The 56,918-nt window shown below is 41.3% G+C and carries 60 protein-coding genes (2 of these 60 running past the window's edge); 37 read left to right on the top strand and 23 right to left on the bottom strand.

Features of this window, described 5'->3' with window-relative positions:
* A protein-coding gene (gene nadB / locus HUK62_RS07375; protein ID WP_080543904.1) for an L-aspartate oxidase crosses the window boundary here: on the top strand, positions 1-1,326 show its 3' portion. The gene continues 309 nt to the left of window position 1, outside the view; only the last 1,326 of its 1,635 coding nucleotides appear in the window; the start codon falls outside the window, past its left edge; its stop codon occupies positions 1,324-1,326.
* 45 nt (positions 1,327-1,371) lie between these two features.
* Here nadB and HUK62_RS07370 read toward each other — a convergent pair whose 3' ends face one another.
* The 4 genes from HUK62_RS07370 to pabC form a co-directional block, all read right to left on the bottom strand.
* Positions 1,372-1,788, bottom strand: a complete 417-nt coding sequence (locus HUK62_RS07370) for a PaaI family thioesterase (RefSeq protein WP_125280454.1) — start codon at positions 1,786-1,788, stop codon at positions 1,372-1,374.
* Between the two features lie 87 nt (positions 1,789-1,875).
* Complete coding sequence (gene tmk / locus HUK62_RS07365; RefSeq protein ID WP_125280455.1) at positions 1,876-2,475, bottom strand: dTMP kinase; 600 nt, start codon at positions 2,473-2,475, stop codon at positions 1,876-1,878.
* Positions 2,476-3,531 carry an endolytic transglycosylase MltG gene (gene mltG, locus HUK62_RS07360; protein WP_125273084.1) on the bottom strand — a complete coding sequence of 352 codons (1,056 nt, stop codon included), beginning with the start codon at positions 3,529-3,531 and terminating at the stop codon, positions 2,476-2,478.
* Between the two features lies 1 nt (position 3,532).
* Positions 3,533-4,345 carry an aminodeoxychorismate lyase gene (gene pabC, locus HUK62_RS07355; protein WP_176537503.1) on the bottom strand — a complete coding sequence of 271 codons (813 nt, stop codon included), beginning with the start codon at positions 4,343-4,345 and terminating at the stop codon, positions 3,533-3,535.
* Positions 4,346-4,510: 165 nt separating this feature from the next.
* Here pabC and HUK62_RS07350 point away from each other — a divergent pair, with 165 nt between their 5' ends.
* The 7 genes from HUK62_RS07350 (at position 4,511) to HUK62_RS07320 (ending at position 11,387) form a co-directional block, all read left to right on the top strand.
* Positions 4,511-5,521, top strand: a complete 1,011-nt coding sequence (locus HUK62_RS07350) for a sulfate ABC transporter substrate-binding protein (protein WP_058869352.1) — start codon at positions 4,511-4,513, stop codon at positions 5,519-5,521.
* A gap of 37 nt (positions 5,522-5,558) precedes the next feature.
* Complete coding sequence (locus tag HUK62_RS07345) at positions 5,559-6,164, top strand: alpha/beta hydrolase (RefSeq protein ID WP_176537502.1); 606 nt, start codon at positions 5,559-5,561, stop codon at positions 6,162-6,164.
* An 85-nt stretch (positions 6,165-6,249) separates the two neighbouring features.
* Positions 6,250-7,083: a sulfate ABC transporter permease subunit CysT gene (gene cysT, locus HUK62_RS07340; protein WP_004693816.1), complete on the top strand. Its 834-nt coding sequence runs from the start codon at positions 6,250-6,252 to the stop codon at positions 7,081-7,083.
* On the top strand, positions 7,080-7,961 hold the full coding sequence (gene cysW / locus HUK62_RS07335) for a sulfate ABC transporter permease subunit CysW (protein WP_004980565.1): 882 nt from the start codon (positions 7,080-7,082) through the stop codon (positions 7,959-7,961). The genes cysT and cysW overlap by 4 nt, the downstream gene beginning before the upstream one ends.
* Before the next feature lie 12 nt (positions 7,962-7,973).
* Positions 7,974-9,035 (top strand): sulfate ABC transporter ATP-binding protein, encoded by a 1,062-nt coding sequence (locus HUK62_RS07330; RefSeq protein ID WP_004693820.1) that lies wholly within the window; start codon positions 7,974-7,976, stop codon positions 9,033-9,035.
* A 57-nt stretch (positions 9,036-9,092) separates the two neighbouring features.
* On the top strand, positions 9,093-10,016 hold the full coding sequence (locus HUK62_RS07325; RefSeq protein WP_176537501.1) for a CysB family HTH-type transcriptional regulator: 924 nt from the start codon (positions 9,093-9,095) through the stop codon (positions 10,014-10,016).
* Positions 10,017-10,205: 189 nt separating this feature from the next.
* On the top strand, positions 10,206-11,387 hold the full coding sequence (locus HUK62_RS07320) for an outer membrane protein transport protein (protein ID WP_176537500.1): 1,182 nt from the start codon (positions 10,206-10,208) through the stop codon (positions 11,385-11,387).
* Between the two features lie 54 nt (positions 11,388-11,441).
* Here the strand turns inward: HUK62_RS07320 and carO are convergent, their stop codons facing one another.
* Complete coding sequence (gene carO, locus HUK62_RS07315; RefSeq protein WP_176537499.1) at positions 11,442-12,158, bottom strand: ornithine uptake porin CarO; 717 nt, start codon at positions 12,156-12,158, stop codon at positions 11,442-11,444.
* Between the two features lie 302 nt (positions 12,159-12,460).
* Here carO and dapD point away from each other — a divergent pair, with 302 nt between their 5' ends.
* The 6 genes from dapD to HUK62_RS07285 all read left to right on the top strand — a co-directional run bounded on the left by dapD (position 12,461) and on the right by HUK62_RS07285 (position 16,456).
* Entirely contained in the window at positions 12,461-13,282 is an 822-nt protein-coding gene (gene dapD, locus HUK62_RS07310) for a 2,3,4,5-tetrahydropyridine-2,6-dicarboxylate N-succinyltransferase (RefSeq protein ID WP_004693827.1), read from the top strand.
* A 95-nt stretch (positions 13,283-13,377) separates the two neighbouring features.
* Positions 13,378-14,088: a 7-carboxy-7-deazaguanine synthase QueE gene (gene queE / locus HUK62_RS07305; RefSeq protein ID WP_176537498.1), complete on the top strand. Its 711-nt coding sequence runs from the start codon at positions 13,378-13,380 to the stop codon at positions 14,086-14,088.
* 43 nt (positions 14,089-14,131) lie between these two features.
* The gene (queC, locus tag HUK62_RS07300; protein WP_004693831.1) at positions 14,132-14,800 is read left to right on the top strand and encodes a 7-cyano-7-deazaguanine synthase QueC; all 669 of its coding nucleotides are present in this window, start codon (positions 14,132-14,134) and stop codon (positions 14,798-14,800) included.
* A gap of 16 nt (positions 14,801-14,816) precedes the next feature.
* Complete coding sequence (locus HUK62_RS07295; protein WP_004693833.1) at positions 14,817-15,224, top strand: hypothetical protein; 408 nt, start codon at positions 14,817-14,819, stop codon at positions 15,222-15,224.
* 71 nt (positions 15,225-15,295) lie between these two features.
* A complete protein-coding gene (locus HUK62_RS07290; RefSeq protein WP_176538458.1) occupies positions 15,296-15,988 on the top strand; it encodes a diphthine--ammonia ligase in 693 nt (230 codons plus the stop codon).
* A 9-nt stretch (positions 15,989-15,997) separates the two neighbouring features.
* Complete coding sequence (locus tag HUK62_RS07285) at positions 15,998-16,456, top strand: peroxiredoxin (RefSeq protein WP_058869344.1); 459 nt, start codon at positions 15,998-16,000, stop codon at positions 16,454-16,456.
* A gap of 72 nt (positions 16,457-16,528) precedes the next feature.
* Here HUK62_RS07285 and HUK62_RS07280 read toward each other — a convergent pair whose 3' ends face one another.
* Positions 16,529-17,128 carry a LysE/ArgO family amino acid transporter gene (locus tag HUK62_RS07280; protein WP_176537497.1) on the bottom strand — a complete coding sequence of 200 codons (600 nt, stop codon included), beginning with the start codon at positions 17,126-17,128 and terminating at the stop codon, positions 16,529-16,531.
* Positions 17,129-17,246: 118 nt separating this feature from the next.
* Between HUK62_RS07280 and HUK62_RS07275 the strand changes: the two genes are divergently transcribed.
* Positions 17,247-18,137, top strand: coding sequence for a LysR family transcriptional regulator ArgP (locus HUK62_RS07275; protein ID WP_176537496.1), 891 nt, complete (start codon positions 17,247-17,249; stop codon positions 18,135-18,137).
* 37 nt (positions 18,138-18,174) lie between these two features.
* On the opposite strand, the gene HUK62_RS07270 is transcribed toward HUK62_RS07275, so the two are convergent.
* Both HUK62_RS07270 and HUK62_RS07265 read right to left on the bottom strand, forming a co-directional pair.
* On the bottom strand, positions 18,175-18,771 hold the full coding sequence (locus HUK62_RS07270; protein WP_176537495.1) for a YceI family protein: 597 nt from the start codon (positions 18,769-18,771) through the stop codon (positions 18,175-18,177).
* Positions 18,772-18,814: 43 nt separating this feature from the next.
* Positions 18,815-19,384: a nicotinate-nicotinamide nucleotide adenylyltransferase gene (locus HUK62_RS07265; protein ID WP_176537494.1), complete on the bottom strand. Its 570-nt coding sequence runs from the start codon at positions 19,382-19,384 to the stop codon at positions 18,815-18,817.
* 104 nt (positions 19,385-19,488) lie between these two features.
* Here HUK62_RS07265 and HUK62_RS07260 point away from each other — a divergent pair, with 104 nt between their 5' ends.
* Together HUK62_RS07260 and HUK62_RS07255 are read left to right on the top strand one after the other, a co-directional pair.
* Positions 19,489-20,289, top strand: a complete 801-nt coding sequence (locus HUK62_RS07260; RefSeq protein ID WP_176537493.1) for an enoyl-CoA hydratase-related protein — start codon at positions 19,489-19,491, stop codon at positions 20,287-20,289.
* A gap of 103 nt (positions 20,290-20,392) precedes the next feature.
* Complete coding sequence (locus tag HUK62_RS07255; RefSeq protein WP_176537492.1) at positions 20,393-21,148, top strand: nitroreductase family protein; 756 nt, start codon at positions 20,393-20,395, stop codon at positions 21,146-21,148.
* Positions 21,149-21,395: 247 nt separating this feature from the next.
* Here the strand turns inward: HUK62_RS07255 and HUK62_RS07250 are convergent, their stop codons facing one another.
* On the bottom strand, positions 21,396-21,707 hold the full coding sequence (locus HUK62_RS07250) for an NGG1p interacting factor NIF3 (RefSeq protein WP_176537491.1): 312 nt from the start codon (positions 21,705-21,707) through the stop codon (positions 21,396-21,398).
* Positions 21,708-21,761: 54 nt separating this feature from the next.
* Between HUK62_RS07250 and HUK62_RS07245 the strand changes: the two genes are divergently transcribed.
* Positions 21,762-22,412, top strand: coding sequence for a hypothetical protein (locus HUK62_RS07245; RefSeq protein WP_176537490.1), 651 nt, complete (start codon positions 21,762-21,764; stop codon positions 22,410-22,412).
* 36 nt (positions 22,413-22,448) lie between these two features.
* Here the strand turns inward: HUK62_RS07245 and HUK62_RS19215 are convergent, their stop codons facing one another.
* Positions 22,449-22,577 (bottom strand): KGW motif small protein, encoded by a 129-nt coding sequence (locus HUK62_RS19215; RefSeq protein WP_004693854.1) that lies wholly within the window; start codon positions 22,575-22,577, stop codon positions 22,449-22,451.
* 216 nt (positions 22,578-22,793) lie between these two features.
* Positions 22,794-26,630: a phosphoribosylformylglycinamidine synthase gene (gene purL, locus HUK62_RS07240; RefSeq protein ID WP_176537489.1), complete on the bottom strand. Its 3,837-nt coding sequence runs from the start codon at positions 26,628-26,630 to the stop codon at positions 22,794-22,796.
* A gap of 436 nt (positions 26,631-27,066) precedes the next feature.
* Here purL and HUK62_RS07235 point away from each other — a divergent pair, with 436 nt between their 5' ends.
* The 3 genes from HUK62_RS07235 to ruvB all read left to right on the top strand — a co-directional run bounded on the left by HUK62_RS07235 (position 27,067) and on the right by ruvB (position 30,422).
* A complete protein-coding gene (locus tag HUK62_RS07235) occupies positions 27,067-28,407 on the top strand; it encodes a deoxyguanosinetriphosphate triphosphohydrolase (protein ID WP_176537488.1) in 1,341 nt (446 codons plus the stop codon).
* Positions 28,408-28,532: 125 nt separating this feature from the next.
* Complete coding sequence (gene ruvA / locus HUK62_RS07230; RefSeq protein WP_176537487.1) at positions 28,533-29,135, top strand: Holliday junction branch migration protein RuvA; 603 nt, start codon at positions 28,533-28,535, stop codon at positions 29,133-29,135.
* Positions 29,136-29,420: 285 nt separating this feature from the next.
* Positions 29,421-30,422, top strand: coding sequence for a Holliday junction branch migration DNA helicase RuvB (ruvB, locus tag HUK62_RS07225; protein WP_176537486.1), 1,002 nt, complete (start codon positions 29,421-29,423; stop codon positions 30,420-30,422).
* A gap of 155 nt (positions 30,423-30,577) precedes the next feature.
* Here the strand turns inward: ruvB and HUK62_RS07220 are convergent, their stop codons facing one another.
* Entirely contained in the window at positions 30,578-31,159 is a 582-nt protein-coding gene (locus HUK62_RS07220; protein ID WP_176537485.1) for a hypothetical protein, read from the bottom strand.
* A gap of 305 nt (positions 31,160-31,464) precedes the next feature.
* On the opposite strand from HUK62_RS07220, the gene HUK62_RS07215 reads away from it, so the two are divergent.
* The 7 genes from HUK62_RS07215 to pal all read left to right on the top strand — a co-directional run bounded on the left by HUK62_RS07215 (position 31,465) and on the right by pal (position 38,227).
* Positions 31,465-32,814: an amidohydrolase gene (locus HUK62_RS07215; protein WP_176538457.1), complete on the top strand. Its 1,350-nt coding sequence runs from the start codon at positions 31,465-31,467 to the stop codon at positions 32,812-32,814.
* Between the two features lie 304 nt (positions 32,815-33,118).
* The gene (gene ybgC / locus HUK62_RS07210) at positions 33,119-33,526 is read left to right on the top strand and encodes a tol-pal system-associated acyl-CoA thioesterase (protein WP_176537484.1); all 408 of its coding nucleotides are present in this window, start codon (positions 33,119-33,121) and stop codon (positions 33,524-33,526) included.
* A 26-nt stretch (positions 33,527-33,552) separates the two neighbouring features.
* A complete protein-coding gene (tolQ, locus tag HUK62_RS07205; protein WP_176537483.1) occupies positions 33,553-34,251 on the top strand; it encodes a protein TolQ in 699 nt (232 codons plus the stop codon).
* Entirely contained in the window at positions 34,251-34,703 is a 453-nt protein-coding gene (gene tolR / locus HUK62_RS07200; RefSeq protein WP_159127757.1) for a protein TolR, read from the top strand. The genes tolQ and tolR overlap by 1 nt, the downstream gene beginning before the upstream one ends.
* Positions 34,704-34,706: 3 nt before the next feature.
* Entirely contained in the window at positions 34,707-35,966 is a 1,260-nt protein-coding gene (gene tolA / locus HUK62_RS07195) for a cell envelope integrity protein TolA (protein WP_176537482.1), read from the top strand.
* Between the two features lie 356 nt (positions 35,967-36,322).
* Positions 36,323-37,606, top strand: a complete 1,284-nt coding sequence (tolB, locus tag HUK62_RS07190; RefSeq protein ID WP_162841310.1) for a Tol-Pal system beta propeller repeat protein TolB — start codon at positions 36,323-36,325, stop codon at positions 37,604-37,606.
* Positions 37,607-37,657: 51 nt separating this feature from the next.
* The gene (pal, locus tag HUK62_RS07185; RefSeq protein ID WP_004693879.1) at positions 37,658-38,227 is read left to right on the top strand and encodes a peptidoglycan-associated lipoprotein Pal; all 570 of its coding nucleotides are present in this window, start codon (positions 37,658-37,660) and stop codon (positions 38,225-38,227) included.
* Positions 38,228-38,285: 58 nt separating this feature from the next.
* Here the strand turns inward: pal and HUK62_RS07180 are convergent, their stop codons facing one another.
* The gene (locus HUK62_RS07180; protein ID WP_004980614.1) at positions 38,286-38,486 is read right to left on the bottom strand and encodes an NF038105 family protein; all 201 of its coding nucleotides are present in this window, start codon (positions 38,484-38,486) and stop codon (positions 38,286-38,288) included.
* 181 nt (positions 38,487-38,667) lie between these two features.
* Here HUK62_RS07180 and HUK62_RS07175 point away from each other — a divergent pair, with 181 nt between their 5' ends.
* From HUK62_RS07175 to HUK62_RS07155, 5 genes are all read left to right on the top strand, one after another.
* Positions 38,668-39,642 (top strand): class 1 fructose-bisphosphatase, encoded by a 975-nt coding sequence (locus HUK62_RS07175; protein WP_176537481.1) that lies wholly within the window; start codon positions 38,668-38,670, stop codon positions 39,640-39,642.
* A 52-nt stretch (positions 39,643-39,694) separates the two neighbouring features.
* The gene (locus tag HUK62_RS07170; protein ID WP_176537480.1) at positions 39,695-40,471 is read left to right on the top strand and encodes an RNA methyltransferase; all 777 of its coding nucleotides are present in this window, start codon (positions 39,695-39,697) and stop codon (positions 40,469-40,471) included.
* Positions 40,472-40,633: 162 nt separating this feature from the next.
* Complete coding sequence (locus HUK62_RS07165) at positions 40,634-41,248, top strand: RNA polymerase sigma factor (RefSeq protein ID WP_176538456.1); 615 nt, start codon at positions 40,634-40,636, stop codon at positions 41,246-41,248.
* A complete protein-coding gene (locus HUK62_RS07160) occupies positions 41,245-41,562 on the top strand; it encodes a hypothetical protein (protein WP_004693889.1) in 318 nt (105 codons plus the stop codon). Before HUK62_RS07165 ends, HUK62_RS07160 begins: the two co-directional genes overlap by 4 nt.
* The gene (locus HUK62_RS07155; protein WP_010326404.1) at positions 41,552-41,956 is read left to right on the top strand and encodes a DUF3106 domain-containing protein; all 405 of its coding nucleotides are present in this window, start codon (positions 41,552-41,554) and stop codon (positions 41,954-41,956) included. Before HUK62_RS07160 ends, HUK62_RS07155 begins: the two co-directional genes overlap by 11 nt.
* Before the next feature lie 78 nt (positions 41,957-42,034).
* Here the strand turns inward: HUK62_RS07155 and HUK62_RS07150 are convergent, their stop codons facing one another.
* Both HUK62_RS07150 and HUK62_RS07145 read right to left on the bottom strand, forming a co-directional pair.
* The gene (locus tag HUK62_RS07150) at positions 42,035-44,455 is read right to left on the bottom strand and encodes a CSLREA domain-containing protein (protein WP_176537479.1); all 2,421 of its coding nucleotides are present in this window, start codon (positions 44,453-44,455) and stop codon (positions 42,035-42,037) included.
* Positions 44,456-44,471: 16 nt separating this feature from the next.
* The gene (locus HUK62_RS07145) at positions 44,472-44,600 is read right to left on the bottom strand and encodes a GlyGly-CTERM sorting domain-containing protein (RefSeq protein WP_176537478.1); all 129 of its coding nucleotides are present in this window, start codon (positions 44,598-44,600) and stop codon (positions 44,472-44,474) included.
* Between the two features lie 55 nt (positions 44,601-44,655).
* Here HUK62_RS07145 and HUK62_RS07140 point away from each other — a divergent pair, with 55 nt between their 5' ends.
* On the top strand, positions 44,656-45,684 hold the full coding sequence (locus HUK62_RS07140; RefSeq protein WP_176536921.1) for a transposase: 1,029 nt from the start codon (positions 44,656-44,658) through the stop codon (positions 45,682-45,684).
* Between the two features lie 13 nt (positions 45,685-45,697).
* On the opposite strand, the gene rbtA is transcribed toward HUK62_RS07140, so the two are convergent.
* From rbtA to cxpE, 4 genes are all read right to left on the bottom strand, one after another.
* Positions 45,698-46,876: a rhombotarget A gene (rbtA, locus tag HUK62_RS07135; RefSeq protein WP_228723749.1), complete on the bottom strand. Its 1,179-nt coding sequence runs from the start codon at positions 46,874-46,876 to the stop codon at positions 45,698-45,700.
* Positions 46,830-47,384, bottom strand: a complete 555-nt coding sequence (locus tag HUK62_RS19015) for a CSLREA domain-containing protein (protein ID WP_228723748.1) — start codon at positions 47,382-47,384, stop codon at positions 46,830-46,832. Before HUK62_RS19015 ends, rbtA begins: the two co-directional genes overlap by 47 nt.
* Before the next feature lie 122 nt (positions 47,385-47,506).
* Positions 47,507-48,211, bottom strand: a complete 705-nt coding sequence (hda, locus tag HUK62_RS07130; RefSeq protein WP_004980630.1) for a DnaA regulatory inactivator Hda — start codon at positions 48,209-48,211, stop codon at positions 47,507-47,509.
* A gap of 15 nt (positions 48,212-48,226) precedes the next feature.
* Complete coding sequence (gene cxpE, locus HUK62_RS07125; protein ID WP_176537477.1) at positions 48,227-49,447, bottom strand: chloramphenicol efflux transporter CxpE; 1,221 nt, start codon at positions 49,445-49,447, stop codon at positions 48,227-48,229.
* Positions 49,448-49,579: 132 nt separating this feature from the next.
* Here cxpE and purM point away from each other — a divergent pair, with 132 nt between their 5' ends.
* Both purM and purN read left to right on the top strand, forming a co-directional pair.
* Complete coding sequence (gene purM, locus HUK62_RS07120) at positions 49,580-50,650, top strand: phosphoribosylformylglycinamidine cyclo-ligase (protein ID WP_058869323.1); 1,071 nt, start codon at positions 49,580-49,582, stop codon at positions 50,648-50,650.
* 5 nt (positions 50,651-50,655) lie between these two features.
* Positions 50,656-51,285 (top strand): phosphoribosylglycinamide formyltransferase, encoded by a 630-nt coding sequence (purN, locus tag HUK62_RS07115; protein ID WP_176537476.1) that lies wholly within the window; start codon positions 50,656-50,658, stop codon positions 51,283-51,285.
* Positions 51,286-51,347: 62 nt separating this feature from the next.
* Here the strand turns inward: purN and HUK62_RS07110 are convergent, their stop codons facing one another.
* Both HUK62_RS07110 and sppA read right to left on the bottom strand, forming a co-directional pair.
* Complete coding sequence (locus HUK62_RS07110; RefSeq protein ID WP_176537475.1) at positions 51,348-52,139, bottom strand: alpha/beta hydrolase; 792 nt, start codon at positions 52,137-52,139, stop codon at positions 51,348-51,350.
* Positions 52,136-53,155 (bottom strand): signal peptide peptidase SppA, encoded by a 1,020-nt coding sequence (gene sppA, locus HUK62_RS07105; RefSeq protein ID WP_125281476.1) that lies wholly within the window; start codon positions 53,153-53,155, stop codon positions 52,136-52,138. The genes HUK62_RS07110 and sppA overlap by 4 nt, the downstream gene beginning before the upstream one ends.
* 127 nt (positions 53,156-53,282) lie before the next feature.
* Between sppA and HUK62_RS07100 the strand changes: the two genes are divergently transcribed.
* Entirely contained in the window at positions 53,283-54,272 is a 990-nt protein-coding gene (locus tag HUK62_RS07100; RefSeq protein ID WP_176537474.1) for a lysophospholipid acyltransferase family protein, read from the top strand.
* Here the strand turns inward: HUK62_RS07100 and HUK62_RS07095 are convergent.
* On the bottom strand, positions 54,172-56,643 hold the full coding sequence (locus HUK62_RS07095; protein ID WP_176537473.1) for a DNA internalization-related competence protein ComEC/Rec2: 2,472 nt from the start codon (positions 56,641-56,643) through the stop codon (positions 54,172-54,174). The genes HUK62_RS07100 and HUK62_RS07095 overlap by 101 nt on opposite strands.
* 101 nt (positions 56,644-56,744) lie before the next feature.
* Positions 56,745-56,918: the 3' end of a lipoprotein-releasing ABC transporter ATP-binding protein LolD gene (gene lolD / locus HUK62_RS07090; protein WP_004693913.1), read on the bottom strand. Its footprint extends 510 nt past the window's final position; only the last 174 of its 684 coding nucleotides appear in the window; its start codon lies off the right edge, out of view; its stop codon occupies positions 56,745-56,747.

The following is a 56,918-nucleotide window of genomic DNA, read 5'->3' as shown; positions in this document are numbered from 1 at the left end:
GGCGTGCAGTTTACCCTTGATGATCAAGAGCAATTGCATTTAACGCGTGAAGGTGGACATTCTCAACGCCGTATTATTCATGCCGCAGATGCCACAGGTCGTGCCATTTCAACTACCTTAGTTGAACGTGCGATTGAAAAAGACAACATCACCATTTTTGAAAATTACATCGCTATCGATTTAATTACCTCTCAAAAACTGGGCTTAGAAGAACAAAATCGCGCATTAGGACTCTATGCACTCGATGAAAAGACTGAAAAAGTACATACCTTTTTAGCCCCTTTTACCGCGCTGGCGTGTGGCGGTGCCATGAAAGCCTATCTGTATACCTCGAACCCAGACATTGCAACGGGCGATGGTATTGCCATGGCGTTTCGTGCGGGTTGCCGCGTGGCCAATATGGAATTTAACCAATTCCACCCAACCTGTTTATACCACCCGCAAGCACGCTCTTTCCTCATTACTGAAGCAATGCGTGGTGAAGGTGCTTATTTACGTTTACCCGATGGTGAACGCTTTATGTTGCGCTTTGATGAGCGCGCAGAACTTGCACCCCGTGACATTGTGGCGCGAGCGATTGACTATGAAATCAAACGCTTAGGTATTCGTCACGTTTGGCTCGACATTAGTCATAAGCCCGAAAGTTTCATTAAAGAACATTTCCCAACCTTGTATGCACGTTTGCTCGAACTGGGCATCGACATTACCAAGGAAATGATTCCTGTTGTTCCTGCTGCGCACTATACCTGTGGCGGTGTGGTGGTTGATGAACACAGTCAAACTGACATTACAGGTCTCTATGCAATTGGGGAAACCTCATACACAGGTTTGCATGGCGCTAACCGTATGGCCAGTAACTCACTATTAGAGTGTTTTGTGTATGGCATGAGTGCAGCAGAGCACATCGAAAAAAGTTTTGATTCAAGTTACCAATCCCCAACTGCTCCGTCTTGGGATGACTCGCAAGTGATGAATCCTGATGAAGATGTGGTGATTTTGCAAAACTGGGATGAACTCCGTCAAACCATGTGGAACTACGTCGGCATTGTGCGTACTACGAAACGTCTTGAACGTGCGCTACACCGCATTGAAATGTTGAAGCGAGAAATTACCGAGTATTACCAAGATTACCAAGTCAGCAAAAATCTGATTGAGCTACGTAATTTAGTTTTAGTCTCTGAAATGATCGTGCGCTGTGCTATGGAGCGTAAAGAATCGCGCGGTCTACACTACACTTTAGATTACCCAGAACTATCGAATGAACTGCGTAAAACCGTACTCACCCCTTTAAATTTTAAAGTTGAAACCCCTTTAGTGAATAACTAATTTAAAAAAAGCCTGATTCGTCAGGCTTTTTTATTCAGACATTTTTTAGGATTTGGGTGGAATAGAATAAGTTCCCACCACATGTGCAATGGGTTCATCCTTACCCACTGAATACAACCACACATCCCCAACCACCAATGCTTTGCCAACTTTCATTAACTTACATTCACCGCGGATATTTGTTGAAGCTGCAGGTTTACTTAGAAAGTTGACCGATAAATTGGTGGTCACGGTTAAACCGACCAGCCCAATTTCCCCTAAAATGGCGATATACAATGCATAGTCTGCAAGAGTCATCATGGTTGGGCCTGATACCGTTCCACCCGGTCGCAAATCGCGCTCATCGACCTGATACACGACTGTTGCTGCGCGCTCAGTGACAGATTCGATACGACATTTTTCTAAACTTTGCGGAAATTCCTTTTCTAAAAAAGCCACAATCTCAGTTACGTTACTTTTCATTTTTCCTTCAACATACAGTCCTTTGTCACTGACTATAAAAGAAAAATGTATTTCACTACAGTCTGAAATAACATTTCAGGCTTATTTTTAGTTTAAATATTGCAACGCTTGTGCAAAAACCTGTTCTGGTGACTGTGTTGCATCCAAGCGTTTGACCCGCTCAGGATACTGCTCCCATAACTGCTGATAACCTGCTCTAACTTTTTCAAAGAAAGTGACTTTTTCTTGTTCAAAACGGTCCAAAGCTCCCCGTTCCCGCGCACGAGACATGCCTGTCTCAATCGGAGCATCAAGCCAAAATGTAATATTTGGCATATGGCTGACAAAGTTCTCATTCAGCAGTTGCAGCTTCGACTGGCTTAAACCACGTCCTGCACATTGGTAAGCAAAGCTGGCATCGGTAAAACGGTCACACAATACGGTTTTATGTTTCGTTAAAGCAGGCACGATCACTTGTTCTAAGTGCTGTGCACGAGCCGCGTACATCAGCAGCAGTTCGGTATCATTCGACATCGACTCTTCATGATTGACTGACAATAATAGCGAGCGAATTTGCTCAGCCATTGGTGTACCACCTGGCTCACGCGTTAAAACAACCTGCTGACCTTGTTGTTCTAGATGCTCATAAATTTTGCGAATCAGTGTGGTTTTACCGACACCTTCTGTGCCCTCAAAACTAATAAACATCTATTCATCCTTCTTGGTTTTTAAAACGCTGAGATATTCTTTTACAGCTTGGTTGTGCTGCTCTAAAGTCTCACTAAATGTGTGCCCACCATTGCCCGTTGCAACAAAGTAGATGTTTTTGCTGTTGTCTGGATGCATGGTAGCTTCAATGGCTTTTTTACTTGGTAAAGCAATTGGCGTAGGGGGTAAGCCATTGATGGTATAAGTATTATAGGCTGTTGGGGTACGCAAGTCTTGGCGGGTAATATTGCCTGTGTATTTATCGCCCATGCCATAGATCACCGTTGGGTCCGTTTGCAAACGCATGCCGAGTTGAAGACGACGCGCAAACACACCCGAAACTTGCTCCAGTTCACGGTCAACATTGGTTTCTTTTTCAATGATAGAGGCCATGATCAGGGCTTCATATTTTTCTTTATACGGTAAATTTGCCGCACGGTTTGCCCATGCTTCATCTAAAGCTTTCATTTGGCGTTTGTATAAATCTGTTAATATTTTTTTGTCTGACTCCCCTTTGGCGAAGAAGTAAGTATCGGGGGCAAAAAGCCCTTCAGCATGCGTATAAGGAATATCTAAGGCTTTTAAAAGCTGATCCATGGGTAAATTGGAAACTTCCTTTTTAACCAACGCATCCTTTTTCAACGCCTCGACCAGCTGTTTAAAGGTCGTCCCTTCAATCACCAATATACGATTCATCTCGGCATTATCGACATTGGAAATCATATCCAAAACTTGGCGAATACTCATACCTTCACGCACTTCATAAACACCGGCTTTCAAGGTGTCATGAATAAATATTTTTTGGTAAAGCTTTAAAATAATGGGAAAACTAGCCATGTCTTCTTTGGCTAAGCGGTCAATAAAACCGGAATAGGTATCGCCAGAGTTAATTGCCAATAACTGCTTTTTACCTTCGACAGGATAGGATTTAAATAAACTCGACCACAGTACAATCATCAATAAAACAATGATGCTCACAGCAATCAATAACAACCCTTTCACTTTGCGTTGGGGTGGTTGCGTTTTCTTTTTCGATTTGGTTTTGGCTGCGGACATACTACTGCATCTGATTAAGTTGAAGACGATGGAACAAATCTATACACGGCTGAACATCTAAGTGCTGATGATTCAAACTTTTGGCTATTTTCATAGGACTCAAGGCATTGCAGAAAAATAAACTTTGAAAGCGTGGAATTTCTTCCATATCAATCATTCTCAGCTCACAGTTCATCCCTTGTTGCTGCATCCGTGCCAATATTTCGGCACGCATGACACCATGTACGCCATTATAACGAAGTTCGGGACTAATCCATCGATCATTTAGCAGAATGAAACAATTACTGCTCACACCTTCAACGACAGAACCTTGCACATCTGTGACCAAAGCTTCCAACCAACCATGTTGTTCTGCCTCATGCTTAAGTAAAACTTGTTCTAAACGGTTTAAGCTTTTCACACCCACCATTTGTGGCATATTCAACCCAATCGCATGTTGCAGTACCCCTGAATCAATTTCGCTGTATGTCAAAGCCTCTGATGCTTGCGGATAGAAAAAAATCCAAACGTCAGCAGGATGTGTGGGCAAACTATAACCACGCTGCCCTTCACCCCGACTAATAATAATTTTCAGAGTGCCATTTAAGTGTGCATGGGTTTGTTTTAATTGCACGATGCTGTGCTGAATAAAGGCTAAATCTGCTGACAACAACAGTCTTTCACAGGCCAATTTCAAGCGTGCTATGTGTAGAGACTCTAGCTCAATCACACCCTCACGGATACGCGCTGTACTAAAACAACCATCTCCATAGTGAAATGCACGATCTAATAATTCTATTTGTTTGATTTCTTGTGCATTTTTATAGCAATACATGCCAAACTACCCTGAAACAATTTTCTGCTTTAGTTTAATGAATTCTAAGCCGAACTCTTTTTCTTTTTTATTCATATAAAATTCATTTTTTATTATTTTTTTAGCAATAAGACTCACAGTATTCTTGCCTCATGTTTAAAAAACGTTTAAAATTTGAGGTTTCACATGAGCTTATCTAAGTTAAAAATTGGGGTACTAGCAGCGCTAGTTTCAGTCACATCTTTTGGTGTTGCAGCAAAAGATTTCCTTAACGTGTCGTATGATCCAACACGCGAACTCTATGAAGACGTCAACAAACAGTTTGGCGCTTATTGGAAACAACGCACTGGACAAGACATCAACTTCAAACAGTCTCACGGCGGCTCGGGTAAACAAGCCCGTTCAGTGATTGATGGTTTAGGTGCGGATGTGGTGACACTTGCACTTGCAGCAGATATCGATGTAATTGCTGAAAAAGCAAAACTTTTACCGACAAACTGGCAAAAGAAATTACCCAATAACTCGACACCATACACTTCAACTATCGTGTTCCTTGTCCGTAAAGGTAACCCTCAAGGTATTAAAGACTGGGGCGACCTCGTTAAGCCGGGTGTTGGCATTATTACACCAAATCCAAAAACATCAGGTGGTGCACGCTGGAACTACTTAGCAGCTTGGGCTTGGGCAAAGCATCAACCTGCGGGTAACGACGCCAAAGCACAAGAATTCGTGCGTAAAATTTATAAAAATACCAAAGTGCTGGATTCAGGTGCACGTGGCGCAACCACAACCTTTGCTGAGCGCGGTATCGGTGATGTTCTCTTAGCATGGGAAAACGAAGCACATTTAGCAATTCGTGAACAACCAGGTAAATTTGAAATTGTGACACCTTCGTTATCTATTTTGGCGGAACCACCCGTTGCCATTGTTGAAAAAAATGCGGAAAAAGACGGCAATCTGAATCTGGCAAAAGCATATCTCAACTATTTGTATTCACCTGCTGGACAGGAAATTGCGGCGAAAAACTTCTATCGCCCACGTAATGCAAGCGTCCTGAAAAAATATGCAACCACTTTCAAACCGTTGAAGTTGGTGACCATTGATAAAGAATTTGGCGGTTGGACCAAGGTACAAAAACAGCACTTTGAAAATGGTGGTGTATTTGACCAAATTGTGAAAGCCAATACGACGAAATAAAACCGAGTCCAGTAAATAGCTGTAAGGGAGCATTGACATGATTCATACTGTAATTGTACCGGGCGTGGGTGGAAGTGAACATGACCACTGGCAATCGTGGTTACAACGTCAGCTCAAGTCATGCTCTCGTGTACAGCAACAGGATTGGAATAAACCCGTACTCCATGAGTGGATTGAACAATTTGTCAAAACAGTTCAAGCCATTCAGGAACCGATTCAAATTGTGGCGCATAGCTTTGGCTGTTTAACGACAGTCGCTGCTTTAGCACAGCATCCTGAACTAAATCAAAACATCAAAAATTTAGTTCTGGTTGCACCGGCCAACCCTGCTCGCTTTGGTGATGCTGGTTTTGCTCGTGAGAGCCAAAACGACTATCAACAGTATTTCCACCAACTCAAGCTACAAGTTCCTACCCAAATGATCATCAGTGAAAATGATCCTTGGCTCAATTTTCAAGATGCGCTGCAACTGGCAAAAGCATGGAAAATTAGGCCTAAGAACTTGGGCCAAGTCGGACATATTAATGTTGCGTCAGGTTTTGGGCCATTCCCTGAAATTTATGATTTTTTGATTTCAGAAAATGTGCTAAAAAACATTAGTTTTTACAATGAAAGCAAGTATTTATTTAAATTTGCAATTTAAACGCTGCAAATGATACTTGTGCCGGAATTCAGTTTTATTTGAGCTGACTCTTTTTAGGTCAGCTTTCTCTCTTTGAGGAGTAATCATGTCGCAGCGATCCCGAGTGCTGCCAGGATTTGGTCTTTCTCTAGGCTTTACCCTAGCATATTTGTCATTAATCGTTCTTATTCCATTGTCCGCTGTTTTCATTAAATCTTTAGGCATTGGTTGGGATGGGTTATGGGAAATTTTAAGTTCAGAACGTATTTTAAAATCTTTGCAACTCAGTTTTAGTACAGCCCTGATCGCCGCGTTTATTAATGTGGTTTTTGGTCTACTTCTGGCATGGTGTTTAGTTCGTTACCGTTTTCCGGGTAAACGCATTGTAGATGCCTTGGTCGACTTACCATTTGCCTTACCCACCGCTGTTGCAGGTATTGCACTCACTTCGCTTTATGCCCCTACAGGTTGGATTGGTCAATATCTTGAACCTTTAGGGATTCAAGTAGCCTATACCCCAATTGGGATTACATTGGCACTGATTTTTATTGGTATTCCTTTTGTGGTGCGGACTGTACAACCTGTTCTCAGCGACTTGGAAACAGAGTTAGAAGAAGCAGCATCAGCATTAGGTGCCAACCGTTTACAGATTGTGACCAAAGTGATTTTGCCGATTTTATTTCCAGCACTCATCACCGGTTTTGCACTTGCCTTTGCTCGTGGCGTCGGTGAATACGGTTCAGTGATCTTTATTGCAGGGAACCAACCGTTTAAAACAGAAATTGCGCCGCTCATGATTATTTCACGCTTAGAAGAATATGACTATGCAGGTGCAACCACGATTGCAGTCGTCATGTTGGTGCTGTCTTTTGCCATTTTATTCCTGATTAACTTGTTACAAGCATGGGCAAGCCGTCGTACAGGGAGAACAGCACGATGAATATCAACAGTAATGCGCTTGCTGAAAAGTTACAATCGCGTGATGCAACACGTGAACCAACTTGGGTTCGCTACACCCTGATTACAATTGCTCTACTGTTCTTTTTGAGTTGTTTGATCTTACCGCTGATTTTGGTGTTCGTTGAGGCATTTAAACAAGGGGTCGGTGTATACGCACAAGCCTTGGTTCATCCAGACACGCTATCCGCAGTCAAACTCACTTTATTAACCGCGGTGATTGCAGTCCCACTGAATGTCGTATTTGGTGTTGCAGCCGCTTGGTGTGTGGCCAAATTTAACTTCCGTGGTAAATCCATCTTAACCACGATTATTGATATGCCATTTTCAGTATCCCCTGTTATCGCAGGCTTAATGCTGGTACTGATTTTTGGTACGCAAGGTTGGTTCGGTAGTTGGCTCATGGATAATGACATCAAAATTCTGTATGCCGTTCCTGCCATTGTATTAGCAACAATCTTTATCACCGTTCCTTTTGTTGCACGTGAACTTATTCCGCTCATGGAAGCCCAAGGAACTGAAGAAGAAGAAGCTGCGATTGTACTCGGTGCATCAGGCTGGCAAACCTTCTGGAAAGTAACCCTACCCAACATCAAATGGGGTTTAATTTACGGCGTCATTCTGTGTAATGCACGTGCAATGGGTGAATTTGGTGCGGTATCGGTCGTTTCAGGTCATATTCGTGGTGAAACCAATACCTTGCCTCTGCATGTCGAAATTCTCTATAACGAATATACCTTTAGTGCGGCTTTTGCTGTGTCTTCACTCTTGGCGCTTTTAGCGATTGTGACTCTTGTTTTAAAAACATGGGTTGAGCTTCGCCAAGAAAAGCAAAACAAACATAATGATTCAACAGTTTAAAGGAATGACCTCATGAGTATTCAAGTTAAAAATATTGAAAAACACTTTGGTGCGTTCCATGCGCTGAATAACATTTCTCTCGATTTTCCTGATGGTCAATTGGTTGCATTACTTGGGCCATCAGGCTGTGGTAAAACTACCCTGCTTCGTATTATTGCAGGGCTTGAGTCCGCAGATGGCGGCCAAGTCATCTTGGAAGGTGAAGATGCAACCAATGTACACGTACGTGAACGTGAAGTTGGTTTTGTATTTCAGCACTATGCCTTGTTTCGCCATATGACTGTATTTGACAATATCGCTTTTGGTCTCCGTGTTCGCCCACGTGCAACACGCCCATCTGAAGCTGAAATTAAAAAACGTGTCACGCGTTTATTGGACTTAGTCCAATTGGGATTCTTGGCAGATCGTTACCCAGCACAACTCTCAGGCGGTCAGCGTCAACGTATTGCACTGGCACGTGCTTTGGCAGTTGAACCACGCGTACTATTACTGGATGAACCTTTTGGTGCTTTGGATGCAAAAGTACGTAAAGAGCTCCGTCGTTGGTTACGTACTTTGCATGATGAACTTCATATCACCTCAATCTTTGTAACACATGACCAAGAAGAAGCTTTAGAGGTCGCGGATCAAATCATTGTGATGAATAAAGGGAATGTCGAGCAAATTGGATCACCCCGTGAAGTTTATGAAAAGCCAGCAACGCCGTTTGTGTTCGACTTCCTAGGTCAAGCAAACCGTTTCGAAGGTCAAAATAACGCAGGAACGATCCAAATTGGTGAAGACCGTATTCAATTAGATTCTTTACGTAATGCACCTTCGGGCGACGTGATTGCCTTTGCCCGTCCAGATGAATTAAGGATCCATGCACAGCCGCAAGACAATGCCATCCAAGCAACATTCGTTCGAGAATTATGGATCGCGGGCAAAGTGGTTGCAGAGCTCCATGATCGCCAAGGCAAACTGATTGAAATCTCACTGACTTCTGAAGAAGCAAAATTACACCAATTTAGACCTAATCAAACGGTATGGTTAAGCCCATCAAACTTGCATTTATTTGCAAAACCTGCGGCTTAAGACCAATTGAATGGGGCATGTTGAATGCCTCATTCATCATAAAAGAGATCCAAAACTATGAACTTTCAACAACTCAGAATTATTCGAGAAACGGTGAGACAAAACTTCAACCTCACCGAAGCCTCTGCTGCACTATATACCTCTCAGTCAGGCGTCAGTAAGCACATCAAAGACCTAGAAGATGAATTAGGCGTACAGCTTTTTATTCGTAAAGGGAAACGCTTACTCGGTTTAACTGAACCAGGTCAAGCACTACTGGGCATTGTTGAACGCATGTTGGTCGACGCAGACAATATTAAACGTCTTGCAGATGATTTTAACCGTGTCGATGAAGGCACTTTGACGATTGCAACTACACATACGCAAGCGCGTTATGTGCTACCGCCTATTGTGAATTTGTTTAAAAAAGAATTTCCAAAAGTACATTTGATTTTACAACAAGCCAGCCCTGTTGAAATTACCGAAATGCTTCTACAAGGTGAAGCTGATATTGGTATTGCAACTGAGTCACTCACCACTGAGGACAATTTGGCTAGCGTGCCGTTCTATAATTGGCAGCACAGTATTATTACCCCACAAAGCCACCCACTGGCGAGCAAACAAAATATTAGTATTGCAGACTTAGCTGAATATCCACTGATTACCTATCACGGCGGTTTCACAGGCCGTTCAAAAATTGACAAAGCTTTTGAAGATGCTGGTGTGGATGTCGACATCGTAATGTCTGCTTTAGATGCCGATGTGATTAAAACCTATGTTGAACTGAATATGGGTGTTGGTATTGTCAACAATGTGGCTTATGACGTTGAACGTGACTATCGTTTAAAACAAATTCAAACTGATATTTTTGGGCTAAACACCACATGGATTGCGGTTCGCAAAGGACATTTACTACGTGGCTATGGCTATGAGTTTATTTCTTTATGTGCACCAAATGCCGATATTAAAGCTTTAAAACGTATAGCCTATCCCGAAGAATAAAACAGCAATACATAAGAGAGTCTAGGCTCTCTTTTTTGATCTTTAGCAAAACTCTTGCTTATTCTATACACCTAGAAATAATCAAAATAATGATTTTAATTCATAAGAAAAATGAATAAAATATAATCAACAATAAAAAAATTAATTTGATTTTAAAAACGATTCTATAATTTAGACCAAGGACGAAACATGAAATTTCACATTTTTGTCGGATTGCTGTATGTCCTGCTGCTAAGTTATGCCTCTGCTGCAGCTTTAGAAAGCAGCAATCAATCCATTCAAGCTTTCTTTGAAAAAGGTAATTATGCGGAAGTCGCTTTGCTACACGTGGATACCAATATTTCAGGTCAGATCCAGCATCAACAAAATATTGCGGAATTAGGCGTTCAAGATTTTTCAACAGGCAATTTAGTCAATCATCAACAATTCATCCAAGCTGCATTAAAATTACAACCACATCCACAAATTTCTGTGGCGTTATTATTTGACCAACCTTATTTTGCTGATGTGGATTATCACTATAGTCCTATTCTTTCAGGTGAACCCTTACCTATAGAAAACGCAGATATTAAGTTTGACTCAAGAAATATTACAGCGCTCATTGGCTATCAACCCACACAACATTGGAACCTCTTTACAGGTCTGAGTTACCAGTCATTTTCAGGTGATCTGAAAATTGGTACACAAGTTGACTATACCTTTTTTGATTATCACGCGCATTTTCCCAAAGACCATGCGTGGGGTTGGTTAGCAGGTGTAAGCTACCAAATTCCTGAATATGCATTTAATACAGCAATTACCTATCGCGCTAAAATCAAACACAGGACCAATGCAAGCGAAAGTTTTTGGGGATTTCCTTTAGAGATTGCACCACAACAAGCAACGGAAATTCAGACCCCAGAATCGGTGAATTTAGATTTTCACACAGGTTTACCTGCGCAAAATTTTCTGTATGGATCATTGCGATGGGTCAATTGGCAAGATTTTAAAATTCAACCCACTCAATTCTCCGCAATAGTGAAAAATCAGTTCAACCTGATTGATTATCAAAAGAATCAATGGTCGACCCGTTTGGGAGTTGCCCATCAATGGTCATCCAAATGGATCACTGCGGTGGAAGGATTGTGGGATTCTGGTGCGGGTAATCCTGCCTCAAGCTTAAACCCTGTAGACGGCTATGTTGGTGTGGGAACGGGCGCGGTTTATCACTTTAACCCTAAAACGTTTATGATTGCGGGTCTGCATTATTTGTACTTTACCAAACCAGAAAAGACACAACCACAGTCGTTAATCACGCAAATCTCAAGTTTTTCTTCACTCGAACAACGTGATGCTTGGGTTTATCATTTGAAATTGGCACACCGCTTTTAAGACACAAAAAACGAGCCGAAGCTCGTTTTTTGGTTTAGCTCAAGCTAATAGATATTACCAGTGGTAACTTACACCTAGTTTGGCAACTGGCATCCATTCATATTTATCATCGTTACGAACTTCATTAAGGTGATCTACTACTAGTTGGTTATCCTGCCAAGTGCCACCCTCAACTTTTACATTCGTCACTGTAGGGTTACCTGTATAGTAAGCACCAACTTCACCAAATACGCCCCAGTTTTTATTAATTTTTGGTGCAAAACCTAGACCTAAATATGGTGCAATATCATTACTATAGTCAAGATCATAACCAAGTTTGCTTAAGCCTGTATCTTCACCCTTAACTTTAATATTCCCACCATCGTTTCGAGCTTGTAGAGCGTATTGTTGATCAACATAACCAACACCCGCGGCAATATATGCTGCCTGTGCCCATTTGTTTGTACTTGCACCCCATGGACGAATTTCTGCATTTAAGTAAGCCAAGTTGTTATCCATATCAACGTCATAATTTACATCGTCAACTTCCACATCATCCGACCACGAAATGTCACCACCGTTGTAACCTAAAGCTAAACCCACATATGGGTTAGCTGTCCACAACAAAGCGCCACCATAACCTGTTGTACCAACTTCAGCACGAACACCAGTAGGAATTAATTTATTTTGGTCAAAAGCATAACCATCTTTTACGACTGCATCATCAGCAAAAGCTGTACCTGCGACTGCTGAGATTGCTGCTGCGATTGCAACTAAACGTAATGATTTCATGTTTTTTCTCCTCCAATTAAAGATTTTTTTACATCATTTACAATTTTTTGATGAGCCCATCATAAAACACCCTCTGACTGTTTTTTATTCTAGATTTGGGTTGTTTTTGTTATTTTTTGATACATTTTATACTTTATTGTTGTTGTAAATCGCAATTCTTTACTTAACGCCTCTACTCAAACAGCTCTAAAAGTCTTATTTCCAATCATTCATTATTATTTCCGATCCTATGCTGTTTTTTCATCTATTCTCTGCACAATTTAGTGTAAAATCAGGAAAATTTTTTTTCTGGAAGGAAGATCATGTCTCAGCTTTCAACAATTATTGAACAAGCGTTTGAAGACCGTGCGAATTTTACAGCAGCGGACTGCCCTGCTGAAGTTCGTGCAGCAGTTGAAGAAGTCATTGCTGGTTTAGATAACGGGACATTACGTGTTGCTGAAAAAATTGATGGTGAGTGGGTTGTTCATCAATGGGTGAAAAAAGCTGTGCTTTTATCATTCAAACTAAATGACAACAAGCCAATTGAGTCATGTGACCTTCAATTCTACGACAAAGTAGATACCAAATTTACAGGTTGGACTGAAGAACAGTTTAAAGCTGCTGGTGTACGCGTTGTTCCTCCTGCGGTTGCCCGTAAAGGTTCTTTCCAAGCGAAAAACGTGGTGTTAATGCCTTCTTATGTGAACATTGGTGCATATGTTGACGAAGGTACCATGGTTGACACATGGGCAACTGTGGGCTCATGTGCTCAAATTGGTAAAAACGTTCACTTATCGGGTGGTGTAGGTATTGGTGGTGTTCTTGAGCCACTTCAAGCGAACCCAACGATTATTGAAGACAACTGCTTCATCGGTGCACGTTCTGAAATCGTAGAAGGCGTGATCGTAGAAGAAGGTTCTGTAATTTCTATGGGCGTGTTCATTGGTCAATCGACTAAGATTTTTGACCGTGCAACTGGCGAAATTCACTACGGCCGTGTACCAGCAGGTTCTGTTGTCGTTGCAGGTAGCTTACCTTCTAAATGTGGTACTTACAGCCTGTATGCTGCAATCATCGTGAAAAAAGTAGATGCACAAACACGTTCTAAAACGAGCTTGAACGATTTACTACGTGACGAATAACTTTTAGTTGTCGTGCGGAACTCAAGTTCCTCATCTCTACGGTTAAGACTAGCCGTAGAGATTTTTGTTTTTCTAACCTGTGGTTTAATTTTGCTATGAATACGCTTCGATCTTCTGCTATCCCTGTTTCTGATCCTTCTGCGGGTCTACGTATCACGGAGATCTTTTATTCTTTGCAAGGAGAAGCCAACACCTCGGGACTGCCAACAGTTTTCATTCGTTTAACCGGTTGTCCACTACGTTGTACATACTGCGATACGACCTACTCCTTTGAAGGTGGCGAACGCCAATCTTTAGATCAGATTATTCAAACCACGCTTGATTTTAAAACCCCTTATGTCTGCGTGACAGGTGGTGAACCTCTTGCACAGCCCAATGCGTTGCCTTTAATGCAACGTCTTGCTGACCTCGGCTGTCAAGTCTCTTTAGAAACCAGTGGCGCTTTAGATGTGTCTAAGGTTGATCCACGTGTTTCAAAAGTATTAGATTTGAAGACTCCAACTTCAGGTGAAGTTGCACGAAATTTGCTTTCGAATCTCGACCATTTAACCCAGCACGATCAAATCAAGTTTGTAATTTGTAACCGTGAGGATTATGAGTGGTCAAAACAGCAAGTTGAAAACTATAAACTCAATGAAAAAGTCAGCACAGTATGGTTCTCTCCTGCTTTTGCAGTTGAGAAAGGTGCTGCTCGTTTACCTCAACTTGCACGTGACTTAGCGCAATGGATATTAGAAGACCATCTCCCTGTTTGCTTCCAACTCCAACTCCACAAGTTGCTTTGGAATGACGAAACTGGTCGTTAATACATTGCCTATTCATCTTTAATTTATATTTGGAGAAATTTGTATGCGTCCTCGTGCCATAGTTTTGTTATCTGGCGGTTTAGACTCAACAACTTGTTTAGCATGGGCGCAAGCACAGTATGACTGTACAGCGCTCAGCTTTATGTATGGTCAACGCTCAACTACTGAACTCGATGCTGCACGCGAACTGACAAAAAAAGCAGGTGTAGAACATCGTGTCATTAATATCGACTTAGGTAATTTGGGCGGTTCTGCGTTAACAGACCATAGCATTGATGTTCCAGATCATGAACAAGTCGGTATTCCTGTAACTTATGTTCCAGCACGTAACACGATTTTCTTATCTTATGCCCTAGCAGCAGCAGAAGTTTTAGATGCCGAAGCCATTGTGATTGGTATTAATGCTGTTGATTATTCAGGGTATCCTGACTGTCGACCTGAATTTATTGAGGCATTTGCCAACATGGCTCGCCTTGCAACCAAGGTTGGCGTTGAAGGAAAACCTCTTAAATTTGAAACACCTCTGTTACATTTATCCAAAGCAAATATTATTCGCTTAGGTATAGAACATGGCGTAGACTATAGTCAAACGGTGTCTTGCTACCAAGCAGATGACCAAGGACGTGCTTGTGGGAAATGCGACAGCTGCCGTCTTCGTAAAGAAGGTTTTGCAGATGCTGGCGTAACAGACCCAACGCGTTATATACCGTAACGACAAGGTACAGTTTATGAAAAATTTAAAATCAAACATTTTGCTTTCTACATTGGTGTCTGCAGCTGCATTGTTCGCTACAGCTTCAAATGCTGCTGAATCGAACAAATTACAAGAAGCGTATAAAAGCAGCAATGTAAAATCGGCATTAATTAATGTTTGTAAAGAAGAAACTGCAAAAAGCAAAAAGCTTAGCGCAGCAGAAGTAAGCAAATACTGTACTTGTGCAGTTGAAGCAGATGGTAAATTGACCAATGCACAAAAATGGGAAATCCAAAGTGCAATTAATCAAAAGAAAAGCCCATCTACTTTAGCTTTTGTACAAAAACAAAATAAAGACCTTCAAACATGTTTCGGTCCACAGTTAACAGGCAAATTAAAGTCTTTAACTGAAGAAGCAATGAAAGCTGCTCCGAAAAAATAATTCACTGAATGTGAATGAAGCCTGCTCTATGCAGGCTTTTTTATATGCTCCAAAAGATAGAATATTTAAATATGCTTGTTGAATGGAATACAAACGTACAAGACCGCAAATTTGTTGCTTCTTACAGTGGTGGTAAAGACAGTAGTCTGGCTTTATACAAAGCCATACAAATGGGTGAAGCCATTGCATTGATTGTCATGTTAGAAGAGCAAGGCCAAAAGTCACGCTCACACGGGATGTCACTCGATATTATTCATGCGCAGGCAAAAGCAATTGGGCTTCCCATCTACAGTGCCTCTGCAACGTGGCAAGACTATGAGAACCAGTTCATTCAACTGCTACAAAAAGCTCAAAGTTTAGGTGCAGAAACATTAGTCACTGGTGATATTGATTTAATGGCACATGCTGAATGGAATCAATCCGTGTGCGATAAAACTGAGCTCAGTTTATGTATGCCACTGTGGCAACGCCCACGTTTAGACATTGTGCATGAGTTTATTCGACTCGGTTTTCAAAGTATCATCGTTACAGTCAACTTAAACTTAGGCATGACAGTTGAAGACTTAGGTCAAGTGCTTAGCCTTGAATATGTCGATCAACTGGTTGCAAGAGGCATTGATCCATGCGGCGAAGCGGGTGAATTCCACACTACGGTGATTGATGGCCCGATTTTCAAACATCCACTTTCGGTCGTTAAAGGTGATATTCTGTATCACGAAAATTATGCCTTTTTACCACTTGAATTAGAACAACGCGACATTTAAGGATAGAACATGACTGATACGATCCAACTCCCAAATCAGAACTTTCCAGCCACAACAGGTGAAATAAATTTAACTGAAGTGCCGACTGAATGGCTGATTGTGTATTTTTACCCGAAAGATTCAACGCCTGGTTGCACAACTCAAGCCGTTGGTTTCTCATGTTTAAAAGATCAGTTTGATGCCCTACAAACCACAATCATTGGTGTTTCACGTGACTCGGTTAAAGCGCACCAGAATTTTACGGAAAAGCAGGCCTTAACCATTAATTTAATTAGCGACAAAGAAGAAGTACTGTGTAAACACTTTGATGTGATTAAAGAAAAAAATATGTATGGTAAAAAAGTGATGGGTATTGAGCGCTCAACTTTTATTTTCCATAACGGTAAGTTGGTTAAAGAGTATCGTAAGGTAAAAGCTGCGGGACATGCTGAACAAGTTTTAGAAGACTTAAAAGCATTACAAGCTTAATGCATATAAGCCCGCAGATGCGGGCTTTGTTTTTTTGTGATTTTTTAATTTATAGTTTTTTTGCACACGCTTTTATTTCACAAGCAGTGAAATGGCGATTCCCCACATCACCAGAGCAATAATCGCATCTAGCACATTCCACGCTTTCGGATTTGCAAAAATAGGGATAAGCACACGAGCCCCATAGCCCAAAGCAAAGAAAAACAACCAAGACGCACACACTGCTCCTAGAGCAAAGTACGCAGGTTGCTCAAACTGTGTTGAAATTGAACCCAGTAAAATAACCGTATCTAAATACACATGCGGATTAAGCCAAGTCAGTGCTAGACATAGCAAAATAATATTCACTAGATGATGCTTTTCAATGGGACTTGCCTCCAAGCCCTGCTGTGATTTGAATGCTCGTAGTGCATGTTGGAATCCATAACAAAACAGGAAAAGTGCCCCCGCCCATTTGGAAAACTGAATAATTTCAGGATAGTGCTGAAGCACTTTTGAAAAACCTGAAACGCCCAAGACAATTAAAATCGAATCCGACAATGCACAGACAAAACATACCCAAAAAACAAACTGCTTTTTAAGCCCCTGTTTTAGCACGAATGCATTTTGAGCCCCAATAGCAATAATGAGGCTCATCCCAACTGCAAGCCCTTGTACATATGTACTTAACATTTTGACTTTTCAACTTAATTGATGATGTCAGGATTATCTTTCATTTTTAGTTAAATTAAGTATTATTTAGAAAATATCAATATAACTAAAATATTTTTAGTTTAAAGTGAGTCCAGATATGCTGAATCATAAACAGTGCGACGCATTTTTAGCTGTGGCAGAAACAGGAAGTTTTGACCTTGCTGCTGAACAGCTATGCATTACTGCTTCAGCCGTCACTTTACGCATACAAAGCCTAGAAAAAAGTTTGGGACATTTATTAATTGTGCGGGAAAGACCTTGCCGCCCGACACAAGCAGGTCAATCGCTGCTACATTATTTGCAACATAGCCGACTGTTAGAACAAAGTTTCATTCAGAACCTCACGGGTCATATGAACACCTCTGCTTTTTATCAAATCAATATTGCGACCAATGCCGACTCCTTAGCAACATGGCTGTTGCCATTGCTACAGTCAACATTAATTGAACAAAAGATCGTGGTGCATTTTCAGGTCGATGATCAATCGCAAACCCATCACTTACTTGAAGCCGGTTTGGTGAATGCCTGCGTGACAGATGAATCACAAGCCATGAAAGGCTGTGTAGCGGAATACATTGGCGATATGAACTATCGTTTTGTCGCCACGCCAACTTTTGCGCAGCAATGGTTTGACCAAGATGTAAACCGAGAGTCTCTACGTGCAGCTCCTGCACTGATCTTTAACGCAAAAGACCAACTCCACACCGCGTATATCCAACAAAAGTTTGGACTCAATCCGACCCAATATCCACATCACTTTATTCCATCTTCCAGTGCATTTTTTGATGCGGTTACGATGGGACTCGGTTACGGTTGGTTGCCCTATTACCAAGCCAAACCGCATTTGCAGGATGGCTCATTGGTTGAGGTGGATCCTCAACTCAATATCGATTTGCCTTTGTATTGGCATCATTGGAAACAGCAGTCGGTGCAGTTAAATCTGCTAACAGATCTCTTGATTGAACAGGCTCACGCAGCGATGAATTAATAAAGCCCTGAATATAGGTCTTTAAGATATGAAGCCGCTATTGTACTTTCCACAGCCCTGACAGTTGAATATTCACTTTTTCGCCTACACCTCCAATGGCTTTTTTCACGCCAAAGTCACTTCGGTTAATCACGGCTGAGGACTGAACATCTAGCAGATTAGCATTATTGGCACTTGGTTTTAAGGTCGTGCTAAAGCTAACAGGCTTGGTAATGCCTCGAAGTGTTAGGTTCCCAACAATATTATATTGACCACCACCCAAATCTTTAAAACTGGTACTTTTAAAGTTAGCGGTTTTGTACTTGGATGCATAAAACAAATCTTCACCCAAAATCATATTTTTCAGTGAAGGTTTACTTAAACTTAGGCTATTTACATCCATGACAAAATTCGTTGAAGCCTGCTGTGGTGCCTTGGCATCAAACTGCATACTGGATTGCACCCGATTAAACTTAGCTCTTACAACAGTTACACCCAAGGATTTAATTTCAAAACCTACATTACTCTGAGGTGTCAATGTCCATGACTGGGCTTGCACTTGAGTGCTGAATGCAAATGTAACACCTGCAATCATCAAAGCATTTTTAATGACCGTATGACTTGCAATCTTTTTCGTCTGTTGTTTTCTATCCATGGAACTCGATCCTTGTCGAAATATTTTTATTCGACTGAGAACCTTAGTCTAAATTGGATAAGTCCTGAGTTAAAAATTTGTGTTGTAACTGTTTATATATTTCACTTTGTTGGAATTTATGTAAAAAATCACTGGTTCCCAATGGAAATGCCTGCTCTAAAATTTCCCCACGATAATAAGCTTCACGAACGGGGGTTGCAGACATCGCATCTTGTAGGCTATCAAGCTCAACCATTTGCCACTCAGGAAAAAGCTGTAAATAATAGGAGGAATCATCTTTAAAATGGCCAATGAGTCCAACCTTCGCCTCAGGTGTGACTACATGATTCACTAATTTTTTTACCAATTGCACCCATTTAACATCATTATAAACATCAATTACATGTACAAAGTGAATCCGTTTTTGATGTGCTTCTGAAAAGTTCGATAAAATCATTTCTTCACGTTCAGATGCTAAAAATGGATTTTTCGTATTTCTTTCATTTTGCGCAGAGCCTAGAGCTAAAATGACATTTTGACTTTGTTCTAAAGCAATCTTGATGGTTTGCATATGTGCCAAGTGAAATGGCTGGAAGCGACCAATGAATACGAGATAATCAAATGTATATGGCATAAATCTTTTACTTTTTTATGAACTGGTCAGTTGTGTCGATCATAAAATTATGCGACATAATGAGCCCATAAAATTAAACCAAACTTTCTAGCAAGGATAGTACGATGACACTGAGCTGTATTCAACAACCTCATCAACATTTGAATGCAAAATTAGACAATGGCGTACTGACATTAGCCATTCACCGTCCTGAAGCAAAGAATGCGTTGTATGGCGAACTTTATTTATGGATCGCAAAAGCTTTAGATGAAGCAGATCTAGACAATAGTGTTCGTGCTGTCATTCTACGTGGTGAAGATGCGGACTTTACTGCAGGCAACGACATGCAAGATTTTATGAAATCTGCAGCGCAAAAAGGTCAAGCACCTGCGGCTGAAGGCCCTCCATTTATTTTACTTAAATCTGCGGCAAAATTTTCTAAACCGTTGATTGCGGCTGTACGTGGTGTGGCGATTGGTATTGGGGTAACGATCCTGTTACATTGTGACTTGGTTTATAGTGACAACACTGCCCTATTCCAGATTCCATTTGTTAGCCTTGGTTTATCTCCAGAAGGTGCTTCAAGCAAATTATTAGTAGAACAAGCGGGCTACCACAAAGCTGCTGAATTACTGCTGACCGCTCAGAAGTTTGACAGTGCAACGGCGGTTTCTGCAAACCTTGTGAACCGTATTGAAGATGATGTGTATGCAGCAGCTGCAAAAAAAGCGGCACAATTGTCTGCTTTACCCTTAGCCTCTTTAGTGCAGTCTAAGGCATTGATGAAGCACAATGTAAATGAAATTGTGGCTTGGATTGATCATGAAGCTGAAATTTTCATGGATCGTGTCGGCTCTCCAGAAATGATGGAAGCCGTATCAGCATTTATGCAAAAACGTAAACCTGATTTCACCCAGTTCAACTAATCCTTGAGCGCTGAATGACTAAAAACCACTGTGTTTCATATTACACAGTGGTTTTTTTATTTTCCGTCCCAACATATTTAAGAACCTATTCGGAAGACTTCTTATGTCAAACACTACAGAAAAAAAGCGTTACTTTGAGCCTGCGCCACAAGACATCGATGTCGAAAATTTTAAAAAAGTCATCCAAAGCCGCCGTTCGGTTCGCAAATTTACCAAAAAAGAAATTCCAACTGAAGTGCTTGATGACTGTTTAGATTTGGCCCTACTTGCGCCCAATTCATCTAACTTACAGCCTTGGACTTTTTATGTGGTGCAGAACCCGACCAAGAAAAAACAACTGGTCAAAGCTTGCCTAAATCAGCTTGCGGCAAAAACGGCATCAGAAATGATCGTGTGTGTCGCGCGTACAGACCGTAATGATGAAATGGCAAAACGCAACATTACAGAGTTCCCTTTTCCTGAAGCGCCTGCGGCTGTACAGAAATATTATAAATTCATTCCTTATAACTATAAGACAGGTTACTTAAATGCACTGGGTAACTTTAAGAAAGTGGCTTTCAAAATTGCACGTAGCTTAGATAAACAACTGCCTGTAACTGCATTTAATCAAGCCAATGCTAAGCTTTGGGCAAGTAAAACCACAGCTTTAGCTTGCGAGAACCTAGTCTTAGCTTTACGTGCTTATGGTTTCGATAGCTGTATGATGGAAGGTTTTGATGAGCCTTTGGTGCGTAAACTGTTAAATCTGAATGATCAGCAATACCCTGTGATGGTGATTGGTGCAGGTGAGCGTGCAGAAGATGGTGTGTTTTTCCCGCAGTATCGTTTTGATCGTGAGTTATTTATTCAGAAGGTTTAATTGCTGTCTTAATTATAGTGATTGCAAAAGTTTGATACGCGTTAAGGTCATCAGCAACTGTTCGAGCGAACCTAAATACCTATCATAGAGTTTCTGCGACTTATTTAATCAAATGATGAAAGCAGTCGAGTTTTGCTGATGACAATGGTTTTGCCTACTTTTCCCGAAAGAAAAGTAGGTCGAACCGAAGGTTAAAGTCTCAATTAAATATTAAGCCTTAAGACTCCGCCACAAACTTCTTTTAAGATTAAATATCCACGATTTGAATAAACTCAAAAGCTGGTTCTTCATAGGGATGACTTAATTTTAAAGCCTTTGCCACAGCGACAGCTTTTTCCTCTGAAACAATGGTTTCCACCCGCCACTCTGGAATTTGCTCCAAAGCATCCAACTCACCTATAAACGGATTTGCTCCTTTTACAGGTTTAAACTGGCCTGTGCCTAAAACTTGCCAAGCACAGTGTTCATAGTTTCCTATGCCACCAGCCCCTGCTTCAAAAATCGCAAGTTTGGTCGTTTCAAGATGATATTCTGGAACATAGTAGATCAGTTTGAGCATTGTATTTTTCGAGCATATATATAAGATGGCTAATTATAAGTCTAAATAGTTATTATGAATAATCATCCATTACTTCAATACCTTTCAATTACTTCGAAACATCTTTTATGGCAATTTAGTAATAGCGGAACTTTTGGAATACCCGAAGCTTTAAAAAATTCTGCTAATAAAATTTACCTTCAATCAAAGCTTTCAAATGAAGCTTTATACTATTTACAAGTTAAAACGTTTCTTGAAACTTTAGATTTAGAAGAAAATGATGTAGAACAATTTATGAGTGAAAACTCTGATCACCAAAGGCTGGGGTTAGAAGTATTTAAAGTACTAGAAAATACTTCTTTAGAAAAACAGGCATGTATGCTAGCAAAAGCCTTTAAGGCTTTTCTGTCAAGAAAATGTGATAAAAATAAATATGATAAGTATGTTTATATTATATGTAGACTCGATAATCATCTTATTAAGTTAATTGAGACTATGTTCAATAAAGGATATGATCATTCCGAAATTGAACCCTCTGTTGAGAAGGATGGATTAATAATCCAAGTCGGAAAAACACATAGCTCTTATTTTTTTAAGCCTAACCTTGAACTATTAAATTTTGATTTTCTTGAAACTGAGAAATTAAATCATACATTGCAAAATCAAGAAGTAAAATACATAAGGACCTTATTCTTTTTCCATTTTTATGAGAATATTATTTTATAAAAAACCGCCTCACGGCGGTTTTTTTAATTATCAAAATCACATCTGCAATGCATAACCCAAAATCAAAAAGATCAATTGCAAGCTTAAAATCACAGCAAATAACTTCCATCCTTTTTTACGCAACGCAGACTTATCGACTGCTTCGTATGTAACTGTTTTAATCATGTCATCACCTCATATATGAGTGTTGATACTGAAATTGTTTAGTGATCCATCTTTCTTCTATTTTGCATGATATTTGTGCATTTATTACACAATATCACTTTCACACAAATATAAAAGCAAAATCTAAACCAACATCAGCGGGAGAAATAAAAAATTAAAAAGATGATTCAATAAAAAAGCCACCCGAAGGTGGCTTTTCAAAACACAGACTTCAAATTAACCAATGAACTTACGCGCATTGCGGAACATACGTAACCATGCACCGTCTTCAGTCCACTCTTCAGGCTTCCAAGAATGCTGTACAGCACGGAAGTTACGTTCAGGGTGCGGCATCATAATTGTTGCGCGACCATCTTTCGATGTGACACCTGAAATCGCTTCTGGTGAACCATTCGGGTTCATTGGATAGTGTTGAGTTGGGTTCCCTTGGCTATCAACATAACGCAAGATCACTTGATTACCTGCATTTAATGCCGCTAAGTTATCTTCGCTTGTCACCACACGACCTTCACCATGTGCAACTGCGATCGGCAGGATTGAACCTTCCATACCTTCCAACAATACAGAGTTCGATTTTTCAACACGAACGTTTACTGCACGCGCTTCAAACATCTCAGATGTATTGCGGTGGAAACGAGGCCAAGCCTCTGCACCCGGAATTAATGGTGCAAGCTGAGACAGCATTTGACAACCGTTACATATACCTAGAGAGAATGTTTCGTCACGGTTGAAGAATTTCTCAAATTGGTCACGAAGTTTTGGATTGAACAATACAGATTTCGCCCAACCGCCGCCTGCGCCCAATACGTCACCGTAAGAGAAACCGCCACACGCTACTAAACCTTCAAAGTCATCAAGACTGATACGACCAGCAAGCAAGTCGCTCATGTGTACGTCTACAGTGTTGAAGCCGACTTTGTCAAATGCAGCAGCCATTTCTACATGACCATTTACACCTTGTTCACGCAGAATCACCATGTTTGGACGGCGTTCATTGATGTATGGTGCTTCGATTGGCTCGTTCAAATCAAATGTTGGTTTTGCAATTAAACCTGCATGTGATTTGTCAGCGATCAACGCATATTCTTGATCCGCAGTTTCTACATTGTCACGTAGACGTTGGATTTGATGTGACACTTCTGTCCATGCTTGCTGTAATTCAGCACGGTCTAAGCTCAAACCATTTACAGTTAAAGTATCTGTGTCATTCACAGTACCAACAACCGCAATTGCATCGCGTAATGTAAATGCCGCAACTTCGTCTGCAAGTGTTGCCCAATCAGACGCGCTGATTTGAAGCACTGCACCAATTTCTTCTGCAAATAGACTTTCAGTTGATTGATCTTCTAAAGCCACACCGAGACGTGCTGCAAACATCATTTCCGCAACAGTTGCAAGCAAACCACCATCACCGATGTCGTGGTAAGCCTTAATTAAGCCGCGGTTGTTCCAGTCTTGAACCAATGCAAAGAAAGCTTTGAAGTCGTCAAAACTATCCACATCAGGTGTCACTGAACCAATGGCTTTATAAACCTGAGCAAGGATCGAACCGCCTAGACGGAACTGACCTTTAGAAAGATCAATACGGACAAGTACTGATTCTTCATTTTTCAATTCAGGCGTTAAGGTTTTACGTACATCAGTTACAGGAGCAAAGGCTGTGATTACACCTGACATCGGTGAAGTCACCGATTTGTCTTCGCCTTCATCATTCCAAGTGGTGCGCATTGACAATGAGTCTTTACCTACTGGAATTGCAATACCGAGTGCAGGACACATTTCCATACCGATGGCTTTTACACCTTCGAATAAAGCTTGGTCTTCACCTTTTTGCCCAGCCGCCGCCATCCAGTTCGCAGACAATTTGATGTCACTGATCTGGTCGATTTTTGCAGACATAATATTCGAGATCGACTCTGCAACCGATAAACGCGCAGATGCTGCAGGATTTAACAAGGCAACTGGCGGACGTTCGCCCATCGCCATTGCTTCACCTGTGTAGCCTTGTAAGCTTGTTGTAGTCACTGCTGCATCTGCAACAGGAACCTGCCAACGACCTACAAACTGATCACGTGCAACCATACCTGTAATTGAACGGTCGCCAATGGTGATCAAGAATGATTTCGATGCAACCGTTGGGTTTTTAAGTACACGGTAAATCGCATCTTTCAAATCTGTGACTTTAGATGCATCAAAGTCGTCGCCTTGACGTTCAATCGTTTCATACGAACGGCTCATACGAGGTGTGCCGCCCAGCATGACTTGCATTGGCATATCCACGGCTTTGTTATCAAACAATGGATCGTTCACTGTCAATTGACGCGCTTCAGTTGCTTCACCTAAAACGGCAAACGGACAACGTTCGCGTGCACATAATGATTCAAATAATTCTAAAGAACTTGGACGAATCGCCAATACATAGCGCTCTTGCGCTTCGTTTGACCAGATCTCCATTGGAGACATGCCCGGCTCAAGTGATGGAATCTTACGTAAATCAAGAATCGCACCCAGTTCGTGGTCATTCACCAACTCAGGCATTGCGTTTGAAATACCACCTGCACCCACGTCATGCACAGACACGATTGGGTTGAAGTCTTCCATACGCCAGCATGCATCAATCACTTCTTGGCAGCGGCGTTCCATTTCAGGGTTTTCACGCTGTACAGAAGCGAAATCTAGGTTTTCACCCAGTTTACCGCTGTCTACAGAAGATGCCGCCCCGCCGCCTAAACCAATCAGCATTGCAGGGCCACCAAGAACGATCAGCAAGTCACCCGGTTGAATCGCATCTTTTTCCACGTGGTCTGGACGGATGTTGCCGTAACCGCCAGCAATCATAATTGGCTTATGGAAACCTTTCACATCACCATTCACGTTTTGTTCAAAAGTACGGAAGTAGCCATTTAAAGCAGGACGACCAAATTCGTTGTTGAACGCAGCGCCGCCCAAAGGTCCTTCAATCATGATTTGAAGCGGAGATGCCATACGAGATGGCTTGCCGTAGTTTTCTTCCCAAGGCTGTTCAAAACCCGGAATGTTCAAGTTAGACACTGTAAAGCCAGTTAAACCTGCTTTTGGTTTACCACCACGACCTGTCGCACCTTCATCACGAATTTCGCCACCCGAACCTGTTGCAGCACCTGCAAATGGTGCAATTGCTGTTGGGTGGTTATGCGTTTCCACTTTCATTAAGATGTGAGCGGCTTGGCTCTTGTATTTATAAACGTGGTGACCAGTCGCCTCATCTTTCTTTGGGTAGAAACGCTGAGTATCAAAACCAACGATCACCGAAGCATTGTCTTTATATGCCGACAATACATCTGTTGGTGATTCTTTATAAGTATTTTTAATCATTTGGAACAATGACAATGGCTGTTTTTCACCATCAATTGTCCATTCAGAACCAAAGATTTTATGACGACAGTGCTCTGAGTTTGCCTGAGCAAACATCATCAGTTCAATATCGTGCGGATTACGACCGAGCTTGTTAAAAGCAGCAACCAAATAATCAATTTCTTCATCAGAGAGTGCAAAACCAAACTCAGAGTTTGCTTTTACTAAAGCGTCTTTACCCTGACCTAATATGTCAATTGCGTTTAAAGACTTTGGTGCAGTTTCAGAGAACAATGCAGCCGCGTCTTCAATTTGATTGAACACACTTTCAGTCATACGGTCATGTAAAACTTGTTTTACTGCATCCGATACTTCAGAAATACCTTTTAAAGTAAACAAAACACCGCGTTCTAAGCGGTGTATCGGGGTATTACAGTTGGCAAAAATATCCGTTGCCTTTGATGACCACGGCGAGATTGTACCTACACGTGGCGTCACAAGGACTTGAACTTCATCACTTGTCGCTTCGCGAACTTGGAAGGTTGCGCCATCATTTAATAGCTGCAAAGCAGATTGCTGTTGTTGCTCGTCGAGCGCTTGGTCGAAAAGGTAAACCCATTGGCTTTCTATTGATTGAACAGAACTGATAGACGATAGACGTGTTAAAAGTTGTGTTTGCTTAAAAGAAGAGTGTGCAGGTGCACCGGCAACGATAAACATGCTGTTTTTGGCTCCACGGGCAGGTCTAGACAACCTACCTCAATGTGACTTGAAGAGAGCGCATATTCTACTGTGTATTGCCAAAATCAGCTAGTCGTCTACGACTTAAAAAAGTGAGATTTCTTTGTTTTAAAAGATCAATTTACTTTGACTTTAAAAATCAAACATGATTAGTAACAAATGTTTTAAGGGATAAATTTCAAAGATGCCCGACTTTTAGGCTTTGATTCAGTTCTAAAAACCATTTTCAATTGATATTTAAGCTGCAAATAACGAAGTCGATAGCCTCCTTGAGAACAAACATGACTGCTTTAAGATGTTCTATTTCTGAGAACTTAATACTGCATAAATTAAAAGACAACTTATGTCGCAGCCCTCTAGAGCTCGTCACACTTTTTTGGCATGATGAAGCCAATAACTCACTGAATAACGATAAATGATGCAAATGCGTTGGTTGGAACTGCTCTCAACAGTTCGTATTGGAAGTAAAAAACAAAATACCGAATTGGCACGTAGTCCATTTCACAAAGATTATGACCGAATTATTTTTTCCCAAAGTTTTCGTCAACTGAACCGAAAAACCCAAGTCCATCCACTGACTCAACACGATGGCATTCATACTCGTTTAACGCATTCGCTCGAAGTCTCCTGCATTGGACGCTCTCTTGGCATGCTCGCAGCGGAAAAGATCAAGGACGAACTGCCAATTTGGATTTCTCCTGCCGATGTTGGAGCCATTATTCAAGCGGCTTGTTTAGCACATGATATTGGGAACCCACCGTTTGGTCATGCGGGTGAATATGCCATTCGTGAATGGTTTGACGATGCATCACATGGAAACTTTTTAGAGAAACTTTCCCCAGAAGAACAAGCCGATGTGCGTCAATTTGAAGGTAATGCCCAAGGTCTACGCTTACTGACTAAAATTGACTACCATCCTAATGATGGTGGCATGCGTCTGACCTATGCGACACTTGGGGCTTACTTAAAATATCCGTGGCTGTCTAAAACCATCGAATCACAAGGTAATACTCCTGCCAGTAAACGTGCCAAATTTGGTTGCTATCAGGCAGAAAAAGAAATCCTGCAACAAATTGCAGAGCAACTCGGACTGATTCAACTAGGTGAATACCATTATTGTCGTCATCCGCTGACTTATTTGCTTGAAGCAGCAGATGATATTTGCTACGCCCTGATTGATCTTGAAGATGGCATTATTTTAAATATGTTGTCTTATGAAGAAGTCGAACCGATTTTTTTAAGCTTGCTTGGTGAATATAGCGCACCAACTGAACTGTCAATGCCAGATACCACATGGCAGCAAAAAATTGCGGCCCTGCGTGGACGAGTAATGAAACGTCTGGTTGAAGAAGTCACATCGGCTTTTGCTAAGCACCATTTTGAAATTTTAAGCGGACAACTGGCTGGCAGCTTACTGCAATACTGTGCTGCTGATATTGAGTTAGGCATTAACCGTGCAAAGGATTTAGCCCGCGATAAAATATTTGAACACCCACAAAAAGCTGGTTTGGAAATTATTGCCCATCAAAGTTTGCAAAATATTTTAGATGCCTTTATTCCACTCACTACACCGCATAAAACATTAAGTTTTAAAGAACAACGCTTAATGGCTATTTTATATCGTTCTGGTGCGCACTTTGGTAGCAACCATTATGAAAATATCATGCAGGTCTTAGATATTATTTCTAAATTTTCAGACCACCAAGCGTATAACTTGTCTCAAGAGTTACAAGGCAATAAGGCAGGATTGATTTAAATAAGTCATCAACATCCAGTTTGATGATAAAGCCATCAATCCGAACTCAATTTTCCGTGAGCCTTTTGCCTTTCTGCGCAATGCTCACTACTATGCAACCATTGATAAAAAGTGAATCACACAACATGATCGGATGTCTTATTGGTGAAGTCTTCGCACTAGAAGCACCCACCGTACTTTTAAATGTAAATGGTGTCGGTTATGAAATTGATACACCACTGACAACCTTCTGCCAACTACAAAAAGGCCAGAACATTACCTTATGGACACACCTTGCCGTGCGTGAAGATGCTCAACTGCTTTATGGCTTTTTGCATCAACAAGAAAAAATCATTTTCCGCACCCTATTAAAGGTCAACGGTGTCGGCCCTAAAATGGCTTTAGGTATCTTATCCACGCTTAGTGTCGATATGCTGATTCATACTGTTGAGCATGAAGATATCAACACACTGGTTAAAGTACCGGGCGTGGGTAAAAAAACTGCTGAACGTTTGATGATTGAGTTACGTGATCGCTTTAAAGCGATGTCTTCAGGCACAGTGCCAAGCAACTCAACCGTTGAACAAATCCAGTTCACAGGCAACTCTGCCGTGGCAGAAGCTGAAGCGGCATTACAGTCTTTAGGGTACAAACCTTTAGAAGCACAGAAATTACTCAATGCTGCAAAAGGTGATTTTACTGAAGCAAGTGACATCATCCGTGCTGCACTCAAATCGATGAATAAATAAAGCATCTCAATCAAGACGACATTTGATACACGTAAGTGTCATTCGCAACTGTTCGCGTCAGGAGACATTTGCACATCAATGTTTCTGCGATATAGTCGATACGAACTTTCATTCGATGAGTTTTGCGAATGACGGTGGTTTTGCTTACTTTTGCCAAAACAAAAGTAAGGCGAACCGCAGGTTATTCCTGAGTTTCGCTTGAAAATGGAAAGACTCCGCCAAGGTATATACTTTCTTTTCTGACATTTTGCTACAAAGCATATTCACCTAAAGTTTAAATAATATATGCAAGACCGTCTCATCGGTGGTTCCGAAAAACCCGAAGATCATATCGACCGCGCTATCCGCCCGACCTCACTCGATGACTACATCGGTCAGCCCGTGGTTCGTGAACAAATGGAAATCTTTATTGGCGCAGCCCGTGGTCGTGGTGAAGCCCTCGATCACACCTTAATTTTTGGTCCACCGGGACTGGGTAAAACCACACTTGCGAACATTATTGCCCGTGAAATGGGTGGAAACTTAAAGTCAACTTCAGGCCCTGTACTAGAACGTGCTGGGGACTTGGCAGCCATGCTGACCAACCTTGAAGAAGGTGATGTGCTGTTCATCGATGAAATTCACCGCCTTTCCCCCGTGATTGAAGAAATTCTTTATCCTGCCATGGAAGACTACCAACTCGACATTATGATTGGTGAAGGTCCTGCGGCGCGTTCAATTAAGCTCGACTTACCTCCTTTTACTTTAGTTGCCGCAACCACACGCGCCGGACTCCTCACCTCTCCTTTACGTGACCGTTTTGGTATTGTGCAACGCCTTGAATTCTATTCAGTCACTGATTTGACTCATATTGTGACTCGTTCTGCCAATTTGATGGATGTACCTATTACGCGTGAAGGCTCAGCAGAAATTGCACGTCGTTCGCGCGGCACACCACGTATTGCAAACCGCTTACTACGTCGAGTCCGTGACTATGCACAAGTCAAAGGTACTGGTGAAGTGACACAAGACATGGCTCAGCGTGCCCTCGATATGCTGAATGTCGATAAAGATGGTTTAGACACTTTAGACCGTCGTTATTTGAGTATGTTACTTGAACGTTTTGATGGCGGCCCTGGTGGTGTAGAAGCTCTGGCAGCAGCGATGGCTGAAGACTCAGGTACTTTAGAAGATGTGATTGAACCGTATTTAATTCAACAAGGTTATGTGATGCGGACAGCCCGTGGCCGTATTGCCACCAATATGGCATATTTACAGTTTGGTATGACACCGCCTGAACCAAAGTAAGCGCGACAAATAGGGAGATTTATTCTCCCTGATTATTTTAATCGCATCATTCATCTAGTGAACTATTTTATTCTCATTTACAGATAAAGACTGCAAAGTGAGTGTTTAAGTGATTTTTAGCCTCGTGTATTTAACAAAATTATGGTTCTTAAAAACTAAGATTTCATAATTACCCGTACCTCTTGCACCAACATCAATTCACATGCACCACCGCCTATATCTTCACGACTTAAAGAACTACGCCAAGTCCAGCCATCTTGTGACTGTATCTCTACTAACTGCCCTTTTAGATAAATCAAATCATCCTTATCAATGGCTTTAAGTTGTTGTTCAATGTGTTTTGAAGCAGGTATTAAATGCGTATTGGCACTTTGTGTCTGAATATCGTGTACAGGAATTGGCGGGTTGTTTTCATAGCGCCAATAATACCAACGGTTGCTTTGCCGAATTGATAATTGTTTATAGACTTGAGGATCAGCCATTTTGTTCCAACCCAAAGCAAAATCAACAGGACTAATTTCTGCTTCACGCCCCAAATGATAGTTTTCTTTTGCGAGAACCCGAAACTCTCCCGCATAAGGCTCTAAATTCGTGATGTTGTAACCCTGAAATTGTTGAATACCATTGATACTTTGAACACTGGTCGTATTGAAATTAACATGATCTGGCTTAAGCCAATATGACCAAAATGCACAACCAATAGCCAAAATAATTAAGCATTTGAAAAAACGATTCATTTTTAAACTTTAATACGCATTTTTATCATGTACTGATGATAAATTAAATTTAATCAAAGCTCTGCGCCACAGGTCTGAAAATAAGGATTTATAATTCGCGTAGTGAAATTAAAATTTAAACCAAATACATAATTTTACAATGTATAATATTGCGATAAATTCCTTTAATACCAAGCTTTAACGCTTAAAATACCTTAAAAGTATAAAAAAACACTTCGATAGTTTTGGTTAATTTTAAAACAGTATGCAATTCTAGAGAATCACTTTAACTATCTCAAAATCTTAAGGTTCTTCCATTTATGCACATCTATAAGCAGATCGCGCTTTCTCTTCCTTTCCTTTTTTGCAGCCAACTCAGCCTTGCAGATTGGATTAATGATTCAGCTCAAAATGTTGAGGCGCATACCATCAAGCTACGCCAACATATTCATCAGCATCCTGAACTTGGCAATATGGAATTCAAAACCTCTGAGCTGGTACAAAAAGAGTTAAAATCTTATGGGATTGAAGTGCGTAAAGGATATGCCAAAACAGGTGTTATTGGGATTTTAAAAGGAGCTAAACCTGGCCCAGTCATGGCATTACGTGCCGATATGGACGCTTTAGCAATTGAAGAAAAAACAGGACTTCCTTTTGCTAGCAAAGTTAAAGCTATGTATCAAGGTAAAGAAACCCATGTCATGCATGGCTGTGGACATGACGCGCATACGGCCATGTTATTGGGCGCGGCCAGAGCACTTGCAGCCAATAAAGATAAAATTGCAGGTACAGTGGTCTTTGTCTTCCAACCTGCAGAAGAAGGCGGTGCAGATGTGGACAACTTTACTCAAGGGCACTTGATTGGTTCACGCAAAATGATTGCTGATGGTGCATTAAATAATCCAAAGCCTGAAGTGATTTTTGGCATGCATGTGATGGCAGGTATGCCAAGCGGCACTATTTCATATAAAGATGGTGCTATCTTAAATAGTGGCGATCATCTGCGCATTCAAGTGAATGGTAAGCAAGTACATGGTTCTATGCCTTGGTTGGGTCGCGACCCAATTTATGCGTCATCACAAATGATTAACAACATACAAAGCTTGATTAGCCGTAAAGCAGACTTAAGCAAAGGTATGGGTGTGGTGAGTATTGGGAGCATTCAAGGCGGTACAGCGGGCAATGTCATTCCTGAACAAGTGAATATGACCGGCACCATTCGCTCAAATAGTGAAAATATTCGTCAAAACATTCTCAAAGATTTACCGAAAATGATTGAATATAATGCACTTGCCAATGATGTTACGACTAAGGTTGAAATTGCACCTTATGCACCTGTGACGATGAATGACAAAACATTAACGAAACTGATGCAACCCACTCTAGCCAAAGTTGTAGGTGACTCTAAACTGCATGTGCTTGAAAATAACTCTAGTGCCAGTGAAGACTTTGCCTATTATGGTGAGTTAATGCCGTCTTTATTTGTGTTCGTTGGTGCTACACCAGCCGACCAAGATATGTCCAAAGCGGCACCGAACCATAATCCACTGTTTATTGTGGATGATGCGACTTTAAAAACTGGGGTGGAAAGCCACATACGCTTCGTGATGGATTATCCTAAAGTTGCTGAACAAGTTCAGGCCGATTGGAAAAAAACACAAGCTACTAAAATTTAGTCTATGAATAGAAAGATGAAAAGTGAGCCTTAGGGTTCACTTTTTTTATTCTAAAATTCATTAAAATTTTGAATATTTATTCAATTCACCTTTAAAATAAATCAATTTGGTCAAGGTATTTTTTACCTCTGTTTTGATTTATTTGGTTTTGACACCTTGTGCCATTGGTCAAAAACCTTAAGCTGCTAAACTGCAATGCGTTACACAGCTTGCTTCTTAGCGGAAAAATAATGTTTAGAAACTTTTTATTCCATTAAATCTCAAGCTTCATCCATAAAACCAAATTAAATATTGGAATACCATCATGGCGAATAAATTTGAATTCAACATTCGTGTATATATTGAAGACACTGACGCAGGTGGCATTGTATATCATGCAAACCATATTCGTTTTATGGAGCGTACTCGAACTGAATGGCTACGTGCGGCTGGTGTTGACCATTATTGGCACCAGAAAGATTATCACTTTGTCGTCCATAAAATAAATGTAAAATATTCACGTCCAATCCTCATGGATGACCTCATTACTGTTACAGCGCGTGTAGTTTCGTGTAAAGCGACATCATTTGTATTGCAACAAAATATTTATCGTGGTGAAATCATGCTTGCATCAGGTGAGGTCGAATTGGCATGTATCAGTTCAGAAATGAAACCCCGTCGACTTCCCGATGAAATCCGCGAACTGATTCTAAAAGAATTAGGACAAGACTAAAAAAATTATTGGCACATGTAGTAACTATGGCAACTCAACTCGAATCATCTCTTCAAGTTTCAGATCTAATATTACAAGCAAGCCCAGTCGTACAACTGGTAATGCTGGCTTTACTTTTGGCCTCGCTGTTTAGCTGGTATCTGATTGCCAAGTTACACATGAGTTATAAAAAAGCACAGGCAGACGATGACCATTTTCAAAAAATTTTTTGGTCAGGTGCTGAACTGAATACGCTGTATAACAATGCGCAACTTAACTCCAAACGTGTCGGCCTTGAGGATATTTTTTATCAAGGTTTAGGCGAGTTTTTAAAACTAAAAAAACGCAATGCTGCTCCAGCACAAACCATTGAAGGCACAGAACGTATTTTACGCGTCGGTCTAAGTCGTGACCAAAGCCAACTTGAACAAGGCTTAGGTGCTTTGGCCAGCATTGGTTCTGTGGCCCCGTATGTTGGCTTATTTGGTACCGTTTGGGGCATCATGAATGCATTCATCGGTTTAGCAGACGTAAATCAAGTCACCCTTGCAACGGTTGCACCTGGTATTGCTGAAGCCCTCATTGCTACAGCGATTGGTTTATTTGCAGCGATTCCTGCAGTATTGGCATTTAACCATTACACAGGAAAAGGCGAAACGGTTTACTCCGATCGTGCTTTATTTGCAGAAGAAATGGTTGCGTTATTACAACGTCAGTCTTTGGGTGAAACTAAGGAACATGACTAATGGCAATTCAACGTTCAGGGCGCTTCGAGCGCATTAAAAAGCCACTAAAAAGTGAGATGAACGTCGTTCCATATATTGACGTGATGCTCGTATTATTAGTGATTTTTATGGTCACCGCACCCATGATTACCAGCGGCATCAATGTCGATCTTCCTCAGGCCAATGGCAACCCTATTGAATCAAAAGATGCACCTGCAATGGTCAGCTTAGATAAAGAAGGTCGCTATTTCCTTAAATATAAAACACACCGTTCAGCTGAACCTTTGGCTTTATCTGAATTGACGTCTATTTTAAGTGAAGCACAGCAACAAGCTCAGGCTGACAATAAAACTTTAACCGTTGTTGTGGAAGGTGAACAGTCACGCTCTTATGGCGAAGTCATGTCGCTCATGAACAGCCTACAAGAAGCGGGTCTCAGCCAAGTTGGATTACTCACAGAGCCATTAAAGTAATTTATGAAAGATTTTAAAAAGCCACCTTTTAAACAAAAAGCCATCGCGCTTGGATTTACCTTTGGTGTCCATGTGATTGCTGTTGTTGGCTTACTTTATCTTGGTATGAGTAAACCACCAGAGCCACCGAAGCAAATTAGAACTGTGCTCATCAAACCTGAGGACTTAAAGCCTGTTACGCTTGAAGAAACAGAGTTTACTGAAACAGCACATGAAAATGTCGCCAAAGAAATCACACAAACTGCTCCGCCCGCTGTAGAGCCTGCACCTGTTATCCCAACCGCGCCACCTATAACACCCATTGTGCCAAAGGTCGACGCTCAAAAAGCAGCAGCGGATGCCAATGCTGCTGAAACGGCAGCGCGTAAAGCTGAATTACAGCAGCAGATTCAGGCACGTGCAAAGGCAGAAGCTGAAAAACTACAAGCTCAGCAAGAACGTGCTGCTACCCGTGCAGCGGAGCAAGCTAAAGATGCTGAGAAAGCCAAAGCAGATGCAGCGGCGACAGCCGAAGCAGACGCCAAACGCCGAGCAAACTTAGAAGCATTGAAAAAAGCAGAGGCAGTACAAAAAGCTAAGCTAGAGGCACAAAAGAAAGCGGATCTCGCTAAAAAGCAGAAGCAAGACGCTGATGCAAAGGCCAAAGCAGATGCAGATAAAGCCAAGGCTGCCGCTGATGCAAAACGTAAAGCCGATGCGGACAAAGCAAAAGCCGCCGCTGATGCAAAAGCCAAGGCAAATGCCGATGCTAAAGCTAAAGCAGATGCTGCGAAGACCAAAGCTGACGCTGATGCGAAACGTAAAGCTGATGCTGATAAAGCTAAGGCAAATGCTGACGCAAAAGCCAAAGCTGATGCCGAAAAAGCCAAAGCCGCTGCTGATGCCAAACGTAAAGCTGATGCCGAAGCCAAAGAGCGTGCGGCTGAAGAAGCACGTGCTTCATCTGCAAAACAAGCTGCCGAAGAAGCCGCGCAAAAGAAAGCTGAAGCCAAGCAAATTGCTTCAACGGCTAAGCGCGACTTTGAAAATAAAATTAAACGCGCTTGGGATACCCCAGCAGGCTCAAGTGGTAAGACCGCAACAGCGCGAGTGACCTTATCTGATAACGGTTCCGTACGTTCGGTGATTGTCAATTCAAGTGATCCTGACATGAAAGCCAGTGTTGAAGCTGCTGTTCGTTCTGCTGCCCCCTACCCAATGCCTTCAGATCCAGAAGCACGCCGGCAAGCACAAAGCTTTACCTCATCCTTTACTGCGAAATAATCCAAATCCCCTGAACAGTCAGGGGATTTTTTAGCCTAAAGCTCAGTACTTTTATATATTCAAATAACTTATTTTAAATACATTTAATCTGTATCCATGCTCAATAGTAATCGATGTGAAGTCTTTAATTTCAGTCGATATTTCACTCAATACAAGTAAATCGCCACTCCCCCTTATCACACATATCTACCTATGCGTTTTTGCACTTACGCTTAAACGACTTAATTCTTACTCATTTTTTACAGTGTTATAACAGATCAGTCATAATTTCATGCTTTTAATATTAGAAAATCATGCCATTATGTAGAACAATTAAACCCACAATAAAAGCCGTTTGTTTGAGTAAATAACGAATGATGGAAATGACGCGTAAACACCTTCTTAGCCTAGCCATTTTAACTGCTTTCAGCCCAGTCTTAGTGACTCAAGCGCATGCTCAGCTTCATTTAGAAATTGCAAAAGCACCTGAAGAAGCGCCTAAAATTGCAATCGTACCTTTTAGCAATGACAGCAGTCTCTATCCTATTATTGAAACGGATTTAAACCGCTCAGGGAAATTTACCAGCGCTTCAAAAAATTTGCCTGCAACAGCCAGCATGAATAATCCGAACGCAGCCAACTGGCAAGCAGCAGGTGTTCCATATGTCGTTACAGGAACAGTAAAAACCACTGAAAATGGTAGCTACGAGGTTCATTACCAACTGTACGATGTCCAAAAACAACAATATCTTTTAAATGAATTATTAACTGTTCCAGCATCACGCGTTCGTTCTGCTGCACACATGATTAGTGATGCTATTTATCAAGCATTAACTGGTATTCCTGGGGACTTCAGCGGTCGTATTGCTTATGTGCTACGGAATCCTGCTACACCAGAGCAACGCTATACACTACAAATCGCGGATACTGATGGTGAGCAACCACGTACAATTTTAACGTCACGCGACCCAATTTTATCGCCTGCATGGACACCAGATGCCAAGAAAATTGCTTATGTTTCATTTGAAACCAAACGCCCTGCAATTTATGTCCAAGACCTTTCGACAGGTACGCGTGAAAAGCTTGCTAGCTTCCGTGGTCTAAATGGCGCGCCAAGCTTCTCACCAGATGGGAAAAGTATGTTGTTCACCGCTTCTATGCATGGCAACCCAGAAATTTACCAAATGAACTTGGAAACCCGTCAGCTGCAACGCATGACCAATGACAGTGCCATTGATACTGAAGCACGTTATGCACCAGATGGTAAGTCATTTATTTTTACTTCTGACCGTGGTGGTTCTGCACAAATTTACCGTTATGACTTGGCAAATAGCAGCTATAACCGTCTGACCTTCCGTGGCGCGTTCAATGCACGTGGTACGCTCAGTGCCGATGGCAAAAAGCTAGCACTGGTACACCGCCCAAGCGGTAGTAACTATAAAGTCGCTATTCAAGATTTAAACTCAAGTGTTACAAATATTTTAACCCCAACCAGTTTGGATGAGTCACCAAGCTTTTCCCCAAATGGGCAGATGGTGGTCTATGCAACGCGTGAAGGTTCGCGTGGTTTGTTATCGATCATGTCACTGGATGGCCGTTTCCGTATGAATTTACCAAGTGAACAAGGTGAAGTCCGTGAACCGGCTTGGGCACCCAAATAACTTTTTAATGACTAGTCATTTAATAATCATCAATTTTCATGGAGATGAAGAATGAAATCGATCAAGCTTTTAGCCCTTCCAATCTTAGCGACTGCTCTTGTGGTTACAGGATGTGCGAGCCGCAAACCTGCTGCAACAATTGAAGCCGGCCAAAACCCAAATGGTTCAACCACAGTCAATACTCAAGGTCTAAGTGAAGATGCTGCTTTAAATGCACAAAATCTTGCAGGTGCATCAGCAAAAGGCGTAACTGAAGCCAACAAAGCATTTTTAGCAAAACGCGTTGTGCATTTTGACTATGACAGTAGCGACCTCAGCAATGATGATTACCAAACGCTACAAGCACATGCGCAGTTCTTAATGGCAAATGCAAATTCGCGTGTGGCGTTAACAGGCCACACCGATGAGCGCGGTACACGTGAATACAATATGGCATTGGGTGAACGTCGTGCCAAAGCGGTTGAAAGTTTCTTAATCACCACAGGTGTGAGTCCGAACCAACTTGAAGCTGTTAGTTATGGTAAAGAAATGCCAATCAATGCAGGCCATGACGAAAATGCATGGAAAGAAAACCGTCGCGTAGAAATTAACTACGAAGCAGTGCCACCACTTTTAAAATAATGCTGGTATTACAACTGAAATAAAAAAGCGCTCCTTTCGATGAGCGCTTTTTTATGACTTAAACTTGTTCAGGCTTGGGATTTTCATCAGATTCTTCAGCATGTTGCATAGATTCAATCATGTCATGTTTATTGAACTTTTTATACTCAGCCTTTGCTTCGTAATCTTGCCACGCTTTTTTCACGCTATCGTCTGAAATATCATCTAAGTTAATCCCTTCGCTCGGCGTTGGAGTCGCATCAAATTTTTGCGTTGTCATTGTTGTGCTCCTATTTTTACCTGATATTCCTTCCATCAACATAGCACTTTCCACAAGACTTGCAAGGGTAAAATCGCAGCAAATAGTCGAGTTTAATTGTTCTTTTGTCTCGTTCTCGACTAAAATATAGCGCAATGTTGATTTTGTTACGTATTCAAGTTTTAGTGGAGTCCTCCCCCTTATGTCATATCTCAATCTGTCCCAATTTTTAGAACAACAAACGGGAAATCTTACGCCTGAATTGGCACAAGTAATTAGCACCATTGCTGCTACTTGCCAAACCATCGATCAAGCTTTACAAAAAGGTGCTTTAGCTGGTGTCTTAGGTAGCGCGCAGCATGAAAACGTGCAAGGTGAAGAACAGAAAAAACTGGATGTGATTTCAAATAATTATTTGATTGATGCTCTAAAAATCCACCCACAAGTTGGTGGTTTAGCGTCTGAAGAATTGGATGAATTCACGCCAGCTCAAGAAAATGGCAAATATTTAGTTTTATTTGATCCTCTTGATGGTTCAAGTAACATCGACATCAATATGTGTGTGGGTACTATTTTCTCAATCTTGCCTGCAAAAAATGCAGTGACACAAGCTGAAGACTTTATGCAAGCGGGCAACCAGCAAGTTGCTGCGGGTTATGTGCTTTATGGCCCATCAACCATGTTGGCATTAACAGTCGGTGCAGGCACAGTATTCTTTACCTTTGACCCAGAAACTCAACAATTCTTACTCACCTCTGAAAATATTCAAGTGGCAGCAGATACCAAAGAATATGCTATTAACTCATCAAACCAACGCCACTGGGAAAATCCAGTAAAACGTTATATTGAAGAACTTCTCGCAGGTAAAACAGGTCCACGTGAGAAAGACTTCAATATGCGTTGGGTTGCATGTATGGTGGGCGACATTCACCGCATTCTTTGTCGTAGCGGTATTTTCATGTATCCATACGACCTCAAAGATCCGAAAAAAGCAGGTCGTTTACGTTTAATGTATGAAGCAAACCCAATGAGTATGCTAATTGAACAAGCTGGCGGTGCGTCTACAACGGGTCGCGTTCGTATTTTAGACATCGAACCAACTGACCTACACCAACGTGTCCCTGTGATCATTGGTTCTAAAAACGAAGTTGATTTAGTGACTGATTACCACAACTAATTTTTTAAAATGCGCATAGCCATCTGACGCGTTATGCGCATGAGTCTTCTCCATGTCGATTATTTTCCTTGAATCAAAAGACAACCCAAAGATTAAACATCTTCGCGGTTTAATAGAGCAAAGTAGCTACCGTAAAAAGCAAGGTCAAACCGTGCTTGAAGGGACACACTTAGGCTTAGCTTGGGTTGAAAAAAAGAAGAAACTCAATTCTATTTTCACCACTGAAAATGCACTCGAACACCCTGATATTTGTGATATTTTAGATGAATATGAAGGTGCTGTTTTTGTCATTGCTGAAAGCCTATATCGTGACTTAAGCACATTGGGGACCACTTTGCCCTTCTTGGCAGTTGTAGACTTACCAAGTTCAAGCCAAAGTGTAGACTTTAGCTTGGATACCTTGATTTTGGAAAACATTCAAGATCCAGGCAATGTAGGCACATTACTCCGTTCTGCTGCAGCAGCAGGTATTAAGCAAGTTATTTGTACCAAAGGTTCTGCAGCACTCTGGTCACCACGTGTATTACGCGCAGGCATGGGTGCACACTTCTCACTCAACACCTATGAAAACGTTGCCATCGAAGATGTACTCGAACGCTTTGAAATTCCAGTGTATGTGACCAGCTCACATCAGGCTGAAAGTTTATATCAAAAAGATTTAACACAAGCTTGTGTCTGGATCTTAGGCAATGAAGGCCAAGGAGTTTCTGACTTTGCTTTAGCACATGCTAAAGCACTGAGCATCCCACAGCCCGGTGGCCAAGAATCTCTTAATGTCGCTATTGCCGGTTCAATCTGCTTTTTTGAAATGGTACGACAACGACTTTAAAATCGTTAAGTTATATTAACTAAAGTCGGTTCAGCAGAAAAAATAGATTACACTAGTAAAAAATAATTACTTGTGTTGTCAACCAAACCATTATTTCCAACGTTATAGGCACATGATTGAGGAAATAATGGTGGGTATCCGATGACAGGATTTTCCATCTCTATGGATTTAGCACCCAAACAGTCTAAAACGCAAGATTCTAGTACTCTTAAGAGTAACGCTGAGTCTCGCCTAAAAAACTTCATGCAAGAAGTGACTGGTCGTGCGTTAGTAATGATGGAAAGTGCCACCCAAAACCAGCAGGGTATCGCCATGGATTTGGTGCAAGAAGCCTTTATTTCATTACACAAATCTTATTCCGATCGATCTACGGAAGAATGGTATCCCCTGTTCTATACCATTTTAACCAACAAATTACAGGATTGGCGTCGTAAAGAAGCACGTCGAGCACAACCGTTTTCTTTCTTCAAAAAAGTCAGTCTTGATGATGACGATTTTGAAGTCAATGAGGTGGTCGATGAAAGAGCGCTGAATCCTTCAGACTTTTTAAGTCAAGCTGTCACTGCGGATGAAATTCAAGAAGCTATTGCTGGTCTTCCTGTTCGTCAGCAGCAAGCATTTATGTTACGTGCATGGGAAGGTTTTGATACTGCAACCACTGCGCAAATCATGAATTGCTCTGAAGGCAGCGTTAAAACTCATTACCACCGTGCGATTCAAGGCTTACGCAATGCTCTCGCACATTTGAATCCACATCTAGGAGGATCATCCGAATGAAAGATGATTTCTTAAAGCAAGTAACCTCCAAACTTGATGGGCTCGCGCAACACCACAAAAACAAACCCGTGGTGATGCAACATGTTCTTGATGACATTCAAGATCAAAAGTCCTCACGTTATGGCCTTTGGAAAATGTCTGGTTTTGCTTTAGCTGCGGCTATTGCTGGCTTTGTCGTACTTCCAAACTCTGTAACCCTTGATGAAAAACCACATAACCAAGTGGTTTCGACTCCTAAACTTTCACCTCAAATGGTTGAAGATTTAGAAATGTTATTGGTTTTAGGTGAGGACACTGTTCCACATGGCAGCTAAACGTGTCGCTTTCGCACTTTGCACGCTAGGTTTTTTACAAACCAGTTTTGCAGGTTTTGATCGTTTTTGGATTTTTTCTAAAGATGCAGATACCCAAGTGTCTGAAACATGGGAATCGTTGTCTGAAGAAGAACAGCGTGCATTGATTCAACGTTACCAGTCACTAAAAGAACTGCCCGATGCGCAAAGTGCAGCCCTGCAACAACGTATGGACTGGTTTACTCAGTTACCTGAGCAAGAAAAGCAAAAAATGCGTGACACTTGGCAACAGATGAGCACCCAAGAACGACGTGATTTACGGGTGCGTATGCAAAAGGCAGATGCAGATGAACGTGTGAATATTCGGAATGAATATATCAATAAATACATCCATAGCAACACTGCTACACATTAAGATGCCTAGTTGAATATAAATACTTTAGAAACATCCATAAAAAAATGCCTCATGTGAGGCATTTTTTTATGCTTACATTTATATTTTTCGTCGTTGTCTAAACCACGCTAATGACAACAATCCAAGCACCCCAACACTACCCATTGAGCCACCACCACCGCCACTCGCTTCCGTATTGGTATTTTTAGCGGTGTTCGTAAAATACATCATCGCAGATTTAGACTCTTCAGCCTCTGCATCATAGATCACATATTCAATTTCATAAGGGAATGGACTGAAATTATTGCGGACTTCGACTTCAATATTGCCGCCATAACATACATATTTTTCATATTCTCCCGGACAAGAACCTGTACGTTCTGGCTTAATATTAATGCCTGCATCCTGACGTACAATACGAATAGCAAGATCCTTTCCATTCGCATCACGGTGAAATGCTGGACGCTGATGTTCTGCCGCGACTGTACTCATCGGTCCATCACCATCATCACTATCATTTGCAAGTGGATTTACATTGAGTTTTAAAGTGCCACCATAATTCAGGGTGTATTCATCCGTTTTGGCAATCGGTTGTATATTGCTAAACTCCGCTTTTAAAATCCCCGAGGAGCTTGCCTGCGTAGCCTTACTCTTCACACTATATTGGCAATAGACATATTCCGTGCTGGTTGTAGGCTTACCATCGGTGCGATAAATCATGATTTGTTTTAAATCATCCTTCCACTCACAGCGTAAAGTTGGGTCCGCTCTAAGTTTTGAGGTATCCAGCACACCGTCTTTGGCGCTGAGTATACCCACACCTAATACCTGAGTTTCTGTAATGGTGTAATTCTCAGTGTTCATTTCTTTTAAAGCCGACATTCCATCAGCAGTGTTGACCACAGCCTCATCTTGCAAAACAAACTGGAAGGGATCGACATAAATCGCTCGGTACTTTTGATGTAGTTTGGTTGCCGCTAAAAGCTCTTTATAACGCTTTAACTCTTCATTAAACTCGATCAAAAAGTCTGGATTGGTGTTTTTATTGGCGATTAATTCTTCCAATTCCTTAATATTATTCTCATACGCCTGAAGACGTTCTGCCTGCGAGCTATTTTTCAAATCAGCAATATCAGCTGCTGCTAAACGACGCAACTCAACCGATCCGATATCACAGCTGTTAGCTTCCGCAGGTGCTAACATCAATGTTCCGTCGACAATACGGTCTAGACCACGCTGGTCACTATCATTACAGCTCAATTTACTGTTGGTATCGAGTAAATCAACTCCTCCACTATTCACTTTCGGGAAATACATTGGGCGGAATAAATTATATTTTGATGGCGAAGTTAAGGAACTGAGTAGACTTCCTATAGCCACATTTTTCACATCAACATTAGTATCTGTCGTACCATCGAGTATTCGTGCACTTGCTGCCAGTTCACACTGACTGGTCACCGTATCAAACGCATTGTAACCTGCTGTCACACCTGCATCATATTTGTCGGATAGTATCTGAGAACCGACATAGCGGCATGATGTGTTTCCATTATATGCAAGTACATTGTAATACAACGACTTCGTACCGAAATCGTCATAATCCAAAACGCTCGCTGCACTGTTTTCTACAATAGTGTTATTTGACAATAAGAGATTACTTTCAAGACTCATATTATGATCTCGAGTATTGACGGCATAAATAATGCTTCCATTTGTCGAATTTACTGTATTTTTTGCGATCGTATTATTCGCCATAGCAACTTTTGGGTTACCACAAAAATCGAATGTATTTAGATTCGATATCTCACCATTCGAAATAATACTATTCGCTCCAAACTCTATATTGGTTTTTACATCCAACAGCCCAGCATAACATTGCATTGCAAGAACACTACCTACAGTCGCTTGGTTGCCTTGTAATACACTATTATTTACAGTCACCTGATGCTCACCAGGACCAACGAGATAGAGTGCTCCACCTTTTTTATCGGACTTTGAGTTTAGAATTTGTGCATTATTTAAGGTTAATGCTCCACCGACCAATAAAGCACCGCCTTCATCTGCCGAATAACCATTTTCTAAAATCACATTCTCTAGCGTCAAACTGGTCTTGGTAATGGTATTAAATAAACGTGACTTTCCACCCGCATCAATCCGTGAAGTCAACTCACCTAGCGCTGGATACTTAAAAGTGATGGGATTTTTTTCACGATCTAAATATGGGCTTTTCCCAAAAATCACCACTTTAGACTCGGGAACAATTTCCTTATTCAGTTTATACGTCCCAGCTTCTAACTGAATATAATCGGTTTGACCTGAACCGGTATTCCCAGCACTACAGCCCCCATAAGCCTTGTTTAAGCTGGCTGTTTTGATTGCCTCATGGAGTGAACATTGATTCATGTTTACATTATCTTCATCCTCAAATGTGTTGACATGAATTGTTCTATCTTCTGCAGCCATTAATGTCATAGCAGCTACCACCATGACACCCAATAGTCCTTTTTTAAAGTGTTTCATGTTTGCCCTTTTCTTTTTATTTTCGACGCAGCAAAATTAAAGCAAATAACCCCAGTAAGCTCAGAATACCCGTGCTTCCGCCAGAGGTTTTAATTTTGTCACTTTCCATATGATTTTGCGGTTCTTGTACAATTTGTACATTCATAGGACTTACGCATTGACGGATTCAAAAAAGTATTAAAATACTTTATAAAGTATCTGTGATCAGACGAATTAAAAATGCTTCTACAGCAACTTGTACACTACCCATTTATATGGGCTTTCTCATGACAGAACCGAACTCTATTAGCTGCACACAACTTGCCGAGACTTATAACATCTCGCATGATAGTGTAAATCGCTTTCTAGAGCGTGAAGACTACACACCTCACGACCTATATCAAGAAGCAATTCAACATATTGATAATAATAAACTTATAGTCAGTATTGATGATACTGTTTTAGATAAACCGTATAGTCAGCATATGGACTTGGTTAGCTATTTTTGGTCAGGCAAACACCACCGATCCGTCAAGGGTATTAATCTCATTACCTTGTATGCGACAGATCAAAATGGTCAAAATATTCCAATTAATTTCCGAATTTATGACAAATCTGAAAGTAAAACCAAGAATGATTACTTTATGGATATGTTAAGTGAAGTACTCAGTTGGGGTGCAAAGATTCAATTTATTACAGGTGATAGTTGGTATTCATCGACTGCAAATCTAAAAACCATAAGAAAATATGGTATTCGATTTATGTTTGGTATCGACTGTAACCGTAAGGTTTCCCCAGAAAAAGGACAATGGTTTCAACTGCGTTTATTGCCGAATTTCCATCAGGGTCAAGTGGTCTGGCTTAAAGATTTTGGCTTTGTACAATTATTTAAGACTCAGTTAAAAGAACAGCAGAGGTTTTATATTGTGCATCAAGATGAAGATGATTTATTGTCCTTTGAGGGTTTTCATGAATTACATTCAAGTCATTGGAAAATAGAACAATATCACCGAGTGATTAAACAGGTTTGTCATATTGAAAAGTTTCAAGTAAGACGATCTAAACTGATTTCGAATCATATTTTTTCAGCCTTGATGGCCTACGTTGAGATACAAAAGAACCAGTTTGAGCGGATCTTTGAAAATGTATATCGTTGGCAGAAGAAGTTATTTAGACCAATGATCAAAAACTTCATTGATGACTTTATTCTCGATAAAAATCATCTGCTACCACAGAGAATCTATAAATAATACTGCGTAAGTCCTAATTCACTTCAACGAACGGAATATGTTCATCAAAACGTGTCGTGGTTGTGACCAACTGTAACCTGAATATATCAGCACCATGCCATGCTCCATTTGGCGTGTAAGTAATATCTCCCAGTTCATCAATCGCCACTTTACCTTTCGATACCGTTTGAGTCTGCTGCACCCGCATACAACCCGGTTGCCACTCTTCACCATTTGGCGCTTTAGCCGATTTGAACAAGCTTGCACATTCGGTTTTGGACAGTAGATCACTATCTCCAAGCAGATCTGCAACAGAAAGTTTAGCTACTTGCCCCGCAATCAGATCTTCACCAATTAAGCTAATGGTCGTTGGGACCTCAATCTCGATTGCACCACGATCACAAAAGGTATTGTTCGTATTTCGATTCACACCACGTTGATCTGAATTTTCACAGCCAATTAAAGAATCCGTTGTGTTTACAACCACTTTACCCTTGTTCACAATTGGGGAATCTAACCAATGCGTCTGACTCATTAAAATGCGTGGACGGATATAGCCTAAAAATTTTTGGTTGGGAACAATATAAGGACACAATAAACTGTCAGCATCTGCAGACATGGTTTTACACTCACCCACCACATCACTGCCTGCAATCAAAGCGCCAGACCAAAACTCATTCGGATAATAGCTCGCACCACTGCCACAGTCACTTTGTGTGACTAAGTTGTTCTGAAGAACTGCTTTACTTAAATCTCCAGCACAGTTTTGTGTGATGGTATTTTCAGCATTCCCTAAAACGATACTGTTGGCCAGATAAGCCAAGTTTGTAGATGGATTGAAATAAATCCCTTTACTGTTTCCCACCACCGTTAAGTTATTCAAAGCCATGCCATCTCGTACATTGACGACATAACCTATATTTTTCACAAAGGTACTACTGACCAGACGTGATGCTAAACTGGATAAGGTTGTATCTTCTTTAACAGCTGCATTATTGACAGAGTAAATATTGGCACTGCTTGCATCTGTTGTTTTATTTTCTTTGAAAACTGAATTATAAATCCGAAAAGAAGGCGCCTCCCCATACAAAATAGCACCTTGTACCGCTTGGTTTTGTTCAACCAGAGTAGCGCGAATTTCGACTAGACTACGACTGGTACCATCTTCAAGCAAGGTTGCGACATTGTAAATCGCCCCCCCCTTGCCCTGCAAAACCACCTGTTAATTTGACGTACTCAAGACCTAAATATTCATTGTTATAAATTAAACCACCTTGATTCACACCGCAGTCTTTCGCACAGCCCTGTAGAGTAACCTCTTTTACTAACACACGAATTAAAGCATTCTCAGCATTATCAACCCTTAATAAATTGTCAGAACCATTCATTTTTAAGATGGCATTACTTAAACCCTGAACAGTTTCTTCCCCCACAGAACTGTCATAACTTGTTCTGAGTGTTAAATCTTTTTTGATCGCAAGATGGGTATTTAGCAAATAGGTTTTATTTTTCTCAAGCATGACGGTGGAAATCGCATCTTTGCCCCCGCAGCCATAATAACCCGCCTCAGGCATGCCTTGATTAATATAGTCGATAGCTTCGCGAAGTGAACATTCCGTGTCATTTTTGACAATATCGTCAGTGATGGTCACCTTAATATTGTCCGAATAGGCATGACTCGCCACCAATAGCGTAGCTACACCTATGCTCTTCTTGAGCATAACGATCTCCTTGCTTTTATTTTATCTTTTCTTTTTATTCTTAGATTGCAAAATCCCTGCAATATCTAACAATTTTTCGTACTCTGTCACAGCTCGGACAATTTCTCAAGTAATATTATGATTTACCGATATTCGTCAATTAGCGCATAAATTTGTCTGAGATTTGCATTACTCAGTTTGGTTTTCTCACCTTTTAGCAGTTGAATTAGTTGTTCTAAACTTTGCAATAATACCGAGGTTTGATGTGGCCCATGTGCGAGTAAATAATCAATAATCTGTTGATCGATATGAATCCCACGACGCGATAAGACCGACATCACTAATGTAGAACGATCGGCATACAAACTTCCGTTTGGTACTTTCACACTTACAGCTTGCGTCAGGCGGGATTGTAAATCGGGTAGTTCAAGTTTTAATTCAATCGGCGCAACACGAGAAGAGAACACCAACTGCCCTCCTTCTTCATTATTGTAGTTGATCAGGTGAAAAACCGCTTTCTGCCAATGCGGCACACCACTTATGGCTTCAATGTCATCTAAAGCGACAAGGTCAAAACGCTCTAAAGAGGTGATTGCTTCTGTTGGCGCATCCAGCAACTCAAGTAGTGAAACCTGAATCGCTGTTTTACCTACATCTAAATAAGAATCACAAATTGCTGAAAGTAAATGGCTTTTTCCAGAACCCGCACCACCATACACATAAAAACGATTCATTAAACCTGCATGTAACTGACGAATCGCATCGATAACAGGCCCCCATCCCGGCCCAGAAAAATCACTGATTCGAGCATCGAGTTGGGGTTCAATATCTAGTTGCAATTGACGCATGCTTGTTTGTGTATCCTAAAGTTCTTTATGGTCTATCTGATCAATCTTACTTGAATTTTCAGATGCTTGCTGAGCTTTTACCGTTTGATTTTTTAGTTCAATATCAACATCGACTTGGTCGGTTTCAATCGTAATTGAACCCGCGGATGAATCTTGCACAACATAAGTAGATGTACTATACATTGGGCTGTTTTCATAAAACTCACGTGCATGTCTTAATAACACCACAATCACGGCAGCCACAGGCAACGCAATCAACATCCCTAAAATACCGCCCAATTGCGCACCAGCCAGTACTGCAAATACCACAGCAACTGGAGACAAGCCAATTTTATCGCCCAACAAGAACGGTTGTAATATATAGCCTTCCACTGCCTGACCAATCATAAAGACCACGCCAACTAAGAGTAATTGCATCCAATCAATACCAAACTGGAATAAACTTGCAATCACTGCGGCAATAATCCCGACAGCAAAACCTAAGTACGGAATGATACTGCATAATCCAGCCACCATCCCAATAATCAAACCTACTTCAAGTCCAATCAACTGTAAGCCCATTGCATAGACCACGCCCAAGAGCACCATGACCAAGAACTGACCTTTGACAAATGCACCGAGTACACTATGACATTCTTTAACAATGACTAAAGTCTGTTCTTCATGTCGCCGTGGAATAAGACGACGGAAACTGTCCAGCATGCGATCCCAATCTAATAAAAAATAGAATGCAATAATTGGGATCAGCACAACAGTACCACCAATCTGAATGAAGTTCAGTCCAGACTGAGCCAACTTGGCAATCATGGCCTGAATACTGTCAGCACTATAATTGGTCTGTACATATTCCATAATCGCAGCTGAAATCTGGTCAACATCCAATTCCATTGGGACCAAATTAAAACTGTCAGATAACCAAGGCAGGAATTTATAATTCGCCCAATGTATACCTGAAGGAATGCTGTTCTTCGCATACATCAGCTGTTCCCACACCAGTGGAACCAAATACCAAAATGCCAACGTAATGACAACGCCAATACCGATAAAAACAGCACTAATAGATAACCAACGTGGTAAGCCAATTTTATGCAGTTTATCGACCAGTGGGCTAAATAGATAAGCGACTAAAAATGCACCAACAAAAGGTAAAACAACAGGCTTAAGTAGATACAACACCCAGAGTATGAGCGCGATTCCTGCCAAAATAAAAATACGTTTAAGTGTACGATCTTGCATGCAATCTCGCCTTTGTCAGATTTAATCGTTATTGAGAAAAATATTTTAGTAAAGATAACATTTTAGCGCAGAAATAACATATGTGTTTCGTATATTCAGGTATAATCGCCCCGCGAATGCGGAGACTTCATTATGAGCAACTCAACTTCTACCCCAAACACTGGTTTAAGCTACAAAGATGCAGGTGTCGACATTGAAGCGGGCGACGCGTTAGTCGATCGTATCAAATCTGTCGCGAAGCGTACTACTCGTCCTGAAGTAATGGGCGGATTAGGTGGCTTCGGTGCACTTTGTAAAATCCCTAAAGGTTATGAAGAACCTGTTCTCGTATCTGGCACAGACGGTGTTGGTACAAAATTACGTTTAGCATTGAATTTGAACCGTCATGACACGATTGGTCAAGACTTGGTTGCAATGTGTGTAAACGATCTTCTTGTATGTGGCGCTGAGCCATTATTCTTCCTGGACTACTATGCAACTGGCCATCTTAATGTAGATGTAGCTGCAAACGTAGTTACTGGTATCGGTACAGGCTGTGAACTTGCAGGTTGCGCATTAGTTGGTGGTGAAACTGCCGAAATGCCTGGCATGTATGAAGGCGAAGATTACGACTTGGCAGGTTTCTGTGTAGGCGTAGTTGAGCAAAGCAAAATTATTGATGGCTCTAAAGTCAAAGCGGGTGACGTTTTAATTGGTGTTGCATCAAGTGGCGCTCACTCAAACGGTTACTCTCTACTTCGTAAAATTTTAGATGTGAAAAACGTTGACTTGACGCAAATCGTTGATGGTCGCCCACTTGCTGATGTTGCAATGGAACCAACACGTATTTACGTGAAGCCTATTCTTCAACTTTTAAAAGAAGTTGATGTACACGCAATGGCGCACATTACTGGTGGTGGTTTACCAGGTAACTTACCACGCGTATTGCCGAATGGTGCTCAAGCTGTTGTGAATGAAGCATCTTGGGAATGGCCAGAATTGTTTAAACTTCTTCAGCGCGAAGGCGGTGTTGAACAGTTCGAAATGTATCGCACATTCAACTGTGGCGTAGGCATGGTCTTAGTTGTCGATGCTGCTGATGCTGACAAAACAGTTGAACGACTCAATAGCCTGGGTGAAAAAGCTTTCACTATGGGACATATCGCTGACAATGCTGAGTCAGTTGAAGGCGCAGACGAAAAAATCCGCGTGATATTCGCTTAAGCCATATGATTAAAATTGCTGTTCTGGTTTCAGGAAGTGGATCAAACCTTCAAGCCTTGATTGATGCCAATCTATCAGGCCAAATTGTGGGTGTGATTTCCAACAAACCTGAAGCCTATGCGCTACAGCGTGCTGAAAATGCAGGTATTGCAACAGCGGTCATTGAACACAAACAGTATCCTCATCGTGAAGCTTTTGATGATGTTATGCATCAGCAATTACTTGATTGGGATGTGGACTTGGTGGTTCTTGCTGGCTTTATGCGTATTTTAAGTGAGAAATTTGTCAGTGCATGGGAAGGGAAAATGATCAACATTCACCCTTCTCTTCTACCGCATTACAAAGGTATGCATACCCATCAGCGCGTACTAAATACTGGCGATCAACTGCATGGCTGTACCGTGCACTATGTGACGGCTGAGCTTGATGCAGGTCAAGCTTTGGCACAAGGTGTACTGAAAGTTGGTTCACATGATGGTGTGAATAGTTTGGCCCAGCGTGTACATACGCTTGAGCATATCATCTACCCGCAAGTGGTAGAGTGGATTTGTACACAAACGATTCAGCATACAGACCAAGGTGTTCTGTACCGCGACACCTTGATGCACGAGCCAATTCAGTTTTGCAAATTTTGAAAATAGAAAACGCCTCCAAGGAGGCGTTTTTTTATGGTTGCTAAAAAGTACTATTAAACATTTTATTGAATCAGCGCCTTAATCAGAGTAACCGTTTCTTCTGGTCGCTCTAAAGGAAACATATGGCTTCCCTCAACGATTTGATAAGGAATGCCAAATTTCTTCTTCACTATTTGTGGAAACCCTGGACCAATAAAAGGACCTTTTTCAGCAATCAGCAAATGCATTGGCACTTGTGGTTTGCCCTGAGGTAGCCACCATAAAGAAGGATTAGTCCTGAAGATATGAACTTCATCCATTTTTGCAATCGTAAGTTCAACACCGCCACGGACGCGATCTTCCGTTAAAGCATAGTCAATATAAGCTTGAAAACAGTCTGGATCAAAGTCTTTATAAAAGCCTTTCGGACGTAGAAGTTCAGCTGCTTGCTCACGGCTTTCCCAATAGTCACGACGCCGTAAAGATAGCGCTGCTGGAGACATAGTATCGACCATTTTTAACTTCAGCATCTTAGCAAAGTGTAATGCAAACGAAGCTTTGCCCATGATCAAAGGCGGGTCCATCATGATGACTTGTTGAAATAAATCAGGACGCTGTAATGCCGCCTGAAACGTCAGCACTGATCCTAATGAATGTCCTAAACCAATCACTTTACGACCCTGTGCCTGACGAACAATACTGTCAATCACTTGCTGAGTTAAGCTTTTCCAATGGTTATCAATCGGGTAGTTTTTATCTGGCCCTAATAAAGGGACATAGATCACATCATACTGATCTGACAGTAAATCAAATAATTTCTGATAGACCTTAGAAGGCACGCCATTGGCGTGCGCAAAATGAATTAACGGTTTCATTGGAGTTTCGTGGTCTGTTCAGATTGCATTTGATTTGAAAGTGAAGATGCAAAACCAGCTCCCATCGATGCACCTAAACGGCCTAATACAGCATCTAGTGGGCTATGTACCACGGTATAATCCATCGCTTTATCGGTATTTAGTTCACGTTTTAAAGTATGTAAATTACCAATACGATCAGCAATACCCAGTTTGACCGCCTGATCCCCTGTCCAGAAAAGACCTGAGAAGAGTGCCGGATCGTTCGACTTTAACTTTTTGCCACGACCTTGTTTCACAGCATTAATAAAATGCTCGTGTACATTATCAAGTACACCTTGAACATGTGCGCGCTGCGCAGGGTTAACAGGTTGTGTCATTGACAATAAAGCTTTGTTTTGACCAGAGGTCATGGTGCGGTCTTCAACACCCAGTTTTTGCATGAGGCCATTCACCCCATAGTTCGGCATAATCACACCGATTGAACCCACTAAACTCGATGGATTCACCAAGATTTCGTCAGCAGCAGATGCGATATAGTAAGCACCTGATGCACCTGTATCACCAATCACCGCATACAATTTTTTATCGCTATGTGCTTTTTTCAAATATTGAATTTCTTGCCAGATTTCATCCGACTGAACCGGAGAACCGCCCGGTGAGTTAATATTGAGCACCACCGCTTGGCTTTGTTTATTTTCAAAAGCTTTCGTTAATGATTTAATCGTGTCATCACTGTTTACGCTTTGCTCATCAGCTGCAATGGTACCCACAATATCAACTACAGCTATATGTTTAGATGCAGTTGCATCCGTACCACTGGTCGAACAGCTCTTGGTCATGGCAATCAGAATAAACAAAAGGTAGGCAAAAGTTAGACATTTGAAAAAGATGCCCCAGCGACGAGCACGACGTTGTTCCTCAACGGAAGCTAAAACGGCTTTCTCTAAAAGTTTCCATTCATTTCCTGTCGGTTGTTCATGTACAGGCTGTTGTTTCGGCGTTTCATTTTCTGGTTTTGGTGGCCAATCGGACATATAACAATCCAAACTTGAATAAAATTGCCCTCATTATATACACTGATTTGTAGAAAACTGTCGAAACCGTTTATTTTAGCCTATAATATTTTATGTTTTTATCCACATGTACCATTGACTCTAAAGAATGACTAAAGCACAAGAGCAAAACTCGACTTATCGTTTACTGCGTTTTGTAAGCAAACAACCTATTAAATTTGCACGTTTTTTTGCTAAAGGTTTAGCAGGCTTAGTCAATCTTTTAAAAATCAGTAAAAACAATGATGCCCTCAGACTCAACTTAAAAATTGCGCTGCCTGAGCTGAGTGATGAGCAATGTGAAGTGATTGCGAAACAAGCAGTGCGTAATGAACTGACCACCTATTTTGAGTTTTTTAGTATCTGGGGTTCAAGCAACCAAAAAAATATTGAACGCGTCCAAAAAGTACATGGCGAACATTTGCTACATCAGGCGCTTGCCGCTCAGAAAGGTTTAGTCTTAATCGTACCTCATTTTGGGACTTGGGAAATTATGAATAGTTATGTCGCCCAATTTACTGAAATGACCATTATGTATAAACCGGTCAAAGACCCCGGTGCTGACTTATTTGTTCGTGAGGCGCGCAGTCGTGAAGGCGCTCACCTTGTACCAACCGATGAATCAGGGGTGCGCCAAATTTTTAAGGCGCTCAAACAAGGGGGAACGACCGTAATTCTGCCTGATCATAACCCAAAACAAGGCGGTGAAATGATTCCTTATTTTGGCTTTCCTTTAGCTTCAAGCAACCTGAGCGCCAAACTGATTCAAAAAACCAAAGCCAAGGCTCTATTACTTTATGCTATTCGTAATGATGATGGCTTTGATATGTACATTGAAGAAATGAGCGAAAGTATTTATCAAGGTACAGCCAATGATGGCACCTTCGTCATTCACCAAGCCATTGAGGACTTGGTCCATCGTTATCCTGAGCATTATCATTGGACCTATAAGCGCTTTAAAGCCAACCCCAAACTTCGAGCACTGTATAACCTTCCCTTTAATGAGGCTGTGACGCGTTTAGAGCAACTGCGTATGGAACAACAGATTCAGTCGACTGCAACCACTGTCGAGTCTGACGTTGTGTCGTCAGTTCAATAATCCCTGTAGGCTGCACAATAAAACTGATACTGCCTTGCTCTACTGTTGTTAAGAGTGGGATATTTAAAGCTTTCAAACGAGTTTGCGTTACTGTACTTGGATGTCCATAACGGTTATTGAACCCTGCTGAGGCAATTGCTAATTTCGGTTGATAATGTTTTAAAAACGCATAGGCTGAACTATGTCGACTGCCATGATGCCCCAAGACCAATACATCAACTTTTAAGTCCGGATAATCCTGTAATAATTGAAACTCGGTTTGCCAGCCAGCATCGCCCATAATCAGAAAAGACTGATAAGGCTGTACATCCTTCACCTGTATATAGACCACACAAGATAGCTCATTTTGCTGATACGGCACTTGTGCCAATTGATTGGCTTTCGGCGACAAAATTTTGATTTCTACTTTTTCAGACCAGTGCCAGATCTGACCTTGTTGACAATAGTTAAAGTTTGACGTAGTTGCCACATCCAATTGCTGATTAGAGTAAACTTGATTGATCGATAACTCATTTTTTAATTTGGCATAACTTCCACTATGATCTTGATCCAAATGTGTAAGTATTAGCTGATCTAACTGGCTCACGCCTTGCTTCGATAAAAATGGCTGAATAATCTGCTTAGCAACACTAAACTTCGATTCATCATAGGAGCCACCAACATCAATCATGGCATGCTGTTGCCCATGTTGCATATACACCGCTTGTCCCTGACCGACATCCAGTACGATCAACTCAAAAGGACGGTTTTGGCTACTGAACCCCAACAAAGGAATCAAACCTAGCACCAGCCATGATTTTGGTAGACTCGGTTTGGGCATAAAAACAATGATTGAGAGCACAATCAGTAAAATGACTTGCCAAGTATTGAGCGCAATCGGGTACAACTTAATCGGTAGTAGCGCATCCAATCCATTGAGTATGCCCAATAAAAATACCAGCACCCAATCTGCCAACTGAAACAAAAGGCTGCTCAGCGGTTCGAAAAGATAAAAAGTAAATGCTGCCAAAACCTCCAGTGGTACAACCAGTAAACTGATCAGTGGAATAGCGACAAGGTTACTGATTGGGCTCACCCATGAGACTTGCTTGAAGAAAATAATCACCAAAGGCATCAAAGCCACAAATATTTTCCACTGCGACTCAACCAAAAGTTTTAGGCTAAAAACGAGTTTTTTCTGCCAAAACTGCGGGCGAGTCAAATCAAGCCGAATCGTGGTTTGATAAATGCGTAAAAGCACAAAGCACGCACCATAGGACAACCAAAAGGCCGCTGATAGAATTGAAAAAGGATCAAACAGTAAAAGGAGTGATGCACTCAATAAGAGTAACGTCAAAGCTGAAATTTTCTGCCTGAGCCAAATCAACACACTTAAACAGAAACAACTGAGTAAAGTACGAAGAGCAGGAATTTCAAAACCGACAAAGGCACAATACAGCAATACGCAGCAACAAAATGGCAGTAACAATGCATAAGGTCGTGGGATTTTTAGAAAAATCTGTGGCCAATAACGATTCAGCACCTTTTGTAACAGCCAACACAGCATCACGGCAAAGATCAGCACATGTGGCCCAGAAATCGCTAATAAATGGCTAATGCCAAAGCGTTGAAAAAAGGCTGTCGTCTCCTTATCTAAGAAACTTTCATCCCCAGTCAGGAGTGCTAGAATTAAGCCCTTATGGCTTAAAGGCTGAGTATAAATAAAATGACGAATGTTTAATCGCTGTTGTTCTATACCCAGTTGAATTTTATTGAGTACACCCTGCTGTTTTCTTAAATAATGGGTATAGCCTAATGTAGAAATTTCTGACTCAGACAAGGGGTGTATGTGCTTGAGTTTGAAACCAGACATAAGATTACGTTGCAGATACCACTGCTCAACATCGAATACACCTTGCACTGCATAACTATGCGCAGGACGTATTTCCCCTGTCAGTCGGTAGTATTTCCCAAGTTCCAAGACAGTTTGCTCATTTGAGATCCTTTTTTGAAAACTCAACCACTGCACTGGTTGCACATGTCGGTTCAAGACCTGTATTTCTTGCTGAATGGTCTCAGCACCCAGTTGGTTAATTTTTGCGATATAAACAATGACTTCAGCATCTTCAACTTTTGTTTCTTTATAGGCTAGACGCTGCTGCAATGCCGATTGTGCATAATGATATCCCACAGTTAAAAACAGCATGGAATAAATCAGTCCGCATATAAACTGCAAAATAAGGGCGTGTTTGTGCTTAAAGAGAAAAAGCTGTAGAGGCAAAAGTAGGATGACTAAAATCAGCGCTGGATAAAAAAGGTGATTTAGAATGGGAACGGTCTGCCCCATCAATGCAATTCCTACAATCCAAGCAGCAGCATATAAAAGCTTCATTCTTTTATTCAGTTATTTTTTTTATTGGTGCCATAATAAAGCCCACCGAGGTGGGCTTCAATAGATAGTGGCTTTATCTCATATTTTTATCGGCACTCAGCCTAATCATTGACCCAAAGACCATCTTGCATATGCAAAATAGAATCGGCGGACTGAGCCAGTTGTTCATCATGTGTCACGATCAACATCGCCATATTGAACTCCTGACGTAAATCCATCAGCAGCTCAAAAATTTTACTTGCTGTTTTACGATCTAGGTTGCCTGTCGGTTCATC

This window comes from Acinetobacter sp. NEB 394, from assembly GCF_013374795.1.
Classification (GTDB): Bacteria; Pseudomonadota; Gammaproteobacteria; order Pseudomonadales; family Moraxellaceae; genus Acinetobacter; species Acinetobacter johnsonii.
The sequence above is the reverse complement of the archived record's forward strand: the minus strand, read 5'-3'. Positions and strand labels throughout refer to the sequence as shown.

Excerpts from the sequence above, each read along its gene's own strand:
- HUK62_RS07370 (WP_125280454.1), bottom strand. The coding sequence starts at position 1,788 with ATGAAAAGTAACGTAACTGAGATTGTGGCTTTTTTAGAAAAGGAATTT.
- pabC (WP_176537503.1), bottom strand. The coding sequence starts at position 4,345 with ATGTATTGCTATAAAAATGCACAAGAAATCAAACAAATAGAATTATTA.
- hda (WP_004980630.1), bottom strand. The coding sequence starts at position 48,211 with ATGCGTCAATTGCAACTAGATATTGAACCCCAACTCGATGCTCGAATC.
- HUK62_RS07155 (WP_010326404.1), top strand. The coding sequence starts at position 41,552 with ATGGCAGCTAAACGTGTCGCTTTCGCACTTTGCACGCTAGGTTTTTTA.
- HUK62_RS19015 (WP_228723748.1), bottom strand. The coding sequence starts at position 47,384 with ATGCTCAAGAAGAGCATAGGTGTAGCTACGCTATTGGTGGCGAGTCAT.
- HUK62_RS07250 (WP_176537491.1), bottom strand. The coding sequence starts at position 21,707 with ATGCTCAAACTGATCTACTATGTTCCAGAATATCATCTTGAAACGACC.
- pal (WP_004693879.1), top strand. The coding sequence starts at position 37,658 with ATGAAATCGATCAAGCTTTTAGCCCTTCCAATCTTAGCGACTGCTCTT.
- HUK62_RS07330 (WP_004693820.1), top strand. The coding sequence starts at position 7,974 with ATGAGTATTCAAGTTAAAAATATTGAAAAACACTTTGGTGCGTTCCAT.
- tolA (WP_176537482.1), top strand. The coding sequence starts at position 34,707 with ATGAAAGATTTTAAAAAGCCACCTTTTAAACAAAAAGCCATCGCGCTT.
- HUK62_RS07270 (WP_176537495.1), bottom strand. The coding sequence starts at position 18,771 with ATGGATAGAAAACAACAGACGAAAAAGATTGCAAGTCATACGGTCATT.
- HUK62_RS07100 (WP_176537474.1), top strand. The coding sequence starts at position 53,283 with ATGACTAAAGCACAAGAGCAAAACTCGACTTATCGTTTACTGCGTTTT.
- HUK62_RS07095 (WP_176537473.1), bottom strand. The coding sequence starts at position 56,643 with ATGAAGCTTTTATATGCTGCTGCTTGGATTGTAGGAATTGCATTGATG.
- cxpE (WP_176537477.1), bottom strand. The coding sequence starts at position 49,447 with ATGCAAGATCGTACACTTAAACGTATTTTTATTTTGGCAGGAATCGCG.
- HUK62_RS07280 (WP_176537497.1), bottom strand. The coding sequence starts at position 17,128 with ATGTTAAGTACATATGTACAAGGGCTTGCAGTTGGGATGAGCCTCATT.
- HUK62_RS07345 (WP_176537502.1), top strand. The coding sequence starts at position 5,559 with ATGATTCATACTGTAATTGTACCGGGCGTGGGTGGAAGTGAACATGAC.
- ruvB (WP_176537486.1), top strand. The coding sequence starts at position 29,421 with ATGCAAGACCGTCTCATCGGTGGTTCCGAAAAACCCGAAGATCATATC.
- HUK62_RS19215 (WP_004693854.1), bottom strand. The coding sequence starts at position 22,577 with ATGATTAAAACAGTTACATACGAAGCAGTCGATAAGTCTGCGTTGCGT.
- HUK62_RS07170 (WP_176537480.1), top strand. The coding sequence starts at position 39,695 with ATGTCGATTATTTTCCTTGAATCAAAAGACAACCCAAAGATTAAACAT.
- tolB (WP_162841310.1), top strand. The coding sequence starts at position 36,323 with ATGGAAATGACGCGTAAACACCTTCTTAGCCTAGCCATTTTAACTGCT.
- HUK62_RS07325 (WP_176537501.1), top strand. The coding sequence starts at position 9,093 with ATGAACTTTCAACAACTCAGAATTATTCGAGAAACGGTGAGACAAAAC.
- HUK62_RS07145 (WP_176537478.1), bottom strand. The coding sequence starts at position 44,600 with ATGAATGTACAAATTGTACAAGAACCGCAAAATCATATGGAAAGTGAC.
- HUK62_RS07285 (WP_058869344.1), top strand. The coding sequence starts at position 15,998 with ATGACTGATACGATCCAACTCCCAAATCAGAACTTTCCAGCCACAACA.
- queE (WP_176537498.1), top strand. The coding sequence starts at position 13,378 with ATGAATACGCTTCGATCTTCTGCTATCCCTGTTTCTGATCCTTCTGCG.
- carO (WP_176537499.1), bottom strand. The coding sequence starts at position 12,158 with ATGAAATCATTACGTTTAGTTGCAATCGCAGCAGCAATCTCAGCAGTC.
- purN (WP_176537476.1), top strand. The coding sequence starts at position 50,656 with ATGATTAAAATTGCTGTTCTGGTTTCAGGAAGTGGATCAAACCTTCAA.
- purL (WP_176537489.1), bottom strand. The coding sequence starts at position 26,630 with ATGTTTATCGTTGCCGGTGCACCTGCACACTCTTCTTTTAAGCAAACA.
- HUK62_RS07290 (WP_176538458.1), top strand. The coding sequence starts at position 15,296 with ATGCTTGTTGAATGGAATACAAACGTACAAGACCGCAAATTTGTTGCT.
- HUK62_RS07295 (WP_004693833.1), top strand. The coding sequence starts at position 14,817 with ATGAAAAATTTAAAATCAAACATTTTGCTTTCTACATTGGTGTCTGCA.
- ybgC (WP_176537484.1), top strand. The coding sequence starts at position 33,119 with ATGGCGAATAAATTTGAATTCAACATTCGTGTATATATTGAAGACACT.
- HUK62_RS07235 (WP_176537488.1), top strand. The coding sequence starts at position 27,067 with ATGATGCAAATGCGTTGGTTGGAACTGCTCTCAACAGTTCGTATTGGA.
- HUK62_RS07150 (WP_176537479.1), bottom strand. The coding sequence starts at position 44,455 with ATGAAACACTTTAAAAAAGGACTATTGGGTGTCATGGTGGTAGCTGCT.
- HUK62_RS07245 (WP_176537490.1), top strand. The coding sequence starts at position 21,762 with ATGAATAATCATCCATTACTTCAATACCTTTCAATTACTTCGAAACAT.
- sppA (WP_125281476.1), bottom strand. The coding sequence starts at position 53,155 with ATGTCCGATTGGCCACCAAAACCAGAAAATGAAACGCCGAAACAACAG.
- HUK62_RS07220 (WP_176537485.1), bottom strand. The coding sequence starts at position 31,159 with ATGAATCGTTTTTTCAAATGCTTAATTATTTTGGCTATTGGTTGTGCA.
- mltG (WP_125273084.1), bottom strand. The coding sequence starts at position 3,531 with ATGTCCGCAGCCAAAACCAAATCGAAAAAGAAAACGCAACCACCCCAA.
- dapD (WP_004693827.1), top strand. The coding sequence starts at position 12,461 with ATGTCTCAGCTTTCAACAATTATTGAACAAGCGTTTGAAGACCGTGCG.
- tolQ (WP_176537483.1), top strand. The coding sequence starts at position 33,553 with ATGGCAACTCAACTCGAATCATCTCTTCAAGTTTCAGATCTAATATTA.
- HUK62_RS07350 (WP_058869352.1), top strand. The coding sequence starts at position 4,511 with ATGAGCTTATCTAAGTTAAAAATTGGGGTACTAGCAGCGCTAGTTTCA.
- HUK62_RS07180 (WP_004980614.1), bottom strand. The coding sequence starts at position 38,486 with ATGACAACGCAAAAATTTGATGCGACTCCAACGCCGAGCGAAGGGATT.
- HUK62_RS07110 (WP_176537475.1), bottom strand. The coding sequence starts at position 52,139 with ATGAAACCGTTAATTCATTTTGCGCACGCCAATGGCGTGCCTTCTAAG.
- purM (WP_058869323.1), top strand. The coding sequence starts at position 49,580 with ATGAGCAACTCAACTTCTACCCCAAACACTGGTTTAAGCTACAAAGAT.
- HUK62_RS07275 (WP_176537496.1), top strand. The coding sequence starts at position 17,247 with ATGCTGAATCATAAACAGTGCGACGCATTTTTAGCTGTGGCAGAAACA.
- HUK62_RS07320 (WP_176537500.1), top strand. The coding sequence starts at position 10,206 with ATGAAATTTCACATTTTTGTCGGATTGCTGTATGTCCTGCTGCTAAGT.
- HUK62_RS07265 (WP_176537494.1), bottom strand. The coding sequence starts at position 19,384 with ATGCCATATACATTTGATTATCTCGTATTCATTGGTCGCTTCCAGCCA.
- HUK62_RS07260 (WP_176537493.1), top strand. The coding sequence starts at position 19,489 with ATGACACTGAGCTGTATTCAACAACCTCATCAACATTTGAATGCAAAA.
- ruvA (WP_176537487.1), top strand. The coding sequence starts at position 28,533 with ATGATCGGATGTCTTATTGGTGAAGTCTTCGCACTAGAAGCACCCACC.
- HUK62_RS07255 (WP_176537492.1), top strand. The coding sequence starts at position 20,393 with ATGTCAAACACTACAGAAAAAAAGCGTTACTTTGAGCCTGCGCCACAA.
- HUK62_RS07160 (WP_004693889.1), top strand. The coding sequence starts at position 41,245 with ATGAAAGATGATTTCTTAAAGCAAGTAACCTCCAAACTTGATGGGCTC.
- tmk (WP_125280455.1), bottom strand. The coding sequence starts at position 2,475 with ATGTTTATTAGTTTTGAGGGCACAGAAGGTGTCGGTAAAACCACACTG.
- tolR (WP_159127757.1), top strand. The coding sequence starts at position 34,251 with ATGGCAATTCAACGTTCAGGGCGCTTCGAGCGCATTAAAAAGCCACTA.
- queC (WP_004693831.1), top strand. The coding sequence starts at position 14,132 with ATGCGTCCTCGTGCCATAGTTTTGTTATCTGGCGGTTTAGACTCAACA.
- cysT (WP_004693816.1), top strand. The coding sequence starts at position 6,250 with ATGTCGCAGCGATCCCGAGTGCTGCCAGGATTTGGTCTTTCTCTAGGC.
- HUK62_RS07165 (WP_176538456.1), top strand. The coding sequence starts at position 40,634 with ATGGATTTAGCACCCAAACAGTCTAAAACGCAAGATTCTAGTACTCTT.
- HUK62_RS07175 (WP_176537481.1), top strand. The coding sequence starts at position 38,668 with ATGTCATATCTCAATCTGTCCCAATTTTTAGAACAACAAACGGGAAAT.
- cysW (WP_004980565.1), top strand. The coding sequence starts at position 7,080 with ATGAATATCAACAGTAATGCGCTTGCTGAAAAGTTACAATCGCGTGAT.